Origin of the sequence: Parafannyhessea sp. LCP19S3_B1 (assembly GCF_052121955.1) — a bacterium.
Taxonomy (GTDB): Bacteria; Actinomycetota; Coriobacteriia; order Coriobacteriales; family Atopobiaceae; genus Parafannyhessea.
In genome coordinates this window covers 173,015-221,510 of sequence record NZ_JBQKDH010000001.1, presented here as the reverse complement: position 1 = coordinate 221,510, position 48,496 = coordinate 173,015, and the positions used below count along the sequence as shown (strand labels likewise).

At 66.3% G+C, this 48,496-nt stretch carries 42 protein-coding genes (1 of these 42 only partly in view); 8 read left to right on the top strand and 34 right to left on the bottom strand.

Translation table 11 applies throughout. The features are described from left to right. Positions 1–145 precede the first annotated feature (145 nt). The 5 genes from cysS to ACTQWE_RS00890 all read right to left on the bottom strand — a co-directional run bounded on the left by cysS (position 146) and on the right by ACTQWE_RS00890 (position 6,814). Positions 146–1,621, bottom strand: coding sequence for a cysteine--tRNA ligase (cysS, locus tag ACTQWE_RS00910; RefSeq protein WP_441855140.1), 1,476 nt, complete (start codon positions 1,619–1,621; stop codon positions 146–148). 93 nt (positions 1,622–1,714) lie between these two features. Then, the gene (gene ispF, locus ACTQWE_RS00905; protein WP_441855138.1) at positions 1,715–2,227 is read right to left on the bottom strand and encodes a 2-C-methyl-D-erythritol 2,4-cyclodiphosphate synthase; all 513 of its coding nucleotides are present in this window, start codon (positions 2,225–2,227) and stop codon (positions 1,715–1,717) included. Between the two features lie 9 nt (positions 2,228–2,236). Then, complete coding sequence (gene ispD / locus ACTQWE_RS00900; protein ID WP_441855136.1) at positions 2,237–3,025, bottom strand: 2-C-methyl-D-erythritol 4-phosphate cytidylyltransferase; 789 nt, start codon at positions 3,023–3,025, stop codon at positions 2,237–2,239. After that, complete coding sequence (gene disA / locus ACTQWE_RS00895; RefSeq protein ID WP_170103908.1) at positions 3,022–4,095, bottom strand: DNA integrity scanning diadenylate cyclase DisA; 1,074 nt, start codon at positions 4,093–4,095, stop codon at positions 3,022–3,024. Before disA ends, ispD begins: the two co-directional genes overlap by 4 nt. A 109-nt stretch (positions 4,096–4,204) precedes the next feature. Beyond that, positions 4,205–6,814, bottom strand: coding sequence for an ATP-dependent Clp protease ATP-binding subunit (locus ACTQWE_RS00890; RefSeq protein ID WP_441855134.1), 2,610 nt, complete (start codon positions 6,812–6,814; stop codon positions 4,205–4,207). Positions 6,815–7,117: 303 nt separating this feature from the next. Between ACTQWE_RS00890 and ACTQWE_RS00885 the strand changes: the two genes are divergently transcribed. Beyond that, the gene (locus ACTQWE_RS00885; protein WP_441855132.1) at positions 7,118–7,834 is read left to right on the top strand and encodes a GntR family transcriptional regulator; all 717 of its coding nucleotides are present in this window, start codon (positions 7,118–7,120) and stop codon (positions 7,832–7,834) included. A gap of 168 nt (positions 7,835–8,002) precedes the next feature. Here ACTQWE_RS00885 and lysS read toward each other — a convergent pair whose 3' ends face one another. From lysS to tatA, 3 genes are all read right to left on the bottom strand, one after another. After that, positions 8,003–10,774 (bottom strand): lysine--tRNA ligase, encoded by a 2,772-nt coding sequence (lysS, locus tag ACTQWE_RS00880; protein ID WP_441855130.1) that lies wholly within the window; start codon positions 10,772–10,774, stop codon positions 8,003–8,005. Positions 10,775–10,944: 170 nt separating this feature from the next. Then, positions 10,945–11,421: a transcription elongation factor GreA gene (greA, locus tag ACTQWE_RS00875; RefSeq protein WP_170103904.1), complete on the bottom strand. Its 477-nt coding sequence runs from the start codon at positions 11,419–11,421 to the stop codon at positions 10,945–10,947. A 75-nt stretch (positions 11,422–11,496) separates the two neighbouring features. Further along, positions 11,497–11,826 (bottom strand): twin-arginine translocase TatA/TatE family subunit, encoded by a 330-nt coding sequence (tatA, locus tag ACTQWE_RS00870; RefSeq protein WP_441855128.1) that lies wholly within the window; start codon positions 11,824–11,826, stop codon positions 11,497–11,499. Positions 11,827–11,987: 161 nt separating this feature from the next. On the opposite strand from tatA, the gene ACTQWE_RS00865 reads away from it, so the two are divergent. Next, positions 11,988–12,833 carry a spermidine synthase gene (locus ACTQWE_RS00865; RefSeq protein WP_441855126.1) on the top strand — a complete coding sequence of 282 codons (846 nt, stop codon included), beginning with the start codon at positions 11,988–11,990 and terminating at the stop codon, positions 12,831–12,833. Positions 12,834–12,955: 122 nt separating this feature from the next. Here the strand turns inward: ACTQWE_RS00865 and ACTQWE_RS00860 are convergent, their stop codons facing one another. Beyond that, positions 12,956–13,651 (bottom strand): LytR/AlgR family response regulator transcription factor, encoded by a 696-nt coding sequence (locus ACTQWE_RS00860; RefSeq protein ID WP_441855124.1) that lies wholly within the window; start codon positions 13,649–13,651, stop codon positions 12,956–12,958. Between the two features lie 419 nt (positions 13,652–14,070). Between ACTQWE_RS00860 and cysK the strand changes: the two genes are divergently transcribed. Together cysK and ACTQWE_RS00850 are read left to right on the top strand one after the other, a co-directional pair. Continuing rightward, the gene (gene cysK / locus ACTQWE_RS00855; protein WP_441855122.1) at positions 14,071–14,982 is read left to right on the top strand and encodes a cysteine synthase A; all 912 of its coding nucleotides are present in this window, start codon (positions 14,071–14,073) and stop codon (positions 14,980–14,982) included. 237 nt (positions 14,983–15,219) lie between these two features. After that, positions 15,220–15,699, top strand: coding sequence for a hypothetical protein (locus ACTQWE_RS00850; protein ID WP_441855121.1), 480 nt, complete (start codon positions 15,220–15,222; stop codon positions 15,697–15,699). A 259-nt stretch (positions 15,700–15,958) separates the two neighbouring features. Here ACTQWE_RS00850 and ACTQWE_RS00845 read toward each other — a convergent pair whose 3' ends face one another. The 6 genes from ACTQWE_RS00845 to ACTQWE_RS00820 all read right to left on the bottom strand — a co-directional run bounded on the left by ACTQWE_RS00845 (position 15,959) and on the right by ACTQWE_RS00820 (position 22,928). Then, on the bottom strand, positions 15,959–17,158 hold the full coding sequence (locus ACTQWE_RS00845) for an ABC transporter ATP-binding protein (protein WP_441855119.1): 1,200 nt from the start codon (positions 17,156–17,158) through the stop codon (positions 15,959–15,961). After that, a complete protein-coding gene (malQ, locus tag ACTQWE_RS00840; RefSeq protein ID WP_441855117.1) occupies positions 17,158–18,648 on the bottom strand; it encodes a 4-alpha-glucanotransferase in 1,491 nt (496 codons plus the stop codon). Before malQ ends, ACTQWE_RS00845 begins: the two co-directional genes overlap by 1 nt. A gap of 6 nt (positions 18,649–18,654) precedes the next feature. Further along, positions 18,655–19,518, bottom strand: a complete 864-nt coding sequence (locus tag ACTQWE_RS00835) for a carbohydrate ABC transporter permease (protein WP_170103896.1) — start codon at positions 19,516–19,518, stop codon at positions 18,655–18,657. Continuing rightward, positions 19,518–20,432 carry a carbohydrate ABC transporter permease gene (locus tag ACTQWE_RS00830; RefSeq protein ID WP_170103895.1) on the bottom strand — a complete coding sequence of 305 codons (915 nt, stop codon included), beginning with the start codon at positions 20,430–20,432 and terminating at the stop codon, positions 19,518–19,520. The genes ACTQWE_RS00835 and ACTQWE_RS00830 overlap by 1 nt, the downstream gene beginning before the upstream one ends. A 74-nt stretch (positions 20,433–20,506) precedes the next feature. After that, complete coding sequence (locus ACTQWE_RS00825) at positions 20,507–21,862, bottom strand: ABC transporter substrate-binding protein (RefSeq protein WP_441855114.1); 1,356 nt, start codon at positions 21,860–21,862, stop codon at positions 20,507–20,509. 49 nt (positions 21,863–21,911) lie between these two features. Beyond that, positions 21,912–22,928, bottom strand: a complete 1,017-nt coding sequence (locus tag ACTQWE_RS00820; RefSeq protein WP_441855112.1) for a LacI family DNA-binding transcriptional regulator — start codon at positions 22,926–22,928, stop codon at positions 21,912–21,914. A 357-nt stretch (positions 22,929–23,285) separates the two neighbouring features. Here ACTQWE_RS00820 and ACTQWE_RS00815 point away from each other — a divergent pair, with 357 nt between their 5' ends. After that, on the top strand, positions 23,286–24,623 hold the full coding sequence (locus ACTQWE_RS00815; RefSeq protein WP_441855110.1) for an alpha-amylase family glycosyl hydrolase: 1,338 nt from the start codon (positions 23,286–23,288) through the stop codon (positions 24,621–24,623). A 206-nt stretch (positions 24,624–24,829) separates the two neighbouring features. Here ACTQWE_RS00815 and ACTQWE_RS00810 read toward each other — a convergent pair whose 3' ends face one another. Beyond that, positions 24,830–25,255, bottom strand: coding sequence for an Hsp20/alpha crystallin family protein (locus ACTQWE_RS00810; protein WP_173445228.1), 426 nt, complete (start codon positions 25,253–25,255; stop codon positions 24,830–24,832). Positions 25,256–25,523: 268 nt separating this feature from the next. Between ACTQWE_RS00810 and ACTQWE_RS00805 the strand changes: the two genes are divergently transcribed. Further along, the gene (locus tag ACTQWE_RS00805) at positions 25,524–26,297 is read left to right on the top strand and encodes a hypothetical protein (protein WP_441855108.1); all 774 of its coding nucleotides are present in this window, start codon (positions 25,524–25,526) and stop codon (positions 26,295–26,297) included. Between the two features lie 49 nt (positions 26,298–26,346). Here ACTQWE_RS00805 and ACTQWE_RS00800 read toward each other — a convergent pair whose 3' ends face one another. From ACTQWE_RS00800 to ACTQWE_RS00780, 5 genes are all read right to left on the bottom strand, one after another. Next, positions 26,347–26,589, bottom strand: a complete 243-nt coding sequence (locus tag ACTQWE_RS00800; protein WP_441855106.1) for a hypothetical protein — start codon at positions 26,587–26,589, stop codon at positions 26,347–26,349. Between the two features lie 15 nt (positions 26,590–26,604). After that, entirely contained in the window at positions 26,605–28,038 is a 1,434-nt protein-coding gene (locus tag ACTQWE_RS00795) for a PASTA domain-containing protein (RefSeq protein ID WP_441855104.1), read from the bottom strand. 137 nt (positions 28,039–28,175) lie between these two features. Next, complete coding sequence (gene clpB, locus ACTQWE_RS00790) at positions 28,176–30,827, bottom strand: ATP-dependent chaperone ClpB (protein ID WP_441855102.1); 2,652 nt, start codon at positions 30,825–30,827, stop codon at positions 28,176–28,178. A 255-nt stretch (positions 30,828–31,082) separates the two neighbouring features. Then, the gene (locus ACTQWE_RS00785; RefSeq protein ID WP_441855100.1) at positions 31,083–32,240 is read right to left on the bottom strand and encodes an aminotransferase class I/II-fold pyridoxal phosphate-dependent enzyme; all 1,158 of its coding nucleotides are present in this window, start codon (positions 32,238–32,240) and stop codon (positions 31,083–31,085) included. A gap of 79 nt (positions 32,241–32,319) precedes the next feature. Continuing rightward, complete coding sequence (locus ACTQWE_RS00780) at positions 32,320–33,342, bottom strand: ornithine cyclodeaminase family protein (protein WP_441855098.1); 1,023 nt, start codon at positions 33,340–33,342, stop codon at positions 32,320–32,322. A 246-nt stretch (positions 33,343–33,588) separates the two neighbouring features. On the opposite strand from ACTQWE_RS00780, the gene ACTQWE_RS00775 reads away from it, so the two are divergent. Further along, positions 33,589–34,773 carry a PucR family transcriptional regulator gene (locus ACTQWE_RS00775; protein ID WP_441855097.1) on the top strand — a complete coding sequence of 395 codons (1,185 nt, stop codon included), beginning with the start codon at positions 33,589–33,591 and terminating at the stop codon, positions 34,771–34,773. Positions 34,774–34,791: 18 nt separating this feature from the next. On the opposite strand, the gene ACTQWE_RS00770 is transcribed toward ACTQWE_RS00775, so the two are convergent. From ACTQWE_RS00770 to dnaK, 5 genes are all read right to left on the bottom strand, one after another. Beyond that, positions 34,792–35,865 carry a pyridoxal phosphate-dependent aminotransferase gene (locus ACTQWE_RS00770; protein WP_441921192.1) on the bottom strand — a complete coding sequence of 358 codons (1,074 nt, stop codon included), beginning with the start codon at positions 35,863–35,865 and terminating at the stop codon, positions 34,792–34,794. A 190-nt stretch (positions 35,866–36,055) separates the two neighbouring features. Beyond that, a complete protein-coding gene (locus ACTQWE_RS00765) occupies positions 36,056–36,484 on the bottom strand; it encodes a heat shock protein transcriptional repressor HspR (protein WP_373578148.1) in 429 nt (142 codons plus the stop codon). After that, complete coding sequence (locus ACTQWE_RS00760) at positions 36,474–37,448, bottom strand: DnaJ C-terminal domain-containing protein (protein WP_441855092.1); 975 nt, start codon at positions 37,446–37,448, stop codon at positions 36,474–36,476. The genes ACTQWE_RS00765 and ACTQWE_RS00760 overlap by 11 nt, the downstream gene beginning before the upstream one ends. Positions 37,449–37,521: 73 nt before the next feature. Further along, positions 37,522–38,295 (bottom strand): nucleotide exchange factor GrpE, encoded by a 774-nt coding sequence (locus tag ACTQWE_RS00755; RefSeq protein ID WP_441855091.1) that lies wholly within the window; start codon positions 38,293–38,295, stop codon positions 37,522–37,524. Positions 38,296–38,376: 81 nt separating this feature from the next. Next, positions 38,377–40,290 (bottom strand): molecular chaperone DnaK, encoded by a 1,914-nt coding sequence (dnaK, locus tag ACTQWE_RS00750; protein ID WP_441921191.1) that lies wholly within the window; start codon positions 40,288–40,290, stop codon positions 38,377–38,379. 303 nt (positions 40,291–40,593) lie between these two features. Here dnaK and yfcE point away from each other — a divergent pair, with 303 nt between their 5' ends. Continuing rightward, entirely contained in the window at positions 40,594–41,163 is a 570-nt protein-coding gene (gene yfcE / locus ACTQWE_RS00745) for a phosphodiesterase (protein ID WP_441855148.1), read from the top strand. A gap of 190 nt (positions 41,164–41,353) precedes the next feature. On the opposite strand, the gene ACTQWE_RS00740 is transcribed toward yfcE, so the two are convergent. From ACTQWE_RS00740 to adhE, 8 genes are all read right to left on the bottom strand, one after another. After that, positions 41,354–41,710, bottom strand: coding sequence for a hypothetical protein (locus ACTQWE_RS00740; protein ID WP_441855087.1), 357 nt, complete (start codon positions 41,708–41,710; stop codon positions 41,354–41,356). A gap of 35 nt (positions 41,711–41,745) precedes the next feature. After that, complete coding sequence (locus tag ACTQWE_RS00735) at positions 41,746–42,264, bottom strand: DUF5067 domain-containing protein (RefSeq protein ID WP_441855085.1); 519 nt, start codon at positions 42,262–42,264, stop codon at positions 41,746–41,748. 249 nt (positions 42,265–42,513) lie between these two features. Next, positions 42,514–43,851: a serine/threonine-protein kinase gene (locus ACTQWE_RS00730; protein WP_441855084.1), complete on the bottom strand. Its 1,338-nt coding sequence runs from the start codon at positions 43,849–43,851 to the stop codon at positions 42,514–42,516. After that, positions 43,851–44,330 (bottom strand): helix-turn-helix domain-containing protein, encoded by a 480-nt coding sequence (locus ACTQWE_RS00725; protein WP_170103876.1) that lies wholly within the window; start codon positions 44,328–44,330, stop codon positions 43,851–43,853. The genes ACTQWE_RS00730 and ACTQWE_RS00725 overlap by 1 nt, the downstream gene beginning before the upstream one ends. After that, positions 44,323–44,961 (bottom strand): indolepyruvate oxidoreductase subunit beta, encoded by a 639-nt coding sequence (locus tag ACTQWE_RS00720; RefSeq protein ID WP_441855083.1) that lies wholly within the window; start codon positions 44,959–44,961, stop codon positions 44,323–44,325. The genes ACTQWE_RS00725 and ACTQWE_RS00720 overlap by 8 nt, the downstream gene beginning before the upstream one ends. A 1-nt stretch (position 44,962) precedes the next feature. Beyond that, on the bottom strand, positions 44,963–46,768 hold the full coding sequence (locus ACTQWE_RS00715) for a thiamine pyrophosphate-dependent enzyme (protein WP_441855081.1): 1,806 nt from the start codon (positions 46,766–46,768) through the stop codon (positions 44,963–44,965). A gap of 265 nt (positions 46,769–47,033) precedes the next feature. After that, positions 47,034–47,798, bottom strand: a complete 765-nt coding sequence (locus ACTQWE_RS00710) for a phosphotransferase family protein (RefSeq protein WP_441855080.1) — start codon at positions 47,796–47,798, stop codon at positions 47,034–47,036. A 41-nt stretch (positions 47,799–47,839) separates the two neighbouring features. Further along, positions 47,840–48,496 carry the 3' end of a bifunctional acetaldehyde-CoA/alcohol dehydrogenase gene (gene adhE, locus ACTQWE_RS00705; protein ID WP_441855079.1) on the bottom strand. It continues 2,040 nt past the right edge of the window, so 657 of the gene's 2,697 nt are visible here — the last part of the coding sequence; the start codon falls outside the window, past its right edge — the gene reads right to left on this strand; its stop codon occupies positions 47,840–47,842.

The following is a 48,496-nucleotide window of genomic DNA, read 5'->3' as shown; positions in this document are numbered from 1 at the left end:
GTCGCGGCCATTGGCGGCCGCTTTCGGCCCCCGGCGCTCCCCGCGACCGCCCGCGGGACGCGCGGACCCGCGTCCGCCCTTGCCCCGCGCGCCGCCCCTGTCGGGACGCCCGGCGCTTCTCGGCTGCATCTTCGACATGGGCCCCCTACGCCTTCCTCGTCAGGCGCGCGCCGGCTGCGGTGTCCTCCACCACAAGGCCCAGCGCGGCGATGCCGTCGCGGATGGCGTCCGCCGTCGCCCACTCCTTCTTGGCGCGGGCCGCCTGGCGCGCGTCCAGCAGCGCCTTCGCGGCTGCCGCGGGGTCGTCTCCCTGGTAGCCGGCGTGCTCGGCCGCAAGGTCCACAAGCTCGTGCGGAAGGTCGCTCTCGCCGATCTGGGAGAGGTTGATGCCCAGCACGTCGGAAAGCTCGACGATCATGTCGGCCGCACGCAGCGCCGGCGCGGTCGCCGCGTCGTTGCCGGCGTCCGCGAGGTACTTGTTCGCGGCGGTCACCAGGCCAAAGATGGCCGCGAGGCCGCCGGAGGTGTTGAAGTCGTCGTCCATCTGGCGCACGAACTCGTCGTGGGCCGCGTCGATGGCGGCGCCCAGCTCGCGGTCATTGGCAGAGAGCTCGCCGTCCTGCGGCGCCATGTCAGCGGCCCAGCGCAGGTTCTTCACGCAGGTGCGCAGGCGCTCCAGCGTGCCGACGGCACCGTCCAGCTGGTCGGTCTGGAAGTCGAGCGCGGAGCGGTAGTGGGTCTGCAGCATGAGCAGGCGCACGGCGTCCGCGGGGTACTTGTCCAGGATCTCCTTCAGGGTGAAGAAGTTGCCAAGCGACTTGGACATCTTCTCGCCGTTCACGCGGAGCATGCCCGTGTGCATCCACACGTTCGCAAGCGGGCGGCCCCACGCGCACATGGCCTGCGCGGTCTCGTTCTCGTGGTGCGGGAAGACGAGGTCCTGGCCGCCGCCGTGGATGTCGATGGGCGTGCCCAGGTAGCGGTGGATCATGGCGCAGCACTCCGTGTGCCAGCCGGGGCGGCCGTCGCTCCACGGGCTCGGCCAGCTGGGCTCGCCGGGCTTCGCGGCCTTCCACAGGGCGAAGTCGAACGGGTCGCGCTTCTGGTCGTTCACCTCGACGCGCTCGCCGGCGCGCAGCTGGTCGAGGTCGCGGCCGGAGAGGATGCCGTAGTTGTGGTCGGACCTCACCGAGAAGTACACGTCGCCGTTGTCGGCGGCGTATGCGTGGCCCTTCTCGATCAGGGCCAGGATCATCTGCTGCATGGCCTCGATCTCGCGCGTGGCGCGCGGGCGAATGTCCGGGTCGAGGATGCCGAAGCGGTGCATCTGCTCGATGAAGGCGTTGGAGTACTCCTCCGCCACCTCCGCGGCCGTGCGGCCCTCCTCGTTCGCGCGGTTGATAATCTTGTCGTCCACGTCCGTCAGGTTCTGGGCAAACGTGACCTCGTAGCCCTTGTACTGCAGGTAGCGTCGGATCACGTCGAAGCTCAGGAACGTGCGCGCGTTGCCAATGTGAATCTGGTCGTACACGGTGGGGCCGCACACGTACATGCGGACCTTGCCCTCGTCGATGGGCCTGAACTCTTCCTTCTTGTGGGTCTGGGAGTTGTATACGAGCATCGTGGTTCTCCTTGGGTGTGAGCGGGCGTGGCCCGCGTGCGTTCATGGCATGGCATTGTAGCGCTTTGCGCCTGGGCCGCGGCCCCGGGCGCCTCAGTCGTTACATCGCCTGGCGCCCGCGGCGTCGCCCTGGCCGTCGTCCAGAAGCACCACGGCCCACGCGGCGATGCCCTCCTCGCGGCCCACGAAGCCCAGCCGCTCCGTCGTGGTGGCCTTCATGCCCACGCATCCCACGTCCACGCCCATGGCACGGGCGAGGTTGCCCCTCATCTGGTCGCGGTACGGCGCGAGCCTTGGCGCCTGCGCCGCGATGGTGCAGTCGCAGTCCAGCACGCGCGCGCCGCGCTCGCGCACCACGTCCATCACGCGCGAGAGCAGCACGAGGGAGTCCGCCCCCTCGAACGCGGGGTCGTCGTCCGGAAAGAGCTGGCCGATGTCGCCGGCGCGAAGCGCACCCAGTATGGCGTCCATCAGGGCGTGCGTCACGACATCCGCGTCGGAGTGGCCCAGAAGCCCCCTCTGGCTCGGCACGTCCACGCCGCCCAGGATGCACCTGCGTCCCTCCGCGAAGCGGTGGACGTCGAACCCGTGTCCTATGCGAAGCACGTCTCCTCCTCACTCAAGGCCGCAGCCCTCCTGGATCAGGCGCCGCTCGAGCAGCGTCTGCGCAATGGCCAGGTCCTCGGGAAGCGTCACCTTTATGTTGTCGCGGCTGGACTTCACGCACACCACGCGCCCGCCGTGGCGCTCCACCAGCGACGCATCGTCCGTCCCCACGAACTCGTCCCATATGGCCGCGCGGTGGGCGGACACGATGGCCTTCGTCCTGAACACCTGCGGCGTCTGCGCGCACCAATAGAAGCTGCGGTCCGGCGTCGCCACGACGGAGTCGCCTTCCACCAGCTTCAGCGTGTCCGTGCTGGGCACGGCGCAGATGGCGCCCGCCACCGCATCGTCCCCGCGGACGCGCGCGATGCAGCGCTCCACGTCCTGCGTGCGCACGAGCGGGCGCGCGGCGTCGTGGATGGCCACCATCGAGAAGCCCGAACGCCCGGGCACGGCGCACAGCCCCGAGTACACGGACTCCTGCCTCGTCGCGCCGGAGTGGGCTATGGTCACCGGGCAGCGCAGGCGGAGCCTGCCCAGCACGTCGCGGCGCATCTCGTCCTCGCGCTCCGGCGCGCACACCACCACGACGTGCCCCACGGAGGGCGCCCTGTCCAGCGCGAGCACCGCCCAGCACGCTATGGGTAGCCCGCACAGCTCCACGTACTGCTTGCCCCGCGGGTCGCCAAAGCGCTGGCCCACGCCGCCGGCAACCACTATCGCGCACGTGTCCTGCCCGGATCGCGTGGGCGCGTCCTTCTCGGCCAGGGCGCATGCGCACGGCCTTGGGGCGCTCATGCGCGCTTGCCCCACATGCGGTACAGGCTGTCCGCCAGGATGCTGGGGTTGTCCACGCCCACGCTGTCCAGGCGCGACGGGTTCTTCTCGATGTCGTCGAGCAGGTTCTGGAGCGATCCGTACTCGTCCACAATCTTGTCGGCCATGCCCTTTCGCACCACGGAGATGTTCGACAGCGTGCGCAGGCCCAGCGGCGTCAGGATGGAGTCCTCGCTCTTGCCCTCGTAGCCCAGGATGGACGCGACCACCTTTGGCTGGCGCAGGCGGGCGTTGTCCGTCTCGTGCAGCTGCCTGCGGATGCGGGCCGCGTTCTCGCGCGAGGAGTCCGCCGCGTAGTCGCGCACCAGCAGCGTGTAGTTCTCGCTCGCGTCGCCCACGAACTCGTCGCGCTGCATCTCGATGGTCTTGCCCTCGCTTCCCAGCTCCAGGATCAGGCGGTCCAGCTGCTCCGCCACGGTGGCCAGCACCTCGAACAGGTAGATCGTCTCAGTTATGTCCGAAAGCGTGACGTAGTTGTCCAGCTCGAGCGTGGTCAGGCGCAGCAGGCTGCGGTCGAGCTGCGTGCGCGTGCTCTGCAGCGACACCAGCAGCTGGTTCACGGACGCCATGATCTGCGTCACGGTGCGCAGCTGGTGGCCCTTGCCGTCCACGAAGACGTTCACGACCTGCCGGCGCTCGGACACGGATATCACGATGGCCTTCGTGAGCAGGCTCATGCGCGCGGCGGTGCGATGGCGCATCCCCGTCTCGCTTGTGGGGAGCGACGGGTCCGGGTTCAGGTGGTAGTTTGCGCGCAGGATCTGGGTGAGCCCCTTGTCGATCACGATGGCGCCGTCCATCTTGCTGAGCTCGAACAGGCGGTTCGCGGTGAACGATATGTCAAGCTTGAAGCCGTCGTCCCCGGCGGCCAGCACGGCGTCCGTGTCGCCTATGCAGATGAGCGCCCCCATGTGGCCCGCGATGATCATGTCAAGCGCGTGCCTGAGCGACGTTCCCGGCGCGGTCTGGCGAATGGCCGAGCGCAGCCGCTCCCTGCTGTCCTGGGCCCTGTCCACCTCGTTCTGGTCCATCGGCTCACCCCCATATCACAGCCGGCCCGCGCGTCGCGGGCCGGCCAACGTCGTCACCTACAGTATATTGCTTGCGCGGGGCGAGAAGAACCCCGCCCCTTTGTCGCGGCTACTCCGCGGAGGCAAGCCCCCCGGAGGCCCCGGGCGTCGCGTGGCCGCCGGCCGGCGCGCTCCAGTGCTCGCGCGCGCGGGGAAGGTCCATGTGGACCCTCTCGGTCACGGCCGGGATCTCTCCCTCGCCCTTCGAGAACGTGAGGCCGTCCTCGCCGGCGTCCACCGCGATCACGTCGCCCGCCTTCCAGGTGCCCATGAGCATCTGCTCGGACAGCGGGTCCTCGATGAGCGTCTGGATGGCGCGGCGCAGCGGACGCGCGCCATAGACGGGGTCCGTGCCGCGCTTCGCGATGTAGTCGCGCGCCGCGTCCGTCAGCTCGATGGACATGCCGTTCGCGATGAGGCGGTTGCGCAGGTCGCGGATCATGAGCTCCACGATCTGGCGCAGCTGATCGCCCGTGAGCGACTTGAACACCACGATCTCGTCCACGCGGTTCAGGAACTCCGGGCGGAACAGGTGCTTGAGCTCGCCCTCCACGCGACTCTTGATCTCGCGGTCGGAAAGCCCGCCGTTGCCCTCGGCGCTGAAGCCCATGGGCGCCGTCTGCGCTATCTCGCGCGCGCCTATGTTGGACGTCATGATGATGACGGTGTTGCTGAAGTCGACGGTGCGGCCCTGGCCGTCGGTCAGGCGACCCTCGTCCAGGATCTGGAGAAGGACGTTGAAGACGTCCGGGTGGGCCTTCTCGATCTCGTCGAACAGCACGACGGAGTACGGGCGCCTGCGCACGGCCTTCGTGAGCTCGCCGCCCTCGTCGTAGCCAACGTATCCGGGAGGCGCGCCCACGAGCTTGGACACCTCGTGCTTCTCCATGAACTCGGACATGTCGAAGCTGATGAGGGCGTCGTCGCTGCCAAACAGGAACTCCGCGAGCGACTTCGCGAGCTCCGTCTTGCCGACGCCGGACGGCCCGAGGAAGATGAACGAGCCGCCGGGGCGACGCGGGTCCTTGAGCGGCGAGCGGCTGCGGCGGATGGCGCGCGCGACCTTGCTCACGGCCTCGTCCTGGCCGATGACGCGCTGGTGCAGGGCGTCCTCGCAGCGCAGGAGCTTCGAGGCCTCCGCCTCGGTCAGGTTGGACACCGGGACCCCGGTGATGTCCGAGACCACGTCTGCTATGTCCTTCTCGTCCACCACGACGACGTTCTTGCTCTGGCGCTCGTGCCAGGACTTCTCGAGCTCGTCGCGCTTGGACGTGAGCTCGCGCTCCTTGTCGCGCAGGCGCGCGGCCTCCTCGAACTCCTGGGCCGTCGCGGCCTTCGACTTCTGCTCCTTGATGCGGGCGAGCTCCTCGTCCACCTGCGCGAGCTCCGGCGGCAGCGTCGTCTTGTGGACGCGCGTGCGCGCGCCGGCCTCGTCGATGATGTCGATGGCCTTGTCCGGAAGGAACCTGTCCTGCACGTAGCGGTTCGAGAGGCTGACCGCCGCCTCGATGGCCGCGTCCGTGTACTTGACGTGGTGGTGCTTCTCGTAGCGGTCCTGCAGGCCGTGGAGGATCTTGATGGTGTCCTCCGGCGTGGGCTCGCCGATGTTGACGGGCTGGAAGCGGCGCTCGAGCGCGGAGTCCTTCTCGATGTGCTTGCGGTACTCGTCCACCGTCGTGGCGCCGATGACCTGGATCTCGCCGCGGGACAGCGGCGGCTTCAGGATGGAGGCCGCATCGATGGAGCCCTCCGCGGAGCCCGCGCCGATGATGGTGTGGATCTCGTCGATGAAGAGGATGTCGTCCTTGCTCTTCATCACCTCCGCGATGACCTTCTTCATGCGCTCCTCGAACTCGCCGCGGTACTTGGAGCCGGCGACGAGCGAGGCGACGTCCAGGGTCCAGATCTGCTTGCCGCGCAGGATGTCCGGCACGTTGCCGGCGGAGATGAGCTGCGCGAGGCCCTCGACGATGGCCGTCTTGCCGACGCCCGGGTCGCCCAGGATGAGCGGGTTGTTCTTCTGGCGGCGGGCAAGCACCTGCATCACGCGCTCGACCTCGCGGTCGCGACCGATGACGGGGTCGAGCTTGCCGTCCGCCGCCAGCTTCGTGAGGTTGCGCCCGAACTGCTCCAGCATGGAGCCGTCGTCGGCGGACGAGCCGCCCTGCGGCGCGCCCGCGCCCATGAACTGCGGGCCGAAGCCGACCTCGGTCGCGGCGGAGGCGGGCTCGCCCTTCTCGCCCTCGCTCTCCATCAGCTCGTTCACGGCGTTGCGCACGGCGTCGCCGGACACGCCCATGCGAGAGAGCGCGGTCATGGCACGGCCGTCGCCCTCCGCGACGATGCCCAGGAGCAGGTGCTCGGTGGCGATGTAGGTCTGGCCGCGGGTCACGGTCTCGCGGTACGCGTCCTCCAGCACGCGCTTGGCGCGCGGCGTGAACGGGATGTGGCCGCCGGGGACGGGCTCGGTCTCCTCGGACGAGATCTCCTTGATGGTGGCCACGGTCTCGTCATACGTGACGTCGAGCTTCGCGAGCGCCTGCGCGGCGATGCCGTCGCCCTCGCGGATGAGCGCGAGCAGCAGGTGCTCCGTACCCACGTACATCTTGCCGAGGCTGCGGGCCTCCTCCTGCGCGAGGCTCATGACCTTGCGGGCCTTGTCTGTGAACTTCTCGAACATGCGGGGTCTGACGCCTCCAATCCTTGTGCTTCCGCGACCCCACGCGCATGCGGGCCCACGGATGTTGGTTTGCTTGTACGTCTGTACCCCGTTGCGCGGCGGCTATAACGCACGGCGGGCTTTTTTGGGACCACGTCCTCAAAACCCCGACCGAGGGGGCCGTCCTTCTCGTCCCGGCGCCCGCGGTGCTTCTCAGCAGATACTTTGCGCAATAAAGGAATATTTTTTGTTCGTGTTCAATAAAGACAATGGGACGAATTATGGGGATAATGGCATGAGACAGACGATGGAAAGAAGACGCGCATGCTTAAGTACGAGTCGGTGGCCGATGACATCCGCAAGAAGATCGCCTCGGGCGTGTACGGCCCGAACGACCAGCTTCCCACCACGCCGGAGCTGTGCGACCTGTACGACGTGAGCAAGATCACCATCAAGAAGGCGATGGACGAGCTGGTGCAGCAGGGGCTCATCGCAAGGCGGCGCGGCTCGGGCACGTACGTGAAGCGCGTGCCGCAGCCAGAGGCCCAGTCGCCCTCCGGGTGGGACATGTCCAGCCAGATGACAGGCTTCTGCGCCGAGCACCCGGGCGAGAAGGTGACGTCCGACGTGCACGAGTTCTCCGTCGTAAGGCCGAAGGCGGAGGTCGCGGGGCTTTTGGGCATGGATTCGGACGAGTTTGCGTACTACGTGTGCCGAACCCGCCTCATCGACGACGTTCCTCAGGTGATCGAGTACACGTTCATGCCCATCAAGCTGATACCGGACCTGCGCGAGCGCAACGTGGAGACCACGATCTACGGCTACATCGAGGGTGACCTTGGCCTGAAGATCGGCAGCGCGCACCGCACCCTGCGGGCGGTGCTTCCCAGCAAGAGCGAGGTGGAGTGGCTCGACGTGACGCCCACGACGCCGCTTCTGGAGGTGGAGCAGGTGGGCTACCTGGACGACGGCGTGCCGTTCGAGTACTCCATAGCACGCCACGCACGCGGCTACGAGTTCCACTCCGTGTCCACCCACTAGCCGTGGTTGCGGCCGCGGGTACGGCCGCGGGACGCGCGCCGGCACGCGGCTGGCCGAGAAGAGCCGCCCACGCAGAGGGGGCCGCCGACGGACAGCACCGTCGACGGCCCCCTTGCATGTGTCTTGCGCGCGCCCGGCCCTGTGCCGGCGCCCGGTGCGCCGCCCGGCCTAGTACAGCTTCGAGCCCGCGGGGATGGCGTCGTCCACCATCAGCAGGTTCAGGCGCTCCTGACCGTCGACCTCGTGGATGGCGGAGAGCAGCATGCCGCAGGACTCCACGCCCATCATCTTGCGCGGCGGGATGTTCACGATGGCGACCACGTTCTTCCCCACCAGGTCCTCCGGCTCGTAGTACTCGTGGATGCCCGAGAGGATCGTGCGGTCCTGGCCAGAGCCGTCGTCCAGCGTGAACTGCAGCAGCTTCTTGCTCTTCGGGACGGCGACGCACTCCTTCACGTGGACCACGCGCATGTCGGACTGGCTGAACACGTCGAACGTCACGCCATCGGCCACCGGCTCGATCGTGAGGCCCTTCTTCGCGGGCTCGGCGGACTGCTCCGCCTCGTCCTCGTCGTCCCGTGCGTAGATGTCGCCCACGGGCGCGATGGCCTTCATGGCCTCGAGCACCTCGTTCAGCGCGTCCGCCACCTCGAGCCCGTTGTACTGCGCGCCCAGGCGCATCACGTCGCGGTCGCAGCCGGCCGCGAAGCGCTTGTCCTTGAACTTCTTCTTGAGCGACTTCAGCGGCATGTCCATAACCGATCCGGACGGGCGCATCTTGGCCGCCGCCTGGATCAGGCCGGAGACCTCGTCGCACTCAAACAGCACCTTCTCCATCTTAAGCCGCGGCTCCGGCAGGTCGTGGTTCATATCGGAGTTGTGCGTCATGATGGCGTGCGCCAGGTACGGGTTCGCGCCGGCCTCGGCCAGAAGCTCCGCGGTCTTCGTGGTGTGGAGCTGGTCGTCCTGCCACCTCTCCCAGTCAAGGTCGTGCAGCAGGCCCACCAGGCCCCAGAAGTCCACGTTCGCCGGGTCGTACTTCTGCGCGAAGTGGCGCATGAGGCCCTCGAGCGTCTCGCCGTGGCTCACGTGGAACGGGTCCTTGTTGTACGTGGTCAGCAGCTCGTGCGCCTTCTCGCGGGTGATCCCGGCGTCGAGCGCCTCACCCTCCTGCGCCGTGGCGTCGATGGCCGCGCGCACCGCGTCGGACGCCCCGGCGCCGTCCTGCGAGCCCGAGGCCTCGTCCTTCTCGCCCGCGGCATCGGTTGCCGGCTCGGCGTCGGCCGCCGGCTCGGCGTCCTCGGCCTGGCGCTGGGCCTCCACCTCGGCGGTCGCGCCCTTCTCGGCATCCGAGAAAAGCGAGTCCACGTCCGCGGCGGCGTTGTCCGTGCGCGCGCCGCCAACCTGCTCCGCGATGTCCTGGCGCGTGACGGTCTCCGGCTTCATCTGCGGGAACAGCAGCACGTCGCGGATGGACGGCTGGTCGCAGAACAGCATCATCATGCGGTCGATGCCGTAGCCGATGCCACCCGCGGGCGGCATACCGTACTCCAGCGCGCGCACGTAGTCGTAGTCGTAGCCCATGGCCTCGTCGTCGCCAAAGCCCTTGGCCGCAACCTGCTCCGCAAAGCGGCCGGCCTGGTCAACGGGGTCGTTGAGCTCGCTGAACGCGTTGGCGTACTCGTGGCCGGCGATCACGAGCTCGAAGCGGTCCGTCAGGCGCGGGTCGTCGTCCTTGCGCTTGGACAGGGGGCTCACCTCCTCCGGGTAGTCGCACACGAAGGTCGGGCGCACCAGGGTCTCCTCGCCCAGCTCGTCGTACAGCTCGAACAGCAGCTTGCCCGGGCCCCAGTTGTCCTGCGGCTCGATGCCGTTGGCGCGGCACAGCTCGCGCAGGTGCTCCACCGGGGTGTCCATGTCCACGTGCTCGCCCACGACCTCGGAGGCGATCTCGCTCAGCGGGCGCGAGTCCCACGTGCCGCTCATGTCGATCTCTTGCCCCTGGAACATGATGACCTCGTGGCCGGGCTCGCAGCCGCACGCCTCGCGCGCGATGTACTGGAACAGGCCCTCGGTCAGGCGCTTCATGCCGTCCAGGTCGCTGTAGGCGCAGTACGCCTCCATCGAGGTGAACTCCGGGTTGTGGGTGAGGTCCATGCCCTCGTTGCGGAACTGGCGGCCGATCTCGAACACGCGCTCCATGCCGCCCACGATCAGGCGCTTCAGCGGCAGCTCCGTCGCGATGCGCAGGTAGAAGTCGCGGTCGAGCGCGTTGAAGTGCGTGACGAACGGCTTCGCGTTCGCGCCGCCCAGGATGGAGTGCATGATGGGCGTCTCGACCTCGATGTAGCCGTCGGCCTCCATGTAGCTGCGGATGAGGCTCACGATGCGGCTGCGCTTGCGGAAGACGTCGCGCACCTCGGGGTTCATGATCAGGTCGAGGTAGCGCTGGCGGTAGCGGATCTCGCGGTCCGTCAGCCCGTGGAACTTCTCGGGCAGCGGGCGCATGGACTTGGAGAGAAGGGCGATGCTCCTGGGCGCGAGCGAGAGCTCTCCACGGCGGGTGCGCACGACGGGGCCCTCCGCCTGGACGATGTCGCCCATGTCGAGCTGGCGCAGCAGCTCCCAGCTCTTCTCGTCCATGTCGTTCACGCGGCAGAACAGCTGGATCTTGCCAGACACGTCCTCCAGCACCACGAACATGAGCTTGCCCTGGCCGCGGATCGCGCGGACGCGACCGGCGAGGGAGTACTCGTCCTGGGTGTCGGCGCCGGCCTCGAGGTCCGCGTACTTCTCCTCCAGGTCCTTCGCGTGGGCCGTGACCTTGCTCGCGATGGGGTACGGGTTCACGCCGGCGTCGATGAGCGCCTGGCGCTTCGCGCGGCGGACCGCGCGCACGTCGTTGATGTCTACCTCGGGGGCATTGCTCGCCTGAGCCATGTTCTCTCCTGTTCTGGAATATGTCGGCCTGTGGCCGCCGTTGCTGGCTTGCGTTGCGTGCCGGGCGCGATGCCCGCGGGCGCCGTTACCAAGAACGCCCCAGCCACACAGGTTCACCTGCGCAGTGGGGCGCGACGCTTCGTGCTATGCGGGCTTCCGCGTGGCCTGGCCTATCGCGTGATGTTGACGATCTTGTACTCGCGGACCTTGCCGGTGGGGGTGTTGAAGGAAACCTGGTCGCCCACGACGTGGCCGATGAGCGCCATGCCCGCCGGGGACTCGTTCGAGATCTTGTGGTTGATGGAGTCGGTCTCGGTGGTACCCACGATGGTGAGGCTCATGCGCTTGCCCTTGGCGTCCTCGAGCTCCACGGTGGTGCCGATGGAGACGGACAGGTGGGCGTCCGCGCCGGACTCCACGACCTTGGCCGTCGCCAGGATGTGGCGGATCTCGTTCACGCGGGACTCGTTCTGGGACTGCTCCTCCTTCGCGGCGTCGTACTCCGCGTTCTCGGAGAGGTCGCCAAAGCCGCGGGCCTCCTTGATGCGCTCGACGATCTCGTCGTGCTTCTCGCCCTCGCGGTACTCAAGCTCCTCGACGAGCTTCTGGCGGCCTTCGGGGGTAAGGATGATTTCCTTGTTTGCCATGTTCTGCTTTCCTTCGTGGTGTTGGCCAGGACGCTTGCCCGTGCCGGCGGTGCGCTTGCGCTGGCGGGACGCTCGTTACTTGGACAGGGGGCTGCCGCACTTGGAGCAGAACTCCGCGCCGGCCTCGTTCTTGTGGCCGCAGTGCGAGCAGAAGACGACGTCCTCGGCGGCGTCTGCGTCGGAGTCTGCGGACTCCTCGACCACGTCCTCGGCCTCGGCGTCCTTGGCGGCCTCCTCGGACTTCTCGTCCTTCTTGTCGTCGGAGCCCTCCTCCATGCCCTCGCGCACGTTCTTCACGGTCTGGCCAAGCGACTTGCCAAGCTTCGGGAGGTTCTTGGGCCCAAAGATGACCAGCACTACCAAGACGATGACAATCAGCTCAAAAGGTCCCATTCCCAAAATCATACGAGTCCTCCCAAAGGTTCTGTATTGATGGTGGCGTCTTAGGTTCGACAAAGATGCAATGGTTAGTATAACCAAAGCCGGGCAAAACTCACAATCTCTACGTGCCCGTTTTACGTGCGCCCCGCACCCCGCCGCCGCGCCAGAACACCAAAGGTAAACGCATGCCAAAGCTCCCCACGCCCATCGTCGCGCTCATCGCGATCGCCGTCGCCGTCGACCTCGTATGCCTCGCGTGCCTGCTTGTGCTCAGGCGCCGTGGCGTTTACATCAAGCTTCGTACCAAGTTCGGCCCGGCGATCGTGTTTGACTCGCAGGACGACGACGGCGTCCCCATCCGCCTGCTCAACGTGGGCGGCAAGTTCCAGTCCGTCAGCTACGTGCAAGACAGCCTGAGGTATCGCCTCGTGTGCGTGTACCACCGCTACTTTGCGCAGATAGTCGACATCGCCGGCCTCAAGGACGGGCGAGAAGGGCGTGCCCTCGTCATAGGGGGCGGCGGCTACTCGTTTCCCAAGTGGCTGGTGAGCTCGTGCCCGCGCCTTTCGACCACGGTCGTGGAGATCGACCCCGCCATAACGGACATCGCGCGGCGCTTCTTCTTTCTGGACGACCTCGAGCGCGAGTTCCACACGCGGGAGGACGGCAGGCTCGACCTGGTGTGCGACGACGGCTGGGGCTACCTCACCCGCTCCGGCGAGCGCTTCGACCTCATCGTGAACGACGCGTTTGGCGGCAAGAGGCCGCTTGGCCCCCTCAAGACCGAGGACGGCGCGCGGCAGGTGCGCGACCACCTGGCGGAGGGCGGCGTGTACCTGGCGAACGTGATATCCCCGCTCGAGGGCAAGGGGACCGACGTGCTCGCGGATTCGCTCGACGCGTGCAAGGCCACGTTCGAGCACGTGTACCTGATTCCCGAGGCGCCGGAGAGCCCGCGCCTGACGGGCGACAACGTCCTCGTCGCAAGCAACGCGCGCCTGAAGATCCAGGCGCGCTACGTGGTGAAGTGAGTTGTTGGGAAACCCGTTCAGGCAAATCCGCATCCGCCGGACAAGTATCCAATAAATTCCGCAGCGCAAGCCTGCGGCCGCGCGGGCGTTGGGGGTTGCGACCCGCGCGGCCGCGACGGGCACTAGTTCGTGGTCCGCATGAGCCGCGCCGCCACCTCGGCATGGCGCTTCTCGGGAACCGGAACGCGCGTGTCGTCTGACATCACGATCTCGCGACGCTCGATCAGCGCCACGTAGCTGGGGTTCACTATGAAGCTGCGGTGCACGCGCACAAAGCCCTGGCCAAGTGAGCGCTCCACCTCGGAAAGGCCGATGCTCGCCTCGTAGTCGCCCGAGACCGTGTGGATGATGGTGTGCTTGCGCTTTGCGCCCACCCACAGCACCTCGTTGAGGGACACGAAGCGTATGGGTCCGTTCACGTCCGGGAACACCAGGCGGCGCTTGTCGCTCTGCGCGGCGATGCGTGCCTCGAGGTAGCGGCGCGTCACCTTGCTTATCGAATCGACACAGCACGTCTCTTCCGGCACCATCTGCCCGCGCGGCCAGCTCACGAACATGCTCACGACCCTGAGCTCGCCGCCCTTGCGCTCCCAGTTGAACTGGCAGCGCTCGTGCGACTGCCGGATCAGCCCCGTCTCCTCGTCCATCGTCACCACGTAGCGGCCCACGACGGAGCAGGCGTCACCGCAGTTCTGCACCACGGAGAACTGCGCGTGCGAGACGTGGGAGCTCTTTATGTCGTGCGCGGACTTACGGAAGTCGGCCGAGACCTCGTCCAGGCCGCGCATGTAGCGGTCCTTCTCCGGAGAGATCCACATGACGTCGTCACTGCAGAGACTGAGCACGTACTCTGGATCGCGCTGCCAGAAGCGCGTGATTGCCGTCTGAGTCAGTTCGACACAGCGCCGTTCGATATCTTTTTTCATCATGCACCGCCAGCGTCGACACCAACCGTGCACCTAATTTATTCCCACGCCATGGGGGCCAGAAGTCTGACTGGTACCAAAAGCCCGCTAATAGGTACCAGTCCGCAGAATTGTAAAGTCAGACCCTTTTTGCGACCGCATTCTTACCCAATAATCGACCGGGGCCGCCTTCTCCCACCGCACAGATAGGATTTTGTTACGAATGTATTTTCCTACTTGATTGCTAGGGATTTAGGTGCCACGATACTGCCATGCGAGTTACCACGCACAAGGCGCTGTTTACCTCGCACCCAGTCTCATAGGAGGAAGAAATGAAGTACGCAGGAAGCACTGAGGCACTCATCGGCTCCACCCCACTCGTAGACCTCTCGGCCCTGGTGGACGGCAAGGCCACCATCCTGGGCAAGTACGAGGCCACCAACCCCGGCGGCTCCGTCAAGGACCGCATCGCCAGGGCCATGCTCGACGCGGCCGAGGCCGACGGCACGCTCCAGCCGGGCGGCACCGTCATCGAGCCCACGAGCGGCAACACCGGCGTCGGCCTTGCCATGCTCGCGGCCGAGCGCGGCTACAAGATGATCCTCGTCATGCCCGAGACCATGTCCGTCGAGCGTCGCAAGCTCGCCGCGTCCTACGGCGCGCAGATCGTGCTCACCCCTGGCTCCGAGGGCATGAAGGGCGCCGTCGCCCGTGCGGAGGAGCTGCGCAAGCAGACCCCCGGCGCCATCGTCGCCGGCCAGTTCGTGAACCCCGCAAACCCGCGCGCCCACTACAAGACCACTGGCCCCGAGGTCTGGCGTGACACCGAGGGCACCGTCGACTTCATCGTCGCGGGCGTCGGCACCGGCGGAACCATCAGCGGCACCGCCAAGTACCTGAAGGAGCAGAAGCCCTCCGTCCAGGGCATCGCCGTCGAGCCCGCGGAGTCCGCGGTGCTGGAGGGCAAGCCCGCCGGCGGCCACAAGATCCAGGGCATCGGCGCCGGCTTCGTCCCCAAGACGTACGATGCGTCCGTCGTGGACGAGGTCGTGCCCGTTACCTCCGCGGACGCCATCGCGACCAAGAAGCGCCTCGCGAGCGGCTTCGGCCTGCTCGTGGGCATCAGCTCCGGCGCGGCCGTCTCCGCTGCGGTCGAGCTGGCCAACCGCCCGCAGAACGCCGGCAAGACCATCGTGGCGATCCTGCCCGACACCGGCGAGCGCTACCTCTCGATGGACCTCTAATGCAGCTCGCGGCCACCGCGGCCGTCGCCTCACCATCGACCACGGCGTCGGCGTGGTCATTGGCGGCAACGTAGCCGCAAGGCACATGCAAGGCACATGCAATACGAAACGCCAGGCGGGCGGCCCATCCGGGTCGCCCACCTGTGGTATATAGCAGGTGTGAGCGAATGCCGCACGCCGCCGGGCGCCCCCCGCGCCGCGTCACGCGGCCAGACCCGACAAGACCAGGGAGACCCCATGAGCGAGCTCTTCAATTTCCTGCTGGACCCCCAGACCGCCGTCGTGTTCGACATCGACGGGGTGCTGGCCGTGTACGAGTTCGGCACGCACTGCCACAGCGCGTGCCCCGACGAAGACTGGGAGACCTACGTCCGCACGCACGACCCGTACGCTTCCACGCGCCCCGTGCCGCAGATCCAGCGCTTCGTGCGCGCAAAGGGGCCGGAGCGCGTGTACGCGTGCTCCGTCGCGGCGGACTTCGAGGCGCCGGGCAAGTGCGACTTCGTGCTCGCGCACTACGGCATCGCCCCAGACCACATCCGCCTTGTCGAGCGCAAGCCCCAGAAGATGGGCTTCCTCCAAGACGTCGCGGATGACCTCGCGCTCCCCCGCGACCGCGTGGCGCTTGTGGAGGACACCGTGAAGACGCTCGACGCGGCATGCGAGAGGGGCTTCTCCACCGTGCACGTCACGTCGTTCTTTGGGTTCGAGGCATAGCGACGCCGCGCCCGGCGAGACCGTAACGGACGCGGCGGCACCCGTCACCCGTCGCACGCAGACGACGCCCCTCGACACGAAGAAGCCCGCGTCGCCGAAAGGGGTTGCGACGCGGGCTTGGGGAGGGTGCTGCCTTATGGTGCGCGACGCTTGCGGCCTTTTGCCGCAAGATGCGCTCTGCCCCTAACGCGACCGGCCGGCATGACATGCGCCGGTCGGCCGCGGGGAGCGCCTTGCCGGGCGCCCGAGGACGCCTGGGCTAGAACTCGAGGTTCTTCTCGTCGTCCTTGCCGAAGAGGTGGATGACGTCGCCGCCGAACGTGAAGGAGACCTTCTCGCCCAGCTTGAAACCACCGCGCTTCTCCTCCTTGAGGTCCTGGGTCTGGACGATGACGATGACGTCCTTGCCCAGCGTGTTGAGGTGCAGGTGGATGGAGGAGCCCATCATCTCGGAGACGTCGACGGTGCCGGTCACGAGCTCGGGCGCGTCGTCGGTGAGGGTGACGTGCTCCGGACGGATGCCGAGCGTGACGTCCTGCGGGGTGACGCCCTTGGCGGCGAGGCGCTTCTGCTTTGCCTCGCTGGGGACGAACGTTGCGTCGCCGACCTTGACCTTGTAGGTGTCGCCGTCCTTGGTGAGCTTCGCGTCGAAGAAGTTCATCTGCGGGACGCCGATGAAGCCTGCGACGAAGAGGTTCGCGGGGTGGTCGAACAGCTCCTGCGGGGTGCCGACCTGCTGGACTACGCCGTCCCTCATGATCACGATGCGGTCGCCGAGGGTCATGGCCTCGGTCTGGTCGTGCGTGACGTAGATGAACGTGGTGTCGATGCGCTGGCGAAGCTTGATGATCTCTGCGCGCATCTGGTTGCGGAGCTTTGCGTCCAGGTTGGAGAGCGGCTCGTCCATGAGCAGGACCTTGGGCTCACGCACGATGGCGCGGCCGATGGCGACGCGCTGACGCTGGCCGCCGGAAAGCGCCTTCGGCTTGCGGTCGAGGTACTCGGTGATGCCCAGGATGGAGGCGGCCTCCTCGACCTTCTTGTCGATCTGGTCCTTCGGGACGTTGCGCAGCTTCAGGGGGAACGCCATGTTCTCGCGCACCGTCATGTGCGGATACAGGGCGTAGCTCTGGAAGACCATGGCGATGTCGCGGTCCTTGGGGGCCACGTCGTTCATGAGCTTGCCGTCGATGTACAGCTCGCCGGAGGTGATCTCCTCGAGGCCCGCCACCATGCGCAGCGTGGTGGACTTGCCGCAGCCGGACGGGCCGACCAGCACGATGAACTCGCGGTCGGCGATGTCGAGGTTGAAGTCCTCGACGGCGAGGACGCCGCCGTCGACCTGCTTGAGGTTGCTCTTCTTCTTGGGAGCGTCCTTCTTCTTGCCGAAGAGGTGCTTCTTCTCACCCTCGATGTTGGGGTAGATCTTCTCGATGTGCTTCAGGCTTACCTCTGCCATTAGCGTCTCACGTCCCTTCCATACATATGGGTCATCGCGGCGATGCGCTTAGTGAGCCCGGGCGTGATCTGCCCCGGCAAAAGCCTCCACTGCCAGTTCCCACCAAGGGTCCCGGGCAAGTTGGTCCGCGCCTCGGAACCCAACTCCAGATAGTCTTGCATTTGCGCCACGAAGAGCTCCGCGACGCTGGACATGCCACCCCTGATGACGCCCCACGAGAAGCCCTCCCCCTCGTTGAGCCCCAGGTACTTGGTGGCAAGTTCGATATCAGCCGCATCGGCCTCCGACCTCCAGCCCTCGACGGTCTGGTTGTCGTGCGTTCCGGTGTAGCAGACGCAGTGCGGGGAGAATGCGTGCGGCAGGTAGTCGCTCACGTCGCGCGAGTCGAAGCCAAGCTCGAGCACCTTCATGCCCGGCATGCCCGAGTCCGCGAGCAGCTGACGCACCTCCGGCGTGGTGTAGCCAAGGTCCTCCGCGATGAAGCTCACGTTGGGGAACGCCTTCTCCAGCGTCCCGACCAGCTTCATGCCCGGCCCCTTGACCCAGCGGCCGTTGCGCGCGGTCTTGTCGCCGTACGGCACGGCCCAGTAGCTCTCGAGACCGCGGAAGTGGTCGATGCGGATGGAGTCGTACAGGTTCGCCGCGCCCTTGATGCGGTTGACCCACCAGGCAAAGCCGTCCTTCTCCATGGCGTCGTAGTCGTAGAGCGGATTGCCCCACAGCTGTCCGTCCGCAGAGAAGTAGTCTGGCGGAACGCCCGCGACCTCGATGGGCACGTTCTTCTCGTCCAACTGGAACATGGTGGGGTTCGCCCACACGTCCGCGGAGTCCAACGCGACGTAGATGGGGAGGTCGCCCAGGACCTTGACCCCCTTTGCGTGCGCGTAGCGCTTCAGCTGGTCCCACTGGGTGTAGAAGAGGAACTGCTCGAACTCGTAGAACTCGATCTCGTCCGCAAGCTCGGACGTGTACCTGGCCACGGCGTCGTCGTCGCGAAGGCGGATGCCGTCGTCAGGCCACTCGATCCACGGCTTGAGGTCGAAGCGACGCTTGACCGCCATGAACAGGACGTAGTCAGCCAGCCAGGACTCGTTCTCGACCACGAACTCCTCGAAGAGCCGGCGGTTGCCGTTGCGCCCGCGCTCGAATGCGCGGCGAAGCAGCGGCTCGCGCCTCTGGAAGAGAAGGGCGTAGTCGACCTTGCTGGGATCGTCGCCCCAGTCCACGGCGTCGACCTCGTCCCTCGTGAGGAGCCCGTCCTCGACCAGGTAGTCCAGGTCGATGAAGTACGGGTTTCCCGCGAAGGTAGAGGGGCTCTGGTACGGGGAGTCGCCGTAGCTGGTCGGCCCGACCGGCAGCATCTGCCACCAGGTCTGGCCGGACTCGGACAGGAAGTCCACGAACTCACGGGCCTCCCTGCCCAGGGTGCCGACCCCATGCGCCGTCGGGAGCGCGTAGATCGGAAGAATTGTGCCGCACGAACGATCCATGATTCCTTAGCCCTTAACGGCGCCTGCTGCGACGCCCTTGATGATGTACTTCTGCAGCGCCAGGTAGAAGACGATGACGGGGATGATGCTCAGGAGGATGAGCGCCATGGTCGCGCCAAGGTCAACCGTACCGTAGCTGCCCTTGAGGTACTGGATGTGAATGGGGATGGTGCGGTACTTGTTGATGTCAAGCACAAGGTACGGAAGCAGGTAGTCGTTCCACACCCACATGACCTCGAGGATGCCAACCGAGATGAGCGTAGGCTTCAGCATGGGAAGAACGACACGGAAGAACGTGCGCACGGGGCCGCAGCCGTCGATGGAGGCCGCCTCCTCGATCTCGATGGGGATCGACTTGACGAAGCCGACGAACATGAAGATCGCGAGGCCGGCGCCGAAGCCGAGGTAGACGATGGGGATGGTGAACGGGGTGTTCAGCTTGAGGACGTCCGCCGTCTTGGACAGCGTGAACATGACCATCTGGAAGGGGACCACCATGCTGAAGATGCACAGGTAGTAGATGACCTTGCAGAACTTGGAGTTCACGCGCGCAATGTACCAGGCGGCCATCGAGCAGAAGAACAGGATGAGGAAGGTGGAGATTACCGTGATGATCACGGAGTTGGCAACGGACGCCATGAAGGGGTAGTTGCCGAACGTCATGCCCTTGATGAAGTTCGCCCAGCCGGCAGCGGTCTCCGCGTTCGGGAGCGCGAAGGTGTCGGTCTTCACGAAGGTGTTCTTCTTGAAGGAGTTGATGACCACCGTGACGATGGGCATGACGTAGATGATGCAGATGATGGAGAGAACCACGGAGGCGATTGTCTTGTGACGACGCTCGGAGGTAAGGGTCTCTTGCTTGGAAGCCATTACTGCTGCACCTCCCTTTTACGCGTGTACGCAAGCTGGGCGAGCCCCATGATCGCGACGAGGACGAAGAAGATGACTGCCTTGGCCTGTGCGGTGCCACGTGCGACCGAGGCGGTTCCGTAGAACGTGTTGTAGATGTTCAGGGCGAGCATCTCGGTCGTGTGGACCGTCTCGCCGTTCGCGAGCTGCTTGAAGGGGAGGCCACCGGTCAGCGCAAGGTTCTGGTCGAAGAGCTTGAAGCTGTTGGTGAGAGTGAGGAACATGCAGATGGTGATGGAGGGCATTACGTTGGGGATGGTGACCTTGAACAGGGTCTGAGACTTGGACGCACCGTCGATCTTGGCTGCCTCGAGCATGTCCTCGGGGACGGCCTGAAGGCCGGCGATGTAGATGATCATCATGTAGCCGACCTGCTGCCAGCACATGAGGATGACCAGGCCCCAGAAACCATACTTGGTCTCGAGGATGACGGAGGTGCCGTACCTGGACAGGATGCCGTCGAAGATCATCGACCAGATGTAGCCCAGGACGATGCCGCCGATCAGGTTGGGCGCGAAGAACACGGTACGGAAGATGTTGCTTCCCTTCAGGTTCTGCGTCAGGGCGTACGCGACGGCGAACGCCAGCACGTTGATGAGCACGAGGCTCACGACCGCGAATGCCGCGGTGTACCAGAACGAGTACCTGAAGCTCTCGTCCGCGAATGCCGCCGCGTAGTTGCCGAGTCCGATGAACTTGGCGTCAGACGTGAGGCGGAACTGGCAGAACGAGAGGTAGATGCCCTGGATGAACGGCCAGATGAAGCCAATCGTGAATGCGGCGGTAACGGGCCCGAGGAAGAGGAGGCCCCAGCGCCTGATGGACCTCACCCGCGAGCTCGTCGCCGTTATCTTCTTTGCTTTTGCACTACTCATAAACGCTCCCAAAAAGAAGCGGACCGGGCGGGCGCGCGTCCACCCGGTCCGCAGAGGCTTACCCGAGCCTAAGGCTATGCGTTAGCCTTCTTGTACTGGGTCGCCCAGCCGTCGACGAAGGCGGTCTTGAACTTGTCCCAGTTCTCGTCGTTCTGCTTGGAGTTGTAGTCGTTCAGAGCGGAGACGAGGCCGGCACGATAGGTGTCAACGTTCGGCTCGAAGTTGGTCGCCCAGTCCATGTTGTAGTTGCCTGCGTCGGTGAGCTCTGCAGAGCGCTTCAGCCAGCCGTTCTCAGACTCGGCAGCGTCCTTGAAGGGCATGATGCCGAGCTGCTCGACGAGGGCCTTGGAGGCGTCGGCGTCGGACACGAGCCACATCAGGAAGTCCATGGAGGCCTTCTGGTCCTTCTTGGAGGCGTTCTTGTTGATGGCCCAGCAGTTCTCGGTGCCGTTGTTGAGGCCGGCCTTCTCCTCGCCCTTCACGCCGCAGTAGTAAGGAAGCATGGTGGTGTTCTTGACGGACTTGGCGATGTCGGCGTAGTCCCAGGAGCCGGTCAGATAGAACGTGGCCTTGCCGTCCTTGAACTGCTGCGCGGGGTCGTGGCCACCGGTCGCGAGCTGGTCGGGAGCGGTGACGGAGTTGTTGATGATGAGGTCGTACAGGCTCTTGAAGTTCGGCAGGTAGGTACCCTCGATGGTAGCGGGGGTCTCCTTCCAGACGTCCTTGCTCGCGCCGTCGCCCTTGTGCTCCTCATAGAAGAACTCGAGGTTGGCGAGGTGGCCGGTGACACGCCAGGACGAGGAGTCGTCCATGTCGGTGGCCGCGAAGGCGTCGAAGCCGTTGGCCTTGGCGTTCTTGTGGATGTCCTCGACGACGGCCTTCAGGGTGTCGAAGTTCTTGATCTCGTCGACGGAGTGGCCGGCCTTCGTGATGTTGTCGACGTTGGCGACGATGCCGTAGCACTCGTAGCAGTAGCCGACGGAGACGAGCTTTCCGCTGTCATCGTACTGGTTGTACTCGTCGGTGGTCTGCGCCTTGGCGATGTCGGTGTCCTTGAGGTCGAGGGCGTAGTCGTTCCACTCCTTGACGCCGGCATGGTTGCCGATGACGAAGATGGTCGGGGCCTCGGACTTGTCCATCTCGGAGGTCAGGGTCTTCTCGTAGTCGCCAGAGGCAGCGGTGACGATCTTCACCTTGACGTCCTTGGCCTTCGCGTACTTCTTGCCGAGCTTCTGGATGGTCTCGTCAATCTCGGGCTTGAAGTTCAGCCAGTAAACGGTGCCGTTCTTGCCGGAGCCATAGGTCTTGCCGGCGCTGGACTTGCTGGAGTCGTCTCCAGACTCACCGGAGCAGGCGGCGAGGCCGAGGCCCGCGACGACCGCGGCGGTGCCGCTCAGGAAACCCTTACGAGAAATTGGCTTGTCAAACATAAGAACCCTCCTACGTTTTCCTTCACGCACCCTCCCTTAGGTGCGAGAATTACCTTCTTGCCGGCCCGACGGTCCCACCGGACCGCTGGGTCGTCTTGAGCCTGACGTGCTCGTTTTCGGACTTGCCCTCCAAGACGTCCACCAGCAGCCGCACAGCCTCCTGGCCCATGGTTTCCTGGGGCTGGCAGAGCGTGGTGAGCGTTGGAACCGTATATTGGGACACCTCGATGCCGTCGATCGCGATGACGGAGTAGTCGTCGGGAACGCTGGCGCCGGTGTCGAATATCGCCTTCATGGCCGCGATGGCCATCGTGTCGGCGATGGAGAAGACCGCTGTGAAGTCGAGACCGGCCTCGATGGCCTCCTTGACCTGCTCGTACGCGGAGCTCATCAGGAAGCCGTTCGTCTTGAGGACGAGGCCGAGGTCGAGCGGGATGCCCGCGTCCTCCAGCGCCTGGCAGTACCCGTCGAAGCGGAGCTGGCTGATGGACTGGTCGTCCGTTTCGGACAGCAGGCACGCGATGCGGGTGTGGCCCGCGTCGATGAGGGCGCGAACGGCCTTGTACGCCTCGGCCTTGTCGTTGATGGAGACGGAGGAGTAGGCGTCCCTCGGCAGGTCGCCGAAGTGGTTGGTATAGGAGCAGCACACGAACGGCACGCCGACGGACTGCGCGTCCTCCGTGGAGTAGTCGAACCTGCCGCCCAAGAGCACGACGCCCTTGAGACGCTTCGTGCGCACAAGCTCCGCGGCCTCACCGATCTCGTCGCCGTTCGAGGGGAGCTGGCGCGGCACGATGCCGAAGCCGCGAAGCTCCGCCGCGTGCTCTATGGCGTGCTCGATGGGGGTGTAGAACGGGTTGGTGCCGCCGCGGACAATGAGGCCGATGGTGTCCGACTGGTTCATCGCGAGGTCGCGGGCGCTCCTGTTGGGAACGTAGCGCAGCGCGCGGGCGGCATCCAGGACCTTGTTACGCATGTCCTCGCTCACGTCCGGGTGACCGTTGAGCGCTCGGGAGACCGTGCTGACCGAGACCCCACAGTATGCTGCGACATCCTTGATGGTCAACGTCGGTCCCTCCCCTCATGCACTTGTCGCTGCGTTTCGTGCTGATTCGAAAACTGGCATCAAACCAGTTGCGGGAACGTTTCTGGTAACGTTTCCAGCAAGACCATTGAAGCACTCGCGTGGAGATTCGGTCAAGGAATAGCCGGGAAATTTCCGGGAACAGGCGGTGAACGGACGAAAATCGCGGGTGAGTAGCAATCGCGCCAAAAAAGATGGAACAAGCGACACCAATAGAGGAACGAAATGGCACGCACCCTCGGCGCGTGCAATGGCCTATGCTATCGCGTGGCCGCGGCCGCCCGGACGTCACGGGCGGGCGGCACGCAGACGCCGCAACAGGACACAAGGAGGAAGCGCATGCCGACAGACACGAACCCCATGCTGCAGAAGCAGGTAATCTATTCCGTCTTCGTACGCAACCACACCAAGGAGGGCACGTTCCTCTCGGTCATACCCGACCTTGACCGCATCCGCGACCTGGGCGTTGACGTGGTGTGGCTCATGCCAATCCACCCAACGGGCGAGAAGGGCCGCAAGGGCACGCTCGGGAGCCCCTACGCAAACCGCGACTACCGCGCCGTGAACCCGGAGTACGGCACGCTGGACGACTTCAGGCAGCTGGTGGACGCGATCCACGCGCGCGGCATGAGGTGCATCATCGACGTGGTGTACAACCACACCTCCCCCGACTCCGTGCTGTTTGAGCAGCACCCGGAGTTCTTCTATCGCAAGCCGGACGGCAACCCCGGCAACCACGTGGGCGACTGGTCCGACGTGATCGACCTGGACTACGGCACGCCCGGCAGGTGGAACAAGCCGCTGTGGGACTACCAGATCGAGTCGCTGTGCTACTGGGCGACCATGGTGGACGGCTTCCGCTGCGACGTGGCGTCCTTCGTGCCCGTGGAGTTCTGGAAGGCCGCACGCGAGGCCGTGGCGAAGGTGCGACCGAACGCCATCTGGCTGGCCGAGACCGTGCACCGCTCGTTTGGCAAGGCATGTCGCGCGCTGGGCATGTGCTGCGCCCGCGACACGGAAGCGTTCGAGGCGTTCGACATCGAGTACTCCTACGACGTGCAGGAGACGTTCGACAACTACCTGCGCGGCAAGGCGACGCTGAGCCACTACCTGGACCTGGTGGACTTTCAGGACTGCGCGTACCCCGCGTACTACAACAAGCTGCGCTACCTGGAGAACCACGACCTGCCGCGCATCGCGGGATGGGACAGCGACCCCCGCGACCTGCGCAACCTTACCGCCATGGCCTACTTCCTGAAAGGCACGACCCTGCTGTACGCCGGCCAGGAGGTCGCGGCGGAGCACCAGCCCAGCCTGTTTGACCGCGACACCGTGGACTGGACCGTGCGCTACGACCTGAGCGGCCTCATGCGCACACTGTACGGCATCAAGCGCGACGTGCTGGAGCCCACGGACTACTGCCACGCCACGGCGGACGACGAGAAGGACGTGGCGGTCATGTATCGAGACGACGTTCGCAAGGAGGCGGGCGACATGCCTCGCACCGTTGGCGTGTTCAGCCTGAGGGGCAAGGCTGCCCGCGTTGCCGTGGACGTTGCGGACGGCACGTACAGGAACCTGATCGACGGGTCCGACGTGGTGGTGGAAGGCGGCGAGCTCGCGTGCGACGGCGAGCCCGTCATCATGCGCTGCCCGCGCCCGGAGCTTTCGGTGTAGCTGCCGACGACGACCGCGGGCACCGGCGCGCGGGACCAAGCCGCGCGCGACATGAGACGTGCGAGAAGAAGCGTGCACGGTGAGGCACGCGACACAGAAAGGGGACGGCGCCCGAGCGTCGTCCCCTTGTGCGTTAGGACGCCCGTGCCATGACGGCCCGGGCCATGTTGTGGACGCGCCTTCCGGCGCACCCCAGGCGCGAAGCGCTACTCGACGGTGACCTTCGTCACGTTGGACTGCTTCTGCTGCTTGGGGACGTTCACCGTGAGGACGCCGCCCTCGAGCTTGGCGGAAAGTCCTTCTCGCGCGGCGTCCTTCAGGTACACGCCGCGGGACGCCTGCCACTCCGAGGTCTCCTTCTGCAGGTAGGTCTTGTCCTTCTTCTCGTCGGACTCCTTCTTGTCCACGCTGATGGAGAGGCGGCCCTCGTTAAGCTCCACGTCTACCTGGTCCTTCGTGACGCCCGGCAGCTCCGCGGACACCACGTACGCGTCGCCCGCGTCCTCGACGTCCATCTTGAAGCCGTAGTCGCCGGTGACCTTGGCCAGCGGTGCGAAGAAATCGTCCATGGAATCGAACGGCCAGCTGCGAAGTGCCCTGTCAAGGCTGGTGTACGGAATCATGCTCGTCATGACTATCACTCCCTATGGTTGGTGGCGCCCGCTTTCCGGCGCCGTCGTGCGCTTTTGCGTTCGTAGTTGTTTGTTCCCGCCGAGGGCGGATTTAAACATGTGCTGCAAGGTTTTCTTAGCGACACAAACTCATCAAATCTAAGTGTACACACACTAGGTTTTCATTTATGTTTGCTTACTGCTTAGCGGAGTTTGGCTGGAGGTCATTCGTGCGCGATATGCTAAATTCCATCCAGTAGCATCTTGCGAGCGAACACAGAGGCACGCAATGAATCAGCAGAAGCCAGCGGGACGCGCGTCCGACGACGCCTCGCGCACCGCGCAGGACATACCCGACTTTCTGGTAGAGGCCGCCGAGGCCAAGCCGCAGCACATAAGCGGCGCAAGGGACGCGGGCGCGGCGCAGGACCAGCGCCAGCGCGTGGACGAGAAGGACGCGGCCACGTCACGGCCGGCCGGGACGGGCGCCGCGGCACAGGATGCGGGCGCGGCAGGCGAGCGCCCGACGGACGCCACGGACGACGATCTGCTTGGCCTTGACGGGCTCGAGGGCTATGGGGCGCAGCCCCAGCCGCAGGACGCGCCGCGCCGGCGCCCGATGGACCCGGCGGAGTACGAGGCGGCGCAGGCCGCCCGCGAGCAGGGCTGGGAGGACGGCGCCTGGCCCGAGTCCGGCGGTGCCGGCATGCAGCGCGAGCTATACACGCGCCCGCGCGCGCCGCACAAGACGCAGCCGGCCATCAACGACGACGCAGCCGACGGCACGTACTCGCCCGAGGGCTACGCGCACGACTCCAACATCGCCATAGGCGGCGGCGTGCTCTCTGGCGGGCACAGCTACCGCCGCGCGCGCAAGAGCAGGTCTTCCATACAGCAGGGGCGCTACGGCCAGTACCTCGAGGTGCCAAAGGGCCGCCGCTCCATATTTGCCTCGCGCGACCGCATGCGGCGCCGCAGGTCGCTCTTCTCGATCATCGCGGTCATCCTGGTGTTTGTGGTCATCGCGATCGTGATCGCCCAGATGATAAGCCACCTGGGCTAGGCGCCGGGCGCTTCTGGCCAGCGCCTGGGCAATCCCAGTCCCAGGGGCCCTAGTCCCAGGGGTCGCGCTCGAACAGCGGCTCCGGCGTTGGCCTGCGGTCGGAATACGGGTCGTAGCCGTCGTCGTCCTCGCGCTCCGCGCGGATGAACGGGTCGTCCTTCGGCTGGTCGGGCCCCTGCCGCGCGCCATGCGCGTCCCGCCTCCTTGCGGCGGCCGCGTGGGCGCGACCTTCTCGCCCGGAGTCCTTGCGGATGCCTTGCTGCCGTGCGTCGTCTGTCGTCTTCCGTTGCATATGCCTTGCGCTCCCCTATCCGTACACGTCCACGCACGCGATCATGTCGCAGATGCTGTTGTTGAACTTGCCAAGGTCGTAGGCGTCGTACAGCGACTTTAGCGCACACGTTGCCGCGGCGCGCGTGCGGTCGGCGTCCTGCACCACAAGGACCGACCAGCAGTAGTCGCCCATCTCCCCGTACGCGCACACGAAACGCGCGGAAGACTTCCGCAAGTTCGAGGGCACGACCACCTGGTCCTGCGTAAGCGTCTGGGTCATGCCCGTGAACCCGCACAGGTCCGCAAGCTGGCGCACCGCGGACTCGTCAAGCGAGGACGCGTCCGCCGGGAGGTCCGCGCCCGCGAAGTCAAGGCGGATGCCCGGCAGCGCCGCGCCGGACGCCAGCACGTCCGCGGTGCCCGACCCCTTGGGGAAGCTGTGGCTGAACGGGGTGTCCGTCACCGTCACGTTGCCCTTGTCCGCCGAGGCGTACAGCACGCGCGCCACGCCGCCGTCGCCCGTGGAGGACGACGCGAGCTGGAAGCCCTCGCTCCTCAGGAACTCCGTCACGTGCGTCTTGTAGTCGAAGTACTCGCGCAGGTGGTGGTAGTCGGAGGGGTACGGCGCAGACACCTGCAAGGTGACGGTCGCGCCCCGCTCTATGGTGGTGCCGGGGGCGGGGTCCGCCGCGACGACCGTCTGGGCGTCCTCGTCCGACCTCACGTACGTGACGCTTGCGACAAGGCCGGCCTCGGCCACGGCGGCGCGGGCGTCAGCCTCGGTCTTGCCCACGACGTACGGCACCGTGTACGGCCGCGCGACCTTGATGGTTATGGTGTCGCTTGCCTGGAACGCGGCGCCCTCCGCCGGCTCCGTCGCGACGACGCTGCCGTCGGCGGCACCGGACGCCACGTAGGCGATGGAGAAGTGCCTGGCGCCTGCGCCGCGAAGCGCCTTTTTGGCCTCGCCCAGCTGGAGCCCGGCCACCTTGGGCACGACGCGCGCCTTCGCGACGTAGACGGTGACGGTGCCTCCCGCCGGGGCGCGCGTGCCCGCCGCAGGCCTCGTACGCACGACCGTTCCCTCGGGATCGTCCGACGCGACGAGGGCCACCTTGACCGCGAGGCCCTTGCCCCGTATCTTGCCGGCCGCGCCTTCCTGCGTGGAGCCCACGACGTAGGGAACGGTCTTGCCGCCCCAGAGCTCCGCCCCGTACGTCGCGGCGGCCGCGACGCAGGCGACGAGAGCCAGGACGAGCACGAACGCCATGACCGCGCGCCCGGGGCGTCGGCTTGCGCCCTCGCCCGGAACGCCATCCGCGGCGACGGCCGCCCGGGCGCCCTCAGCCACGCGGCCGAACCTGCCGGGATCGACCACGGCGGAGGCGTCGGCGTCCTCGACGGCGTCCTCGGAGTTCTGGTCCAGGGGGACTAGCTGCTCTGGGTCCTGGTCCTTCTCGTCCGTCACGATGCCTCCCTCGCAAGCGTTTGGAACATTATTGCGCAAAGGCGGCGCGTACGGCAAAGGGCCGGCCGGGCAGGATGTCCCGCCCGGCCGGCCCCGGCCTGACTCCATATGGTCCCCGCGACGCGCGGGGTGCCCGGCTACTCCACCGTGTCCGGCTCGACCGGCGTGTCGTCCGACGGCTGGTCGGAGTTGTCGCCGGCGGGGACGGGCTCCGCGAAGAGCTGGTCGTCCGCGCCCACGTCGATCCTCACGGTGTCTCCCTCGTGGAGCTTGCCCGCGATGATGAGCGACGCGACATTGTCCACCACCTGGCGCTGGATGAGGCGCTTGAGCGGACGCGCGCCGTAGACGGGGTCGAGCCCGTCGAGCGAGAGCGACTGGATGGCCGCAGGCGTGAGCTCGAGCTTGATGCGCTCGCGGTCGAGGCGCTTGCGGACGTCCTTCAGCTGGATATCCACGATCTTCTCGATGTCGTCGAGGCCCAGTGCGTGGAAGACCACAACGTCGTCGATGCGGTTGAGGAACTCAGGCTTGAAGGTGGCGCGCAGGGCGTCGTTCACCTGCTTCTGCACCGTCTTCGGGTCGCTGGAGGCGTTCGCGCCGGCGATGTACTGGCTGCCGACGTTGGAGGTCATGATGATGATCGTGTTCTTGAAGCTCACGACGCGACCCTGGCCGTCGGTGAGGCGACCGTCGTCCAAGACCTGCAGCAGGATGTTGAAGACGTCGGGATGAGCCTTCTCCATCTCGTCCAGGAGGATGACGGAGTACGGACGACGGCGCACGGCCTCGGTCAGCTGGCCGCCCTCGTCGTAGCCCACGTATCCGGGAGGCGCGCCGATGAGGCGCTGGACGCTGAACTTTTCCATGTACTCGGACATGTCGATGCGCACCAGGGCCTTCTCGTCGTCGAACAGGCACTCTGCCAGGGCCTTTGCGAGCTCGGTCTTGCCGACGCCCGTGGGGCCGAGGAAGAAGAAGCTGCCGATCGGGCGGTTGGGGTCGGAAAGTCCCGCACGGCTGCGGCGCACGGCCGCGGCGACGGCCTTGACGGCCTCGTCCTGGCCCACGACGCGCTTGTGGAGCTCCGCCTCCAGGTTCTTGAGCTTGTCCATCTCGCCCTGCATCATCTTGCTGACGGGGACGCCGGTCCACGAGCTCACGACCTCCGCGATCTCGTCCGGGGTGACCTCCTCCTTCAGGATGCCGCCGGCCTCCTGCTTGGACTCGAGCGCGTGCTCGGCAGCCTCGTAGCTCTTCTGGAGCTCGGGGATCTTGCCGTAGCGCAGCTCGGATGCCTTCGCGAGGTCGCCGGCGCGCGTGGCCATCTCGACCTGGGACTTGGCGTCCTCGATCTGACTCTTGAGGTCCTGGACGTGGTCGATCGCGTCCTTCTCGTTCTTCCAGTTGGCCTTCATGCCGTCGAGCTTCTCGCGCGTGACCGCGATCTCCTTCTGCAGCGCGGCGAGGCGCTCCTTAGAGGCGGCGTCCTCCTCCTTCATGAGGGCCTGCTCCTCGATCTGCTTCTGGGTCAGCTCGCGGTCGACGGCGTCGATCTCGGCCGGCATGGAGTCGAGCTCCATGCGCAGGCGGGACGCGGCCTCGTCCACCAGGTCGATGGCCTTGTCGGGCAGGAAGCGCTCGCTGATGTAGCGGTTGGAGAGGTCCGCGGCAGAGACCAGCGCCGCGTCCGTGATGCGCACGCGGTGGTGCTGCTCGTACTTCTCCTTCAGGCCACGCAGGATGGAGATGGTGTCCTCCACCGTAGGCTCGGACACGAACACCGTCTGGAAGCGGCGGGCAAGGGCCTGGTCCTTCTCGATGTACTTGTGGTACTCGTCCAGGGTGGTCGCGCCTATCATGTGCAGCTCGCCACGGGCCAGGGCCGGCTTCAGGATGTTGCCAGCGTCCATGGAGCCCTCGGTCGCACCCGCGCCCACGATGGTGTGCAGCTCGTCGATGAAGAGGATGACCCTTCCGTTTGCCTTCTGGACCTCCTTCAGCACGCTCTTGAGGCGGTCCTCGAACTCGCCGCGGTACTTTGCGCCCGCGACGAGCGCGCTCATGTCAAGCTCCACGACCTCCTTGTCCTTGATGGTGGAGGGCACGTCGCCCGCGGCGATGCGCTCTGCCAGGCCCTCGACGATGGCGGTCTTGCCGACGCCGGGCTCGCCGATGAGGACGGGGTTGTTCTTCGTGCGGCGGCTGAGCACCTGGATGGTGCGGCGAATCTCCTCCACGCGGCCGATGACCGGGTCGAGCTTACCCTGGCGGGCAAGGTCCGTCACGTTGCGTCCGTACTGCTCCAGCGCCTCGAACTGCGTCTTCGCGTCCTGAGAGGTCACGCGCTCGTCACCGCGCAGGTCGTTGAACGCCTCCTGCACGCGCTTGCCCGTGATGCCCGCGCCGCGCAGCGCCGATCCGGCGTCGCCCTTCTCATCCGCGAGCGCGCACAGCAGGTGCTCGCTCGTGACGTAGCTGTCGCCGAGCTTGGAGGCGAGCTTCTCGGCCTCGTCGCCCACGTGGCGCAGCTCGTTGCTTATGCTCATCTGGCTCATGTCGCCCGTGACGCGCGGCGCATGCGCGATGGTCTGGTCCACCTGGGCCTCGACCTGCGCGGGGTCCGCGCCCACGCGCTCGATGATCGCGGTGATGTTGCGCTCGTTGGATTGCAGCAGCGCCTTCAGCAGGTGTATGGGGCGAACCTCACCCGCCTCGGCGTCGGCGGCTATGCTGACGGAGGACTGCAGCGCCTCCTGGGCCGTCACTGCCCACTTGTCGAATCTCATGCTTTTCTCCCTTCTGGGAATCTGGTTATCAAGGTTCATTGTTCCCCGTGAGCTGGCGCTTATACAAAAATCTAAGTCTTCATTAGATAGATTTTCTGCGCGTGCTAAAGAGAACCAGAAGGAAGGGCCAGCACACCGCCGAAGGCGCGCCAGCCGCAGAGAGGGGCGGGCGAGAAGGGCAGCGGCCTTACGCCGCACGTCCTTCTCGCCCGCAGGCGATGCGTATGTTGGGGGCCGCGTCGCGTGCGACCGCAACTACTTTTCGAGCGTGCGCATGAAGGCCGAGATCGCCTCAAGGCCGCGGCGCAGGTCGTCGGGGTTGTCGGAGTACGCATAGCCGATGCGCATGCTGTGCGGCTCCTCGAAGGCGTCGCCGGGCGTGACGAGGGCGCCCGTGGTCTTGACCATGTCGACGCAGAAGTCGTAGGAGTCGATGTCGTAGTCGTAGTAGACGAGGGCGGTGGTTCCGGCCTCGGGCCTCACGAACGAGAGATGCGGCTCGGAGTCGACCCACTCCGCAAGAACCTGCAGGTTCTTGCGGACGATGCGGTGGCTGCGACCCAGAATCGCGTCGCGGTGCGCCAGGGCATAGGCCGCAACCTCCTCGTCGAACAGGCCGCAACTGATGAGGTCGTAGTCGCGGTGACTCAGCAGGTCGTGACGGAGCTGCACGTCTTTCGTGATGCACCAGCCAAGGCGCACGCCGGCCATGGACCAGACCTTGGACATGGAGCTCACGACGACGGCCTTGTCGTACAGGTCGATGGGCGAGGTCGTGAACGCGTCGCTGTCCTGCACCAAGAGACGGTACACCTCGTCGAACACGAGCCATGCGTCATGTCTGCGGGCGATGTCCACAATGTTGCGAATCTCCTCCTCGGAAAGCAGGGCTCCCGTGGGGTTGTCCGGGTTGTTGATGCAGATGACCTTGACGTTGTCCCCGCAGAGGGCTTCGAGCCTCTCTGCGTCCACGTGGTAGTGCCGCTCCTTGTCCAGATGCAGGATGCTCACCTTGGCGCCGCACATCTCGGGGATGGAATAGAGCTGCTGGTAGGTGGGCATGACGGACACGACGTGGTCACCCGGCTCGCACAGGGTCGTGAGCACGAGGTGGTTTGCGCCGGCCGCTCCATGCGTGGGGATGACATGCTCTGGCCTGACCGTCTGGTACAGGCCGCATATGCCCTGCAGGAACTTTGGGTTGCCCTCGATGTCGCCATACGTCAGGCGACGCTTGCAGAACGCGTCCAGAAACTCCCGGCGCACCTTCGCCCCGGCCGCCGCCGAGCCCTCGCACAGCTCGAACACCTCGTCGAGGGACATGGAGTACGTGCAGGTCTCGGCCACGTTGTAGCGGCACTTCGTCTCCCACGCGTTCATCCACTGCTCTACCTTGAAGTCCTTGATCTTCATGACGACCTCCGTTGCGGCGCCCACCAGATTCGGGCGCGTCCGCCTAGCCTGCCCGTACGTTGACTGTTCTTCTCGCCCGCTACAGCGCGACCACGGAACCCAGCCCGCGCTCGACGGCGCGGTCGTAGGCCATGCGCGACACCGCAAGGTCCTGTACGGCGATTCCCGAGGTGTCGAACACCGTCACCTGGTCCTTGGACGTGCGACCCCCCGCCTTGCCGGCGATGAGCTCGCCCAGCTCCGCCACGATGTGGCCCGGCGTGATGGCGCCCTGCCTGACGGGCACCTCGAGCTCGCCGGACGACACGCTCTGCGCGCGGTCGTCCACGTAGACGCGGGCCGCCGCCACAAGGTCGGACGCAAGCTCCTGCTTGCCCTCCATGTCCGCGCCGACCGCGCTGATGTGCGTGCCGGGACGCACCCAGTCGCGCTGGACCACGGGGTCGGTCGCCGGCGTGATGGTGATAATCGCGTCGGCGGCGCCTGCCGCGGCCTTGCCGTCCGCTACTGCGACGAGCTCGTAAGCGCGCTCCGCACCCGCCGTGGCCAGGATGTCCGCAACCTCACCGCGCATGAGCTCGACGCGCGACTCCGGTGCCTCCTCCTTGCGCGGGTCCCACACCTCGACGTGGTCTATGGCGGGGCAGGCGGCAAGCGTCGCCGCCACCATGTACGTGCTCATGTGGCCCGCGCCGACGACCAGCAGTCGCGACGCGTCCCTGCGCGCCAGCCACTTCACGCCCAGCGCCGCGGCCGCCCCGGTGCGCAGCCCTGTGATGGCGCCGGCGTTCAGGACCGCCAGCGGGGCGCCCGTACCGTTGTCACACAAAAACGTGGTACCAAAGACCTCTGGCAGGCCACGGCTGGGGTTGCCCGAGAACCACGACGTGAGCTTGAGCCCAAACAGCCCGCTGGCCGCAAGCTCGCCGGAGCGGATGTCCATGTCAGAGGCGCCGGGCACAAACTGCTCGTACACCATGGGCCACGCTTTGGCCTCCCCCTCCGCCTTCTGGCGGTAGGCGTCCTCCACCGCCTCAAGCGCATCGGTCACGGTAAGGACCTTCGAGATGTCTTCCGCGGAAAGTACCCTGATCTGCGTCATGCTTCGTCCTGTCTGACACGGGCTCCTGGATCCGGCCTGCCCGTAGCGCGGGCCCCATACCCACGCCGCTCATGACAACGACTTTACGTGCCCAAGGCCTGATGTTCGAGGGCAACTTGTTGTTTTTGTCTACAATAGGTTTTGGGGTGAAAAGAACATTTCTTTTGAATTTGCGAGCTATTTGCCATGGTGATTGTTCTTCTCGGCAGTTTTTGCGTTGTGTTTTTGGACCTACAGGAGCCTATGATGATCTATACCGTCTCGGACTTCATGAACTCGTACGCCCAGAGCATGCGGCTCCTTGCGGGCGCCGGCGGGCTTTCGCGCGCCATCGGCCAGGTGGGCATCCTCGACTACGAGCTCATGCCCGGGCTCAAGACCCGCTACCAGCGCGTCAACTTCGAGCCGGGCCAGCTTGTGCTCTCGACGTTTCTGTATGCGCACGACGACCCGTGGCTTATTGGCGAGGCCGTGAAGTACCTGGTCGGACGCGGTACAAGCGGCCTCGTGATCAAGAACGTGCTGCACCTGGACATACCGGACTCCACGCTTCGCTATGCAAACGCGCGCGACTTCCCGCTGTTCTTGACGACCCGCGACGACTTCTTCTTCGACACGGTCATAGCCCAGGTGGACCGGCGCGTGGCCGAGCTCGCGGACGCGTCGTTTGCGCAAAACGAGCTGGATCTGATGACGCGCGAGCCTGCAAGCCGCGAGGTCGTGCGCGCCCACGCGCTGCGCCTGAACCCGAGCTTTGGCGAGGAGCACGTGGCCGTCTACGTTGCGGAGCCTCCTTCGCAGGCCGGACTTGCGCAGGCGCTCGCACGCTACCACGAAAGCCGGCTCTTTGGCCTGCGCTGCCTGCTGGCGCCCTACGACGACGGCCTGCTGTACGTCGCGAGCGCGGACTCCGACGTCGTGAACGGTCGGGCGCAGCTGGACGAGCTGGTAAGCGTCCTGCGTGCGGACGTTCTTGAGCACGAGGTGACGGCGCCGGTTGGCGTGAGCTGCGTCCACTTTGACCTTGGGCAGATGGGCGACGCCGTGCTCGAAGCGCGAAGGTCGGCCCTCGTTGCCCGCAGGCGCGGCGGCGGCACCGTGCACTACGCAGACCTGGGCGTGCTGAGGGCGCTTCTGCCCTGCGCTCGTGACGCGCGGGTGAACGCGTGGGCAGACTCGGTGCTCGAGCCGCTGCGGAGCTTTGACGCAGAGACGGGTTCCAGCCTGCTGCAGACGCTCGAGGCGTACTGCGACGCCGACGAGTCCGTGGAGGCCGCCGCACGCGCACTGGGCCAGCACCCCAATACCATCCGCTACCGCCTGGGCAAGATCGCCTCCGTATGCGGCCTCAGCTACAAGTCGCACGCGCAGATGGAGCAGCTGTCCGTCGCGCGCAAGATCGCGCTCTGCCAGGAGCTCCTTGCGCAGTAGCGGCCCGCGGCGGCGCCCCTAGGCGCGCGCCCGCTCCAGTATCTGCCGCGTCTGGTCCAAAAAGACGCGCATCTCTTCCGGCGTGCCCACGGTCACGCGCAGCCACGGGCGCAACCTCCTGGTATCGTAGTGGCGCGTCAGCACGCCGGCCGGTCGCAGCTCTGCGCACCACGTTCGCGCGTCGAGGCTAGGGTGCGACGCCAGCAGAAAGTTCGTGCTCGAGGGCAGCACCGCAAAGCCCATGGCCTCGAGCTCGGCACGGACCGCCTCGCGCGTGCGCACCGTGTTGGCAACCGTCGCACGATAGTACTCCGGGTCGGAAAGCGCCGCGATACCCACGGCCATGGTCGGTGCGCTCAGGTTAAACGGATTGAATGCAAACTTGATGTCTTCCAGGTCCTTCACCAGGTCCGCCTGAGCAATGGCGTAGCCAATGTGCGCGCCGGCCAAGTTTCTGGACTTGCTCATGGTGTGCACCACTATCAGGTTGCGGTGCCTGCGCACCAGCGGCACGCAGCTCTTGCCGCAGTAGTCCACGTAGGCCTCATCCAACACCACAAGACGCTCCGGCCGCGAGGCCACGATCTTCTCGACCTCGTCGATACCCAACGCGATTCCCGTTGGCGAGTTGGGGTTCGCCAAGAGCACGTGGCGGTCCGTCGCGCACAGCGCCGCAACGTCGACGCCAAAGTCGTCGCGCACAGGCACGTACTCCCAGTCGAGCCCAAAGGTAACTGCAAAGTCATGGTAGAAGCCGTATGTCACGTCCGGAAAGCACACGCGAGAGCCCGGCCCCATGAACGTCTGCATCACAAAGCCCAACACCTCGTCCGAGCCGTTGCCCACGAACACCTCTTCCGCGTCCACGCCGTACACCCGCGCCACGGCACGCCGCAGCGGCATGCAGTACGGGTCGGCATAGTGGCCCAGCCCCTTGAAGAGCCCCTCGTCGCACAGCGCCTCGCGCACGCGCGGACTCGGGGCAACGCTGGTCTCGTTCGCGTTCAGCTTGACGTATGCGCGGTCCTTTGGCTGCTCTCCGGGACGATACGGGCACGCGTTCGCAAAGCGACTTGCAAGAAACTCGCTCATGTGGATCTTCCTCCCCTGGGCCCTGGCGCCTCCCGTGCAAGCCTCGCGTCACATGGCCACCACACACGAAGGCACCCCTTCCCCGCATAAAGGTACGAGGAAGGGGCATCTAAGCCAAACGCGATTTTTGTAGCTAGCGACAAACTCCCGCGCGGGCGAGAAGAGCCTGCCACGCGCCGGCAAGCCGTCCTCAGACGCCGCGGCCCTTGCCGTTCGAGAGCAGTCCGCGCATGACCTGCTCCGGTCCCGCGCCGTCGTAGCGGGCGAGGGCGGTGATCTTCTCCCTCATGCGCAGCTCGTGGACCTCGTCCTCAAGCTCGCGCACGCGCCTGCGCAGCCGGTCGATCTCCTTGTCGCGCTCCATGGCGCGCTCGCGCATGTCCAGGATCCTCACCACGCCGGCGAGGTTGATGCCCTCGTCCGTCAGCTTGCTGATGAGGTTCAGCCGCTCGATGTCGCCCTGCGAGTACAGGCGCGTGTTGCCGCGCGAGCGCCCGGGCGTCACCAGCCCCTTCTGCTCGTACACGCGCAGGGTCTGCGGGTGCATGCCCGTCAGCTCGGCAGCCACGCTGATCATGTACAGCGGCTTGCTCTTGTCGTCTTCGTCCCTATGCGCCATAGCGCTCCACGTCCTTTCGGTAGTCGCGCTTGTCGTTATCCCTCATGACCTGCAGCGACTCCCTCTCCTTGGGCGAGAGGTGCGTAGGCACCTTTACTTTCACCGTCACGTACATCGCGCCACGGCTTCCCTTGTGCTTCACGTCCGGGGCGCCAAGGTCCCTGAACCGGAACGTCTTGCCGTCCTGGGTGCCCGCCGGCACCTTCAGCCTGACCTCGTGCCCGTCCGGCGTGGGAACGTCCACCTGGGCACCCAGCGCCGCCTCGAACACGCTGATAGGCACCTCCATGCGCACGTCCGCGCCGTCGCGCTTGAACAGCGGGTGCTCGGCCACGTTCGTGGTCACCACAAGGTCGCCGCGCGCGCCGCCGTTCATGCCATACTCGCCGCGGCCGCGGTAGCGGAGCTTGCCCCCGTCCACGGCGCCGGCCGGCACCTTCACGGTAAGCGACTGGCGCTCGCCCGTGGAGGGTATGGTGTACGACACCTTGCGCTGTGCCCCGGAGAACGCCTCCTCGGCAGAGATGTCGATGGACATGGTGAGGTCCCCGCCCTTGACGGGCCTGTTCGACCGTGCCGCGCCGGGGCCTCCCGCCCCGCCGAAGATGGACGAGAAGTCGAACCCGCCAAACGCGCCGTCACCGCTCCTGATGTTGTCGAATATCTCGGACCAGTCGGCACCGTTCGCGCCCGTCGTGTACGTGTACGTGCGGTTGCGTCCGCCCGATCCGCCAAAGTCCGCGCCGGGGATGCCGCCGAACATCAGCAGCTGGTCGTACTCCTTGCGCTTCTGGGGATCGGAGAGCGTCGTGTACGCCTCGCTGATCTCCTTGAACTTCTGCGCGTCGCCGCCCGCGTCCGGATGGTACTTCACGGCCAGCTTGCGGAAGGCCTTCCTGATCTCGTCGGCGTCGGCGTCGCGCTTCACGCCAAGGATGTCGTAGTAGTTCCTCTTGTCCGTCATGCGAGCTAACGCCTCCTTCCAAATAGCCGCGCCCGAACCTGCTGGGCCCGGGCGCGTTGGTCAACTTACCTTGTTACTCGGCGTCGGCGGCCTTGCCGGCATCCTTCGCGCCGCCCTCGGCCTCGGAGTCGTCCTCCGGCTTGGGGGTCGGGCGCTTCGGCCCGCCAAAGGTAACCGTCACCATTGCGTTCCTGATGACCTTGCCACCCATGGAGTAGCCCTTCTGGTACACCTGGGCCACGGTCTCGTCGTAGGCGTCCTTGTTCTCCTCGCGACCGACCGCCTGGTGAATCAGCGGGTCAAACGGCTCGCCCACGGGGTCGATCACCTCGACGCCCTCCTTCGCCAGGACGGAGAGCATCTTGTCGTGCACCGCGTTCACGCCGTCCACAAACTGCATCAGGCTCTCGTTGTCCGCGTCGTTCTTCGCGGCATGCTCGGACGCGCGCTCCATGTCGTCCAAGACCGGCAGCAGGTTCACCACGAGCTTCTCGGCCGCGCGCTCGCGCTCGTCCAGGCGCTCCTGGGCCGTACGCCTACGGTAGTTGTCCCAGTCCGCCTGCAGGCGCACGAGGCGCTCGCTTGCGTCCGCGGCCTGCTTCTTCGCGGCCTCGACGTCGGCAGCGGCCTCCTCAAGCTGCTTCTGCAGCTCGTCGCGCTCCGCGCGCACCTTGCTTGCGTCCGCCTTGAAGTCCTCGGCGGCAGCGGCCTCGCCCGCACGCTTCGCAGCCTCCACGCGAGCCGCCTCCTCCTCGGGATCCAGCTCGTCCGTCGCCTTCGCTTCCGGCGCGGCCTGGGCCTCAGTGGATTTGCTCTTCTCCTCCGCGTCCTCGACTGGCACCTTCACGTCACCCTCCTTCGGGAATCCCCCAAGGGGCGGCCCTCAGACCGCCCCTCAGGTAGCTATCGTTCGCTCGACGCGACGAGCTTACTTGTTGTCCTTGTCGTCGTCCACGACCTCGTAGTCCGCGTCCACAACGTCGTCGGGGTCACCGGTCGGCTGTGCGGCGCCCGCGCCGGCGCCAGCGGCGGTCTGCGCGTTCGTGTCGCTGTAGACGATCTCGGCCAGCTTGTGGCCAACCTCCTGCAGCTTGTCGCCGGCAGCCTTGATGGCGTCCATGTCCGTACCGTCCAGGGCCTTCCTGGCCTCGGCGACCGCGTCCTCCACCTGCTTCTTCATGTCGGCGGGAACCTTGTCGCCCAGGTCCTTCAGCGTCTGCTCGGTGCTGTACGCAAGGGAGTCGGTCTGGTTGCGGACCTCGATCTCGTCCTTGTGCTTCTTGTCCTCCTCGGCGTGGGACTCGGCGTCCTTCACCATGCGGTCGACCTCGTCGTCGGAAAGCGCGGTGGAGCCGCTGATCGTGATCTGCTGCGACTTGCCGGTGGCCTTGTCCTTGGCGGTGACCTTCACGATGCCGTTGGCGTCGATGTCGAACGTGACCTCGATCTGGGGCACGCCACGACGCGCCGCGGGGATGCCGGTGAGCTGGAACTTGCCCAGGCTCTTGTTGTCTGCGGCCATCTCGCGCTCGCCCTGCAGGACGTTGATCTCGACGGAGGTCTGGTTGTCGGCGGCGGTGGAGTACACCTCGGTCTTGGAGGTCGGGATCGTCGTGTTGCGGTCGATCATCTTGGTCATCACGCCGCCCATGGTCTCGACGCCAAGGGAAAGCGGGGTGACGTCCAGAAGCAGGATGCCCTCGACGTCGCCGGTCAGGACGCCGCCCTGGACGGCAGCGCCGTCAGCGACGACCTCGTCCGGGTTCACGGACATGTTCGGCTGCTTGCCGGTCATCTGCTTCACGAGCTCCTGGACGGCGGGCATACGGCTGGAGCCGCCGACGAGGATGACCTCGTTCACATCAGAAATCTGCAGGTTGGCGTCACGCAGGGCCTTGGTCACAGGCGCCTTGCAGCGGTCGAGAAGATCGCGGGTGATGCGCTCGAACTCCGCACGGGTCAGCGTGTAGTTCAGGTGCTTGGGGCCCGTCGCGTCAGCGGTGATGAACGGCAGGTTGATGTCAGCCTGCTGCGCGCTCGACAGCTCCTTCTTCGCGTTCTCCGCGGCCTCCTTCAGACGCTGCAGCGCCATCGGGTCCTTGCGCAGGTCGATGTTGTTGTCCTTCTGGAACTTGTCGGCCATCCAGTCGATGACCTTCTGGTCCCAGTCGTCGCCGCCCAGGTGGTTGTCGCCGTTGGTGGCCAGGACCTCGACCACGCCGTCCGCGAGGTCAAGCAGGGACACGTCGAAGGTGCCGCCGCCCAGGTCGAACACGAGGACCTTCTGGTCGATGCCCTTCTTGTCCAGGCCGTAGGCAAGCGCGGCGGCCGTCGGCTCGTTCACGATACGCTTGACGTTCAGGCCCGCGATCTTGCCGGCGTCCTTCGTCGCCTGACGCTGGGCGTCGTTGAAGTACGCGGGGACGGTGATGACGGCATCGGTGACGGTCTCGCCCAGGTACTTCTCGGCGTCGGCCTTCATCTTCGACAGGATCATCGCGGAGATCTGCTCCGGCGTGTAGTCCTGGCCGTCGATTTCGACGACGGCGCGGGAGCCGGTACCGCTCTTCACGGTGTACGGGACGGTCTTCAGCTCGGAGCCAACCTCGTCGTAGCGACGGCCCATGAAGCGCTTGATCGAGAAGACGGTGTTCTTTGGGTTCGTAACGGCCTGGTTCTTCGCGGCCTTGCCGACGATGCGGTCGCCGTCGGGACGGAAGCCCACGACGGACGGGGTGGTGCGGTCGCCCTCCGCGTTCACGATGATGGTGGGCTTGCCACCCTCGAGCACGGCCATTGCCGAGTTAGTAGTACCAAGGTCGATGCCAAGAATCTTTGCCATGGTGTAGTTCCTTTCCCTGTCTCCCAAGGACCGGCCGCGCCGGCTTCGGGACGTTCTATCCTCGTTGTACAATCCTCATTGTTCCCATGCGTTTTGATTCTATACATAATCTAAGTCCTCACACATTAGATTTTTTGAAATTTGCGCTATAGGGTTCGGCCATGGCGGCAGCGTTTCTCGCCATGCGACATCCGTGCAGGTAAACGCCATTGTTTGACCACGGGTGCCACCCAGTGGGACCATCGGTACCAGGCAAAGACCTCATGTGGCGCCCCTGTGGAGGCCACGGAAGTGGAGAAGATCATGAAGCTCCTGATTGCGTCCGACATCCATGGCGCGGCCCGGTGGTGCGCGCGGCTCATGGACGCCATCGACGCCGAGCAGCCGGACCGCGTGGTGCTGCTGGGCGACCTCCTGTACCACGGCCCGCGCAACGACCTCCCGGCGGACTACGCCCCGAAGGAGGTCATCGCCATGCTGAACGGCATCGCGGACCGCGTCATCTGCGTGCGAGGCAACTGCGAGGCGGAGGTCGACCAGATGGTGCTCGACTTCCCGTGCATGGCGGACTACGACGTGCTGTGGGACCCGACTGCGCCAAACCCGCAGGCGGCCGGCGCCGGGCGCGAGCTGTTCCTTACCCACGGCCACGTGTGGGGCCCCGGCATCCACAACTCCGTGGACCACATGCCCACGCTTCCGGCGGGCGCCGCAATCGTCTATGGCCACACGCATAAGAAGGTGAACCAGCAGAGCGAGGCGAACCCCAACGTGCGGTGCTTCAACCCGGGCAGCGTGGGCATCCCCAAGGACGGCTCGCACAGCTACGGGGTCTATGCGGACGGAGAGTTCCAGCACCGCATCCTGGGGTAGCGCGGGACTCTTCGCGCGAGTCCGCCGGGCCAGTCGGCGGCCGGCGGGCCAGGCGGCGGCCGTCCCGGCGCAAGGCGTCTGCAAGGCGAAAGCGACATCAGGCGAGAAGGACCAGCGACCATGGCCGCCAGTCCTTCTCGCCTGCCTTATCTATTTGTTTGAGCGTGTATCCGAGCGCCAGGTTGACAGGCTACGCATCGCCCTTTTTCGGCATCTTCGCGTACGCCACGAAGCACAGGATCATCTGCACCAGCATGAAGAAGAAGTACGCGAGGAAGAGCACCATGGCGACCGCGTAGAGGATGCCCGCCACAAGCGCGAAGGCTCGCTTGCCCATGAAGTACGCCAGTGCGTTGAACACGACTGCGACGACGGTAAGGGCCAGATGGGGAGTCACGAGCATGGTCGCGAGGCCCGCGCCCGCTTGAGACGCGGAGTCCGCGCCTACGGACCCGGCCGCACCGCCCCCAAACCAGTACCAGAGGCTGTAGACCACATATGCCACGCCCAGAACGAGCGCGACCAAGAGGAGTTTGCTGCGTTTCACGAGTAAAGCCTGCCTTTCACGTTCCTGCGTACCTGCTACGAGAGACTGATCTTCTGCTCTGCCAGGGGCGTCTTGCCGTCGAACATGTTCTCGACCGCGTACACCTTGACCTCGATGTCCGACGTGTCCTTCACGCTGTAAGCCTCCTGCACCTGGACGGAGTGCCCCGCCTGGACGTTAGTGAGCAGCGAGTTACCATCCGCCGCGTCGGTCGCGGCCGCGTCGCACTGGACGCCGTTCTGGTAGACCTCCGTGTACGTGGAGGACGTGAACGACTGCGCCTCCTTGTTCGACACGTTCGTGAAGGTGTAGTTGACGACGACGCAGGGGTTGCCATCGTAGTCGGTCGCCATCTGCGCGCCGTCGATCGTCACCTTGACGGAGGCCTCCTTCTTGGGATCGGCCTTCTTGGTGGTCTGCTCCTGCTTTGCAGAGGAGGAGCTGTCCGACGACTTGGGGCTGGAGGCAGAGCCGCCCGATCCGCACCCCGCAAGCGCGAGCACGAGCGCGCCGGATGCCGCACAAGCACCAATGATTGCCCTTTTGATTCTCATGTTCTTCTCCTCGTCCCGAACCCGTCCGTGTTTGCGCCGCGCCGCGGCCTGCGACACGCCATGGCCTGGGCCACGGCGCACGTCAGGCACGCGCGTTTGCGCGCACGACCGATGTTAGGTTTCAGGAAGTGCAAAGTCCTCTGCTGGCAGCAGAGTCGGGCAAATTGGGCCGCGCAAGGTTGCCGGCCGCATCTTCCGGCCGACGGACGCATGGGACGCCGATGGCCTCTTGGAGCGTGGGGCCACGCACTACGCGCAAACGACAGCGCCGTTGCTGGCCCCGGCGATGACGACGGCCGCGATATCCAGCGCAAACAGCGCCGCAAGCCACAGCAGGTGCATGACCTCCCGACGCAGCAGCACGCGCACGCGCCCGTCCGGGCGGTCGTAGCGTCCCAGCCCAAGCATGCAGCACACGGGCTCCAAGCCAAAGGCAAACGCAACCCACACGGCCAGGCCAACTCCCAGCGCCGCGGAGTACGGCCCGTACTCGTCCGTCGGCCTAAACACCATGTACCAGCACGAGACCGCCAGCAAGACGGTACTGAACGCCGCGAACGTGGCAAGAAGGACGCAGGCCGCCTTCGTCCCGGCCCCGGCGGCACGAAACGCCGTCCAGAGGTCCCGGGCGCGAACGTGCCCGGCGGGCCGCGTGCCCCAGACGCGCGCGGGGCAAGCATCGCCCACCGCGCCCCGCGGCGAAACCTCATCCGCCTGCGTGGCCGCAAGCGCACGGTCTAGCTCCCCCACAGACTGGTAGCGGGTCGAAGGCTCGAAGGAGGTTGCCTTCCTGATAACATCGCGCAGGTCCGGCGGCACAAGCGGCGACTCCTGCGCCGCCGCGTCGAACGATGCGTCCTGCGGGTCCGCCGCCGTGAGCGCGTACGCCAGCACGCGGCCGAGCGAGAACACGTCCGACCTTGCATCCGTCTGCGCAAACCCATACTGCTCCGGCGCAGCAAACCCCCACGTGCCCAGGCGCGTGGTGTCGTGCGAGGCCCCGTCCACGCGCATGCGCGCGATCCCCAGGTCGATGAGGTGCGCTCCGTCCGCGGCCACCACCACGTTGCCAGGCGCGACGTCCCGGTGCACCACGCCCGCCGCATGAAGCGGCGCAAGCGCCTGGCACAGCTGCCGCGCCAGCGCAACCGCAGCCTCCGCCGCCAGCGGACCCCGCCCGCTCACGAGCTCGCGCAGCGTGGGCCCCTCGACGTAGTCGTACACCGCCACGAGCGCATCCGGCAGGCGGTACAGCTCCCGCACGCGCGGCAGGCGAGAAACGCCTGGGTCCTTGGCCGGGCCATCCCCCATGGAGTGGTCGCCTGCCTTGGCCGCAGGCTCGCCCGCCTCCGCGTCCGCCGCCGCAAGCTCCGCCACCTGCAGCGCGCGCCACGCGGGCTCGTTCGCGAGCGGCGCCGGCATGCGCTTGCGCACCAGCAGCGCGGGCTCGCCCGCCCGCGCCACGCGGCGCGCCACGAGCTCCGTCGTGCCGCCGTCGCCCTCGGCCAGCGTGCGCACGGGCACAAACGAGTCATCCAGGTCCATCGCGGCCAGCAGCGCCTGGTCTTCCGGGTCGGCCGACGCCATCAGCCCACGGCTCCCGCGCCGTCGGCGCCGATGGTCTTCTCGCCCAGGCGAAACAGCTCGTCGTCGCACTCGAAGCGGCTGTAGCCGTGCTCCAGGCAGAATATGATCACGGCGTCGCGGCGTACCTTGCAGTACAGCTCGGAGTGGCCGGCGCGGCGCAGCAGGCGCTGGGCCTCGCGCAGGCTGCAAGCCAGGCCAAACGCGAGCGCTATGGCCGTGTCGCGGCTGGGGCGACGCACGCCCTGGAACACCTGGTAGCCAAACGAGGGGCTCACGTCGCACGCGCGCAGCACGTCCGCGCGCGTCAGACCCTTCTCTTGCAGGAGGGTGCGCAGGTAGGGGGCAAGGTCGCGCTCCCCCACCTGCGTCTGGTCCAGGTACTCCTGCGGCGTGGCACTTGCGAGCAGGCGCGCCAGCAGCTCCTCCGTGAGGGGCTCGCGCTCGCCGCCGGCAGGGCCGCGGCCCGCGCCGCTAGCCAAGGGCCGCCTCGCGACCCAGCTCAAACGCCCTCAGGTTCGCGTCCACCGTCTTGGGCGGCACGCGGCGCCTGATGGCGTCCTCCCACTCCTCGCGCGCAAACGGCAGCGCCGTGGAAAGCGCGCCCACCAGCACCACGTTGGTGGAGCGGGGACTGCCCGCCTCGCGCGCGATGGCACCGGCGTTCATGCGCGTGGCGCCCAGCGCGTCCAGGCGCTGGTCCACGTTCTGCGGCATGGTTGCGTTTCCTATGTTCACGGGCACGGGGGTGATCGTCTCGTCGTTCACGAACAGCCGGCCGCCCTCGCGCAGGAACTGCTGGTTGCGCAGGGCCTCCATCGCCTCGAACGCCACCAGGACGTCCGCGCAGCCCGGGTCGCAGATCATGCTGTCGACCCTCTGGCCCATGCGGATGATCGTGCTGACCGATCCGCCGCGCTGGCTCATGCCGTGGATCTCGGACACCTTCACGTCCAGGCTGGCCTCGCTCGCGCACATGGCGAGGATGTTGCCGGCCAGGATCGTGCCCTGCCCGCCCACGCCCACTAGCAGGACGGTCATGGTCTTCTCCAACGTGACGCGCTGTCCAAGCTCGATGGTCGAGGCCTGCGCGGATGCGGTTGCGTGTGGCATGCTACTCCTCCTCGAACGCGATGCAGCCAAACGGGCAGCTCTGCACGCACTGGTTGCAGCCGATGCACTGGGTCGGGTCGATCTGCGCGGTGCCGTCCTCCGCCTTGCCCAGGGCCGGGCAGCCAATCTGGATGCACGATCCGCACGCGCGGCAGTCCGTGATGCGCGGCGCCGGGCGAGAAGAGCGGTCGACCAGGCGGCACGGGCTCTTGAAGATGACGACGCTCAGCCGGTCCGTATGCGACGTGGCCTCCTTGAGCGCGCGGCGGATGGCCCTCAGGTCCTGCGCGTCCACCACGCTCACCTCGTCCACGCCGATGGCCCGGCACAGCGCCACCAGGTCGAGCGGCTTGCCGGCGGGGCGGTCGAGCATGGTCGGCTTTTCCGCCGCGTCCACGAGGGGAGAGACGCGCGCCGCCTGCTCCGTGAGCGTGAGGCCGTTCACGGGGTTGCCCTGGGTGCCGGTCATGGCCGTCGTGCGGTTGTCCAGGATGCAGAGCGTGCCGGTGCCGCCGTTGTACACGGTGCCCAGCAGGCTCGTGATGCCGGAGTGCGCGAACGTGGAGTCGCCGATGACGCCCACGACGGGGCGACCCGTGCGCTCCTGCGCGCCGGCGAGCTCCATGCCATGCGCCATCGAGAGGGAGGCGCCCATGTCGATGACGGAGTCTACCGCCTTGTACGGCGCGACGGCGCCGAGCGTGTAGCAGCCGATGTCGCCGGTCACAATGGCGTGCATGCGCCGCAGCTCGCAGAAGACCAGCCGGTGCGGGCAGCCGGCGCAGAACGCGGGCGGGCGCGGCGGCAGGTCCTGCGCCGCCTCCTTGTGGGAGGGCAGCTCCGCGCCGAAGCTGGCGCGAATGTGCGAGGGGAAGATCTCGCCGGAGCGCGGCAGCGGCGCCGCGGGCGGCTCGCTCAGGTCGATGCCCATGGCGGCGATGGCGTCGCGGAAGTAGCGGCACGTCTCCTCGACCACGTACACCTTGTCCACGGACGCCGCGAACTTGCGCAGGCGCTCCGGCGGCAGCGGCCACGTGAGGCCGAGCTTGAACGTGGACGCGTTCGGCAGCGCCTCGCGCACGTGGTTGTACAGCGCGCCGGCCACGATGACGCCGATGCCGGTATCGCGCATCTCGACCCGGTTGAGCTCGCTCTTCTCGGCAAACTGCTCCAGGGCGTCCTCGCGCGCGTTCGTGGCCTGGATGCGGCCCACGGCAAACGCCGGCATCATGACGTACTTCTGGGGCTGCGACGCGTAGTCGCGCAGCGGCGCGTCCTCGCGCTCGCCCGCGGGGTCAACCATCGTGCGCGTGTGCGCGATGCGCATGGTCTCATGCAGCATGACGGGGGTGTCGAAGCGCTCGGAGAGCCCAAACGCCGCGCGACTGAACTCGTAGGCCTCCTGCGAGTCCGCGGGATCCAGGCACGGGATGCGCGCGAACGCCGCGTACGTGCGGGAGTCCTGCTCGTTCTGCGAGCTGTAGCACGACGGGTCGTCCGCGGCCAGCACCACAAGGCCCGCGTTCACGCCCGTGTTCGCGACGGACATGAACGGGTCCGCCGCGACGTTGACGCCCACGTGCTTCATGGTCACGAGCGTGCGCGCGCCGGCCATGGCCGACCCTATGCCCACCTCGAGCGCGACCTTCTCGTTGGGCGACCACTCGCAGTAGACGTCCTCGTGCCTGACCAGGTTCTCGAGCGTCTCCGTCGAGGGCGTGCCGGGATACCCCGTGCCAACCCTGACGCCGGCCTCCCACGCGCCCTGCGCTATGGCCTCGTTGCCCGAAAGCAGCTGCTTTGCCATCGATTCTCCCATCGCCAACCCGCGGCGGGCCGCATGCGCCGCCCCACCGCAGGACTCACGTCACGAGCACCGGGCTCGTGCCAGGGCTCCATTGTCTAGGATAGTTGTTTCGATTTTGACAACAAGGGCGCATGGCGGGCAAGCGGCGGCAACGCGCGCCACGGGCGAGAAGCGCAAAGGGGACGGGGCCGCGCGCGGCGACCCCGTCCCCTGTCTCGCTCATGTCATGCGGCGCATGCCGCGGTGCCTGGGCCGCCGCCCCGGACTACTCGTAGTCGCCGACGGAGATCCAGCTGAGGAGGAAGTCCTTCTCGACCACGCGACCGCGCGCAAGCTCGGCCGCCGCGACGATGGGGAACCACTGGCTGACGTACTCGACCGTGGTGCCCTGCAGCTCGCAGTAGGTCTTGAGGTAGGTCTCCGCGAAGTCGTCCTGGCCGTTCAGCTTGAAGTGCAGGTACGAGACCGCGCAGTCCGCGGAGCCGTCGCCCTGGCTGGCGTGGGCCCAGTCGCAGATGCACGCGGTGCCGTCCTCGCGGACGATCACGTTGGAGGGGACGAAGTCGCCGTGGCAGATCTTCTGGTGGTTGGGCATGCCGTCCAGGCGCATCAGCAGGTCGTAGCGGGTGGACTCGTCCAGTACCTCCGTGACGGAGTTGATCATGCGCGTGTACTTGTCCTTCTGGCGGTTCAGGAGGTCGTTCCTGTGCTTGTGCACGTCGAGCTGGAGCCTCACGAAGTCCTTCATGATGCCGTCCAGCTTGGAGGGGTCCTCGTCCGCAAGCTCGCGCATAGTCTTGCCCGCGACCTTCTTGGTGACGAGCGCCCAGGAGCCGTCGACCTTGCTGACCTCGACGAGCTCGGGCACGTCGATGCCGGCCTGGTCCGCGCGGGCGAGGTTCAGCGCCTCGTTGAAGACGTCCGCGTGCGGCTTCGTGGCGTTGAAGACCTTGGCGACGGTGTCACCGCAGTCGTAGACGACCTTGTTGTGACGGGTCTTGATGACCTTCTTGTCCTTGGGTAGTTCCATGGTGCAGTCATCTCCTCATCTTGCGTGTACGACAAGAAACGCTACTCGGAATCGCGGATGGTCAGGCCCTTGTCCTCGTAGGAGGTCGCAGGACGTCCGTAATAGGCGTCCAGGTACAGGGACTTGATCTCGGCCACGAGCGGGTAGCGCGGGTTCGCGCCGGTGCACTGGTCGTTGAATGCGTTGAGGGACATCTCGTCGAGCGTGTCGAGGAAGTACTTCTCGTCCACGCCGTAGTCGGCGATGGTCTTCTTGACGCCGATGTACTCCTTCAGGTCCTCGATGCCCTGCATGAAGTTCTCGAACACCTCGTCGTCGTCCTTGCCGGTGAACCCGCAGAAGCGACCCATCTCGGCGTAGCGCTTCTTCGCCTGCGGGTACTGGTACTGGGAGAACGTGCCCATGCGGGTGGGACGCTCGGCCGCGTTGTAGCGGGCGACGCGGGTGAGGATGACCGCGTTGGCCCAGCCGTGCGGGATGTGGTGGTAGGCGCCGAGCTTGTGCGCCATGGAGTGGTTCACGCCGAGGAAGGCGTTCGCGAAGGCCATGCCGGCGAGGCAGGAGGCGTTCGCCATGTGGTCGCGGGCCTCGACGTTGGTGGGCTCGCTGTAGGCGGTCGGCAGGTAGTCGAACACGAGCTTCGCGGCCTTGAGCGCGATGGCGTCGGTGTAGTCGGACGCCATGATGGAGACGTAGGC

Excerpts from the sequence above, each read along its gene's own strand:
- cysS (WP_441855140.1), bottom strand. The coding sequence starts at position 1,621 with ATGCTCGTATACAACTCCCAGACCCACAAGAAGGAAGAGTTCAGGCCC.
- ispD (WP_441855136.1), bottom strand. The coding sequence starts at position 3,025 with ATGAGCGCCCCAAGGCCGTGCGCATGCGCCCTGGCCGAGAAGGACGCG.
- disA (WP_170103908.1), bottom strand. The coding sequence starts at position 4,095 with ATGGACCAGAACGAGGTGGACAGGGCCCAGGACAGCAGGGAGCGGCTG.
- ACTQWE_RS00890 (WP_441855134.1), bottom strand. The coding sequence starts at position 6,814 with ATGTTCGAGAAGTTCACAGACAAGGCCCGCAAGGTCATGAGCCTCGCG.
- ACTQWE_RS00885 (WP_441855132.1), top strand. The coding sequence starts at position 7,118 with ATGCTTAAGTACGAGTCGGTGGCCGATGACATCCGCAAGAAGATCGCC.
- lysS (WP_441855130.1), bottom strand. The coding sequence starts at position 10,774 with ATGGCTCAGGCGAGCAATGCCCCCGAGGTAGACATCAACGACGTGCGC.
- greA (WP_170103904.1), bottom strand. The coding sequence starts at position 11,421 with ATGGCAAACAAGGAAATCATCCTTACCCCCGAAGGCCGCCAGAAGCTC.
- tatA (WP_441855128.1), bottom strand. The coding sequence starts at position 11,826 with ATGATTTTGGGAATGGGACCTTTTGAGCTGATTGTCATCGTCTTGGTA.
- ACTQWE_RS00865 (WP_441855126.1), top strand. The coding sequence starts at position 11,988 with ATGCCAAAGCTCCCCACGCCCATCGTCGCGCTCATCGCGATCGCCGTC.
- ACTQWE_RS00860 (WP_441855124.1), bottom strand. The coding sequence starts at position 13,651 with ATGTGGATCTCTCCGGAGAAGGACCGCTACATGCGCGGCCTGGACGAG.
- cysK (WP_441855122.1), top strand. The coding sequence starts at position 14,071 with ATGAAGTACGCAGGAAGCACTGAGGCACTCATCGGCTCCACCCCACTC.
- ACTQWE_RS00850 (WP_441855121.1), top strand. The coding sequence starts at position 15,220 with ATGAGCGAGCTCTTCAATTTCCTGCTGGACCCCCAGACCGCCGTCGTG.
- ACTQWE_RS00845 (WP_441855119.1), bottom strand. The coding sequence starts at position 17,158 with ATGGCAGAGGTAAGCCTGAAGCACATCGAGAAGATCTACCCCAACATC.
- malQ (WP_441855117.1), bottom strand. The coding sequence starts at position 18,648 with ATGGATCGTTCGTGCGGCACAATTCTTCCGATCTACGCGCTCCCGACG.
- ACTQWE_RS00835 (WP_170103896.1), bottom strand. The coding sequence starts at position 19,518 with ATGGCTTCCAAGCAAGAGACCCTTACCTCCGAGCGTCGTCACAAGACA.
- ACTQWE_RS00830 (WP_170103895.1), bottom strand. The coding sequence starts at position 20,432 with ATGAGTAGTGCAAAAGCAAAGAAGATAACGGCGACGAGCTCGCGGGTG.
- ACTQWE_RS00825 (WP_441855114.1), bottom strand. The coding sequence starts at position 21,862 with ATGTTTGACAAGCCAATTTCTCGTAAGGGTTTCCTGAGCGGCACCGCC.
- ACTQWE_RS00815 (WP_441855110.1), top strand. The coding sequence starts at position 23,286 with ATGCCGACAGACACGAACCCCATGCTGCAGAAGCAGGTAATCTATTCC.
- ACTQWE_RS00810 (WP_173445228.1), bottom strand. The coding sequence starts at position 25,255 with ATGACGAGCATGATTCCGTACACCAGCCTTGACAGGGCACTTCGCAGC.
- ACTQWE_RS00805 (WP_441855108.1), top strand. The coding sequence starts at position 25,524 with ATGAATCAGCAGAAGCCAGCGGGACGCGCGTCCGACGACGCCTCGCGC.
- ACTQWE_RS00800 (WP_441855106.1), bottom strand. The coding sequence starts at position 26,589 with ATGCAACGGAAGACGACAGACGACGCACGGCAGCAAGGCATCCGCAAG.
- clpB (WP_441855102.1), bottom strand. The coding sequence starts at position 30,827 with ATGAGATTCGACAAGTGGGCAGTGACGGCCCAGGAGGCGCTGCAGTCC.
- ACTQWE_RS00785 (WP_441855100.1), bottom strand. The coding sequence starts at position 32,240 with ATGAAGATCAAGGACTTCAAGGTAGAGCAGTGGATGAACGCGTGGGAG.
- ACTQWE_RS00780 (WP_441855098.1), bottom strand. The coding sequence starts at position 33,342 with ATGACGCAGATCAGGGTACTTTCCGCGGAAGACATCTCGAAGGTCCTT.
- ACTQWE_RS00775 (WP_441855097.1), top strand. The coding sequence starts at position 33,589 with ATGATCTATACCGTCTCGGACTTCATGAACTCGTACGCCCAGAGCATG.
- ACTQWE_RS00770 (WP_441921192.1), bottom strand. The coding sequence starts at position 35,865 with ATGAGCGAGTTTCTTGCAAGTCGCTTTGCGAACGCGTGCCCGTATCGT.
- ACTQWE_RS00765 (WP_373578148.1), bottom strand. The coding sequence starts at position 36,484 with ATGGCGCATAGGGACGAAGACGACAAGAGCAAGCCGCTGTACATGATC.
- ACTQWE_RS00760 (WP_441855092.1), bottom strand. The coding sequence starts at position 37,448 with ATGACGGACAAGAGGAACTACTACGACATCCTTGGCGTGAAGCGCGAC.
- dnaK (WP_441921191.1), bottom strand. The coding sequence starts at position 40,290 with ATGGCAAAGATTCTTGGCATCGACCTTGGTACTACTAACTCGGCAATG.
- yfcE (WP_441855148.1), top strand. The coding sequence starts at position 40,594 with ATGAAGCTCCTGATTGCGTCCGACATCCATGGCGCGGCCCGGTGGTGC.
- ACTQWE_RS00735 (WP_441855085.1), bottom strand. The coding sequence starts at position 42,264 with ATGAGAATCAAAAGGGCAATCATTGGTGCTTGTGCGGCATCCGGCGCG.
- ACTQWE_RS00730 (WP_441855084.1), bottom strand. The coding sequence starts at position 43,851 with ATGGCGTCGGCCGACCCGGAAGACCAGGCGCTGCTGGCCGCGATGGAC.
- ACTQWE_RS00720 (WP_441855083.1), bottom strand. The coding sequence starts at position 44,961 with ATGCCACACGCAACCGCATCCGCGCAGGCCTCGACCATCGAGCTTGGA.
- ACTQWE_RS00715 (WP_441855081.1), bottom strand. The coding sequence starts at position 46,768 with ATGGCAAAGCAGCTGCTTTCGGGCAACGAGGCCATAGCGCAGGGCGCG.
- ACTQWE_RS00710 (WP_441855080.1), bottom strand. The coding sequence starts at position 47,798 with ATGGAACTACCCAAGGACAAGAAGGTCATCAAGACCCGTCACAACAAG.